The organism is Nostoc sp. DedQUE02 (genome assembly GCF_034531035.1).
Lineage (GTDB): Bacteria > Cyanobacteriota > Cyanobacteriia > Cyanobacteriales > Nostocaceae > Nostoc.
Genome location: NZ_JAVRBY020000011.1, coordinates 1 through 57671, shown reverse-complemented (window position 1 = coordinate 57671; position 57671 = coordinate 1). Strand labels below are relative to the sequence as shown.

Here is a 57671-nt window from a genome sequence, read left to right as displayed (position 1 = left end):
CCAACAGATTTCCCTCTCACAAGTGCAACAAATTTCTCCTAGTGCTTTAGCATATTTGGGGGATGCAATTTATGAGTTGTATGTTAGAATGTTCTATCTGCTGCCATTGCAGCGGTCAGGAATTTACCATCGTCTGGTAGTGGAGCAGGTAAGAGCAGAAACACAAGCGCTACATTTGCGATCGCTGATTCCTCATCTCAGGGATACCGAATTAGAAATTGTCCGACGGGGTAGAAACGCCGCAACAGGACGCCCTAAGCGACTTAATCCCGAAATTTATCAACAGGCAACTAGTCTAGAAACTTTAATAGGCTACTTATATATCACCGATTACCAACGTCTAACCGAACTGTTGCAAATACTTCATCTAGAAAAAGAGTAAAAACTCAATTTCGCAGTAGCCACAGCACTAGATTAGATTCAAAAAATAGAGGTAATCGGCACGATCGACCATACGCTATATTCATAACTCAAATGCAGGATAAACCCAAAAAAGTCAATACTTCAAACGAACCAAATCGTGGACAACCCGTAAAAATTAAAGGTAAACGTGTTGTTACTAATCCGGCTCGCAATCCCAGGAAAATAGATAGCAACCCCATCTCTGGTGCGAATCCAACTCGCAAGCCCAGAAAAGTAGATAGTAACCCTATCTCTGGTGCGAATCCGACTCACAACCCCAGAAAAGTAGATAGTAACCCTATTTCTGGTGCGAATCCAACTCACAACCCCAGAAAAGTAGATGGCAACACCATCTCTGTTGTTAATCCGAATCGCAATCCCAAGAAAATAGATAGCAACCCCAGTTATAGCAATTCCCGACAACGAAATAGCAACTTTTCTCAGCCATCTGTATCTACACAATCTACAGAAGAAGATAACGATCTCATCTACGGTCGTCATCCAGTATTGAGTGCATTGCAAAATCAGCGTAATCTCAACCGTTTGTGGATTACTACCCGTCTGCGGTACGATCCCAGCTTTCACCATTTCCTCTTGCAAGCAAAGGAAAATGGCACAGTTATTGATGAAGTTGAACCCAAACGTTTAGACTATCTCACCAACGGCGCTAATCACCAAGGTGTAGCAGCACAAATTGCTCCCTACACTTACATGGAATTGGCCGATCTAATTGAGCAGTGCAAATCTGTAACTGATGCTGTAATTGTCGTGGCTGACGGAATTACCGATCCCCACAACTTAGGAGCAATTATTCGCACAGCCGAAGCAATAGGCGCTCAAGGATTGGTAATTCCCCAAAGAAGGGCATCTGGGATCACTTCCACAGTCATGAAAGTGGCAGCAGGCGCTTTAGAAAATTTTGCTGTAGCTAGAGTTGTCAACCTCAGCCGTTCCTTAGAAGAATTAAAAGAAGCTGGCTTTTGGATTTACGGCACAGCTGCAAGTGGCAGCGAACCTTTGCATACAGTCAATTTCACTGGCCCCATCGTTTTGGTAATCGGCTCAGAAGGTGAAGGTCTGGGTATGTTAACTCAACGCTCCTGTGATTTTTTAGTATCAATTCCTCTACAGGGTAAGACTCCCAGCTTGAATGCTTCTGTAGCCGCAGGTATGGCGCTTTATGAGATTTATCGCCAGCGATCGCTAAATACGCTGCACTTAGATAAATTGCAAAAAATCTCTTTGAAAAAATAACAGTAACAGAGTATAAAGAAATGTAAAAGATAATAAAGCAGCATATCGTTTAATACCCCGTAGACGTTTATAAATCGGCTAAAACCATGAAAACCATTTGGCATAACCTCAAGGAAGTGTTAATTAACACGTTCGACTACATCGGCTTGGCTTGGTGGGTAGAGATTGTGACGCAGAATCCCCGTTGCACGTATTACTTCGGGCCATTTCTAAATTCTTCTGATGCAAGATTAGCAAGCAAAGGATACATAGAAGATTTGGAGCTTGAAGGAGCGCAGGGAATTGTTGTGAATGTCAAGCGCTGCAAACCTAGTAACTTAACAATTGCTGACGACTTGGGGGAAAGATTTGACCGCAAAGTACAGCCTGCCTTTGGCGGTCAAATTTAAGTTAGGCCAGAGAATGAAAAGGATGCTCTGATGCGGGGACGCAAAGATATGGAGACACAGAAAATCCTTTTAATAGGACTTTTTGCGTCTTTTTCACTCATTGCATCACCACATCTTCCTTCTCGATTTCTTCGTCAATAGTCAAAATTTTTTGACTATTTTGAACTATTAACAACTCCTAATTCGTAATTACGTTACGGGTGAAGATTTAGACCCCACCTGTAACGGCTAAACCTTTCATGGTCAATTCCTGTGATTCTCAGTTGAATTACGAATTACGAATTACCTGCGGATGTTCTTCGAGCCAATGATCAATATCATTCAGCACCAACTGGGGAACTTCCCACGGAAAAAGATGAGCAGTGTTGGGATAGCACTGCCATTGAGAATTTTGGAGATGTCGAGCAGTTTCTAAGGTGGAATCAGATGTGATGTGGCGGTCTTTTTCGCCAGCAAGTACTAAACTAGGACATTGTATTTGTTCTAAATCTAGAAGCCGATTGTATCCTGATTGAATTGCACTATAGAGGGCGCGAGTAGCAGCTGGAGAGGTTTGCAAATAAGCTGGTACTGCTTCCTTGGCGATGTAATTGTAACTGGTAGATGTATGTTGTTGGATTAAGTAGCGGAAAAGCGATCGCTTACCAAAAGTTTCAATATTCCATTGCCAACTCGGTTTTATATAGTTCAACAAGGCAGCAATGCCAGTATATAAATTATCTTGCCAAGTTATAGGAGGATGACTGCCACGGGGTTTTGCAGCTGTCGCCACCAAAATCAGCCCAGTAACGCGCTCTGGCAAACGTAATGCCATCTCCATTGCCAAAATGCCCCCAAGTGACCATCCTAATACGAGGCACTTTTCAATCTCAAAGCGGTCTAGAAGCGCTTCTAAATCAGTCAAATGGTCATTCATGTCAAAATTGCGGTTGTAACGACTTTTGCCGTATCCGCGTAAATCAGGGGCAAAAGTTTTGTAGCGTTTTGATAAATGATTGGTAAAGACAGAAAGACTACGACCAGTACCAGGATGACCATGTAAGCCCAAAATTGGGAATCCTTGACCTTGGATGTAGACATTGAGACTTGCAGCAGCTGGGGTGTGGCGATCGCTCATTACTCGCCCTTCTCCTGTCTATCGATACTGCCAACTGCATCGATCGCAGCTTCTAGGGCGATCGCTACATGAGTCCAATGAGTCCCACCCTGGCAATAAACTACATAAGGTTCACGCAAAGGCCCATCGGCTGATAATTCCAAAGTACTCCCTTCAATAAATGTCCCCCCAGCCATGACCACCTGGCTCTCATAACCTGGCATATCATCTGGAACAGGGTCTAAGTAGGAACCGATCGGAGAATGCTGTTGTATGGCTTTACAGAAAGCAATTAGCTTTTCGGCAGAACCAAGTTTAATTGCCTGAATTACATCTCCACGGGGAGCTAGGGGAGCAGGATTTACTGGATAACCGAGTTTATCAAATACATAACCAGTAAGATAAGTCCCTTTCATTGCCTCTCCTACCATCTGCGGCGCTAGAAATAAACCTTGGAACAGCAGGCGATTTTGGTCAAAAGTAGCACCGCCATAACTACCAATACCAGGAGCAGTGAGACGACAAGCGGATGCTTCTACTAAGTCGGCGCGACCGGCGACATAACCACCAGCGCTGACAATAGTACCACCAGGATTTTTAATCAGCGATCCCGCCATTAAATCAGCACCTACGGCTGTGGGTTCTCTGGTTTCAATAAATTCGCCGTAACAGTTATCTACAAAGCAAACGGTGTTTGGGTTTTGCTGCTTGACTAAATGAACGATTTTTTCAATATCAGTAATTGATAAACTAGGACGCCAAGAATAGCCACAAGAGCGCTGAATTAAGACTAAACGAGTGTTTTCAGCCACGCTAGTACTTATTGCTTGCCAATCGATAGTTCCTTCTGGGGTTAGCTCCAATTGGCGGTAATTTATGCCAAACTCAATAAGAGAGCCTTGACCTTGACCTCGTAAACCAATGACTTCTTCAAGCGTATCGTAGGGAGAACCGACCACTGCTAACATTTCATCTCCCGGACGGAGAACACCAAACAAAGCACAGGCGATCGCATGAGTTCCCGAAACGTACTGAACCCGCACGGCCGCAGCTTCAGCGCCCATAACTTCGGCAAAAACTTTATCTAAAGTTTCTCGTCCTAAATCATCATGACCATAACCACTTACACCTGCAAAGTGGTGTGCGCCTACACGGTGATTACGAAAAGCATCCAGCACTCGTTTTAGATTATGCTTGACCTGAGCGTCAATACCAGAAAAAATTTCTAATAGTGCCTGTTCTGCTTGCCGCAGCTGTTCTAAGCTGTTCATCAGTTCCTCGTTCAAAAAAAATTATCGATATGCGGATTTTGCGATCGCGCTGTTCTTAAGCTGGAAAATTAAAATTCAGGTTACTGCATGACAATTGCTACTTCAACCAAACCTCAAATTAACTGGGTCAATACCCTATTTTTCATTGGACTGCACATCGGCGCTTTATTTGCCTTTGTTCCTGGTAACTTTAGCTGGACGGCAGTTGGTGTGGGTTTCTTGCTGTACTGGATAACAGGTGGTTTAGGAGTTACTCTCGGATTTCACCGCCTTGTTACTCACCGCAGTTTTCAAACTCCCAAGTGGCTAGAGTATCTCTTGGTTTTCTTCGGCACACTCTCGTGTCAAGGAGGCCCAATTGAGTGGGTAGGGACGCATCGCATTCATCATTTACACTCAGATACTGATGCCGATCCCCATGATTCTAATAAAGGCTTCTGGTGGAGCCACATGGATTGGCTGATTCACTACTGTCCCGCTCACGCTGATGTTCCTCGTTTCACCAAAGACATTGCCGAAGACCCAGTTTATCAGTTTTTAGAAAAATATTTCATTTTAATCCAGGTTGCTCTAGGTGTATTGCTTTTGCTTCTAGGTGGCTGGCCGTTTGTTATTTGGGGAATTTTTGTTCGGATTGTCTGGGTTTACCACTGCACTTGGTTGGTGAACAGCGCTACTCATAAATTTGGCTATCAGAGCTATGATTCTGGCGATAAATCGACTAATTGCTGGTGGGTAGCCGTACTAGTTTTTGGTGAAGGCTGGCATAATAACCATCATGCTTTTCAATATTCAGCTCGTCACGGGCTGAAATGGTGGGAAATCGATTTAACCTGGATGACAGTTCAATTGCTGCAAGCAGTTGGTCTGGCAACTAATGTGAAGTTGGCCCCAACAAAAGTTAGTTAGGAGTAGAGACGCAATTAATCGCGTCTGTACAGGAGTTAGGATGTGTAACGTTTTTAACTCATAATTCATCACTTCTAACTCCTAACTTTTCAAAAAGCTATTTACTGGTGCGCTTGTGTCGGTTAGGTTGCTATAATCCGAAGCGCTAATGTGAAGAATTTTTGCGGCAAGTTACTTTTTAGTGACTTGGTGGAGGAGTTTGTTGTTTTTTAGGTGTCCATGACTACATCAATAATTAATAGCCAGAAACTAAGTGACGAGCCTAGTAATTCCGACTTTCGGCTCAAAGATATTGTCAAAACCCTGCCACGGGAATGTTTTCAGCAGAACCGTCGCAAAGCTTGGACACAAGTAATACTCAGTGTCTTGGCAGTCGCCTTGGGCTATTACAGCCTGGCGATCGCTCCTTGGTTTCTCTTACCCCTTGCTTGGATTTTTACGGGCACTGCTTTAACAGGTTTTTTTGTAATTGGCCATGATTGCGGTCACAGGTCTTTTGCCAAACGTCGTTGGGTAAATGATTTGGTAGGGCATTTTTTCATGATGCCGTTAATTTACCCCTTTCATAGTTGGCGCATTAAGCATAATTACCACCATACTCATACCAACAAGCTGGATGAGGACAACGCTTGGCATCCAATCAGACCAGAAGTGTTTGAAGATTGGGATAAAACCCGACAGTCTGCATTTGAACTGTTCATGCGTAAACGCTTCTGGTGGGTAGGTTCCATTGGACATTGGGCTGTAGTGCATTTTGATTGGCGGAACTTTAAAACGAAAGACCAATCGAGTATCAAGCTGTCTGTGGCTGTAGTAGTTGTGTTTGCGGCGATCGCTTTCCCGATTCTGGTCGCTACAACAGGTATCTGGGGATTTGTCAAGTTCTGGCTAGTACCCTGGATGATTTACCATTTTTGGATGAGTACTTTTACTATTGTTCACCACACTGCCGCAGATGTCCCTTTTACAACAGCGAATAAGTGGAACGAAGCTATAGCACAGCTATTTGGCACTATTCATTGTGATTATCCGCGTTGGGTAGAAATCTTGTGCCACGATATCAATGTTCATGTCCCTCATCATATTTCCACTGCGATTCCTTCTTATAATTTGCGGTTAGCTTACAGCAGCATCAAAGAAAATTGGGAGCCTTATCTACATGATGAGTGTCAGTTTTCTTGGTCTTTAATGAAGCAGATTACAGACCAGTGTCAACTATACACAACTGATGTTGGCTATAAAACTTTCAACGAATATTATACAGAGCAATAAATAGCGTTGTGATTAGACTTACGCTCTTGAACTCAACGAGAGCGTTTATCATGCTGTGTTTAAATAGAATTTGGCGACTTTTTACTAACTAAAATTTGTTAGCTAAATTGCCAAAATTTATCTTCTTTGATGTTAGCGAGCGCTAGTTTCGTGGGCATCCTAGAGGTGAGATAATTTTGTCTCAAATAAAGTTCCGATTTATATCCAATCAAAAGAATCCAGTGCCATCAAACATCATCACGTTCAATAATCCTCCTTCTGAAACGTTTGAGGATACGACTAAATTGCCTTTCACACTTGGGGATTTAAAAGCTGCAATTCCTGCGGAATGCTTTCAGCCCAATGTGACAAAATCACTTTTTTACTTCTTTCGTGACATTTTAATTATCGGTCTGCTTTATGCAGTTGCTTCTTACCTGGATTCTTGGCTTTTCTTCCCGATTTTCTGGCTAATGCAAGGAACGATGTTTTGGGCTTTGTTTGTGGTCGGACATGACTGCGGACACCAATCTTTTTCTAAGCATAAATGGCTCAATGATTTGATTGGACATCTTTCTCACACACCAATACTTGTTCCTTATCATGGTTGGCGAATCAGCCATAGAACCCATCACAAAAATACTGGCAATCTCGATAACGATGAAAGCTGGTATCCTGTGACAGAATCAGAATACAAAGAGATGCCTTTACCTCAAAAGATAGTCCGATATTATATTTTTCTCTTGGCTTATCCTCTGTATCTGTTTAAGCGTTCTCCTAATAAAGAAGGCTCTCACTTTTTGCCCAGTAGTCCGCTTTTCAAAGCATCGGAAAAATGGGATGTCCTTACTAGTACTATACTTTTGATTGGGATGGTAGGTTTACTCGGTTTCCTTACCTACCAATGGGGTTGGATGTGGTTGCTGAAATATTATGCTGTACCTTACCTTGTGTTCATAATTTGGCTAGATTTGGTGACATTCTTGCATCACACTGAGCCAGAACTTCCCTGGTATCGTGGAGAAGATTGGACTTTCCTCAAAGGTGCGATTTCTAGCATTGATCGTAATTATGGTTTGATCAATCATATCCATCACGATATTGGTACTCATGTTGCTCACCATATATTCCTTAACATCCCTCACTACAATTTACTGAAGGCAACTGAGGCAATAAAACCAGTCATGGGTGAGTATTTCCACAAATCGGAAGAACCGATTTGGAAGTCATTATGGCATTCATGTATCAACTGCCATTTTGTCCCGGATACTGGTAGTAAGGTTTACTACACATCTCATAACAAGTTAGTTAAAGACTAAGACTCAAATTCCCGGCTTCTTTCCAGAAGTCGGGAATCTAGTATTTTCGCCAGTGCTTATGACATTAAAGATTACCTAAACACCTTATTAGAACCTACCTTTTGAGGTGCGTTGGTATAGCCCGCACTTCTCTACGAGACGCTGCGCGTAGCTTGCTTCCACGAAGTGGTACGGCAAGTTCAGTGACCACCGCAGGCATCGCATATTAAATTATTAGTGCTTTTAATTTTAAGAATATTTGATCTGCAAGATTATTAAAATCCAGAGGTAAAATAAAATATAGGGATTCTTGCCGCTATCATGACAAAAAGATTTATTTTCTCCAGACTCTTGCTGTCTTGGTGGGTAAAGATTAACATATCTGTGGAAAGAGGCAATATCTCGTTAAACCAACCCTGAAAAAAGTGACAATCCTTTGGGCTGTTTACTTTAAATCCTGTTGAGCGCTAGTGAACTTTATCTGTATGTGGTGACTTCAGACCACTAGCTGCTAGGTTTATAAATCAGCACAGACTATACTATAGACAATTTACGAAAAACTTTTTCCAACTTTAAAATCAGAGGTATCAATGATTATAACTAATTTTAGCAAACAAAGAAATGAATTTAAGGAACCTAAAATACTCAAAGCTAAACCCCATTGGCAAGGGCAAAATTTGAATGATACTGCTGTCAAAGGTAAAGATATCAAGAAAATGCAAGATACTGCACCTGATAATTCGATTTTCAATAGCTTGAATCGTGGTCGAGTTGCTATTTTCATTGATGGCTTAAGTCTATTTCATACAGCTTTACAATTGGGTATAGAAATTGACTACGTTAAATTGCTTTGTCATTTAACCAACGGTTCAAGACTATTACGGGCTTTTTTCTATACTGGAGTTGATCTCAGCAATGAAAAGCAACAGGGTTTTCTATTGTGGATGCGTCGTAATGGCTATCGTGTAGTCGCAAAAGAGCTTGTTCTAGCAACAGAGAATTTCAAAAAATCAAATTTGAACGTAGAAATTGCTGTAGACATGATAACTTTAGCTCCTTACTATGATACTGCGGTCTTAGTCAGTGGGGATGGAGATTTAGCTTATGCTGTGAACGCTGTCAGCAGAATGGGTGTTCGGGTAGAAGTGGTCAGTCTGCAAACAACGACTAGTGAAAGTTTGATTGATGTTGCTGACTGCTTTATTGACCTCGATAGTATTAAAACACACATTCAAAAAGATTCTAATCTTGGCTATAGTTATCGCACGCCGTCAAACTCAAACCTTTAGACTTTATTTCAAATCTATCGAAATCTATACTGAGCCATTGTAAGCCTGTAGAAAATTGATCGGATTGGATGGGCTTTGAATCCCCATCCATACCCGTTCTAGTCCCTAGTCCAATCTGTCTATTTTGCTCGACCGTATATTCAAATGGATATTTTAATAGTTGAAGATGAACCAGAGATTGCTCATTTAATCGAACTCTCTTTAGAAAAAGAAGGATTTTTTTGTCGCACTAGCCGCGATGGCATGAATGCTTTACGGATGTTTCAGGAGCAACCACCTGATTTAATTATTCTAGATTTAATGATTCCTGGTTTGGATGGGCTAGAAGTTTGTGCCCGAATTCGCCAGAAACCAGGTGCAAAAGATCCTTATATTTTGATGCTTACAGCTAAGGGTGAGGAAATCGATCGCGTCATTGGTTTGTCTACTGGTGCTGATGATTACATGATTAAACCCTTTAGCCCTAGAGAGTTGGTAGCTAGGGTACGGGCACTATTACGACGTAGCCTCCGCCAAGGGGGACAACATCAAGTCAATCGTACCCAACACTTTATTGTCGATGTTGATCAGCGCACTGCTAGTCGCCAGATAAATTCTCAAGAAGCTGAGATTTTAGACTTAACTACCCTAGAATTTAACTTGTTAACCACCTTTGTCAGCAATCCTGGTAGAGTTTGGAACCGCACTCAACTAATTGATAAACTTTGGGGAGATAACTTTTTTGGCGATGAACGAGTGGTAGATACTCATGTAGCCCGGTTGCGAAAAAAGATTGAACCCGATCCGGCAAATCCCACTTTTATTAAAACTGTTGTTGGCGTGGGTTATAAATTTGAAGATCCTCTGGTAGCGTAAATGTTATGAAGATGGGGCTGAGAGGGCGGCTATTTTTCTCCCACTTAGTAGTGATGATTGTGGGGGTAGCTAGTCTGGTGAGCATTAGTAAAATCTCTTCCCCGCGCTTGTTTGTCTTGCATTTGGAACGATTAGAAAATCAGGGGTTCGATTTAATCGATGTCCGTACTGAATTGGTTACAGGATTTGAATTTGCTTGGCAGCGAAGCACTATTTGGTCAGTATTAGTCGGTACTACCGCCGCCGGAGGATTGAGTTACTGGGTTTCCAGACGGATTATGCATCGCTTAACCGAGATGGAACAAATCACCCAAAAATTTGCTGCTGGCCAGATGGATGCACGACTACCTATGTCTGACATTCCAGAACTTAATGGATTAGGTACTAGTTTCAACCGGATGGCAGCCAGTTTAGAAGGGGTTGAAGCGCGGCGGCGAGAAGTAATTGGAGACATGACCCATGAACTACGAACACCGTTAACAGTGGTGCGCGGTTACTTGGAAGAACTAGCTGATGGCGAAATTGAAGCGTCTCCTGAAATCTATCGGCGTTTAGCGAAAGAAACTAAGCGCTTAGAGCGCTTGGTGAACGATTTACAAGAACTGTCTAAGGCAGAAGCCGGTTATCTACCAATTAATATCCAACGAGTAAATCTGCGTCCGTTGTTAGAGTCATTAGTAGAAAAATTTACCGACCAACTATTAGAAGATGGGCCAGTTCTACTCTTAAAGTGTCCATCTGTGCTACCTCCTGTATTGGCAGATATTGACCGCACAGAACAGGTGTTGGTTAATTTGTTAGGTAATGCAGTACGTTACACTAACGAAGGTTCAATTACCATTACTGTTGGGACGGAAGCATCTCAACTTTGGATTGCGGTTATGGATACAGGTATTGGTATTGCTCCAGAAAATTTACCCCATGTGTTTGAGCGCTTCTGGCGAGCTGACCAATCGCGCGATCGCCATTCGGGGGGCACTGGTATTGGTTTAACTATTTCCCGCCGTTTGATTGAATTACAAGGCGGCAAAATTCAGGTAGAAAGCAAGTTGGGAGTTGGCAGTACGTTTCGATTTTTTCTGCCTTTAGCTTGAGGTAAAACCTTGAGAGCCGAGAGATTGACACAAGGTAGTCACGGCTATGTCATACCCAATTGCTAATTTGAAAGTATCCCAAATCTTGGTTTATTGATGGATGCCCAGATTTTGGAATTGCATAGAGTATAACATTATGTCTACTTTTATTTTGGCTGCTTTTTTAGTTAGTTTACTCAGTGCTTCGGGTTATGCTGCGATCGCCTACTTGTTTCCTCAAAATCGTTCCCAAGATTAACTAATTCGTAATTCTTAACTACGAATTACGAATTAGTAATTAATTAATTTCCTTTCTCAATAATTGAGGAATCTGAGAAGGGCGTTCTGCTACTGGAACTTGCGCTTCTTTTAAAGCAGCTAATTTACTTTGGGCTGTACCAAAATTAGGATCGCGTCCGATAACCGTTGCTAAAGTCCCGGTTTGTCGCCAAGTTTTTCCTGGTGGTGCAAGTCGGCCTGCAATGTAGGCAATTACTGGTTTATCAATTGCTTCAGCAATGTACCGTGCGGCTGCTTCTTCACTACCACCACCAGGTTGACCGACTAAAACGATCGCCTCTGTAGTGTCATCCTCATCGAGAATTTGCAGCCATTGCAGAAATGAGGAACCGACGATCGCATCACTACCAATACTGACACTAATCGATTGCCCTAAACCTGCTTTTGTTAATTCGTAGGCGATTTCGTAGGTAAGGGTGCTGCTACGACTGACAATCCCCACTATCCCAGGAGTATAAAATTCGCTGGGTTGAGTTCCTAAAAGAATTTTTCCCGGTACAATGATTCCCGGACTATTTGGCCCGATTACCAAAGTTTCACAGGCTTCGGCTTTGCGGAGTAATTGCACCATATCCAAAGGCGGCACACCAGCAGTAATAATAATGATCTGGCGAATCTTAGATGCGATCGCTTCTAATGCCGCATCTAACACGTCGTAAGGGTCTACACAAATAATTGTTGTGTCAATTGCCCCAAATTGTTCTATTACTTCTTCTACTAAGTCAAATACTGGCAGTCCATGCAGTTCCTGTCCGCCACATCCAGGATTAACACCAGCTACTAAATTCGTGCCATAAGCTTGCATTTGAGCAACATGAGTGCCTGATATAAATTCACAAAAGCCTTGAATTAAGACTTTACTTTCTGGCGTTAAGTTCATAAAAAATTACCCTAAGTTTAGCAACCCAGTGCTTTGGAATACTGGGCATAAAACGATAAGTTTGCAGTGTCGTATTGATTCAATTTTTACTATTTCTTCCTAACGGTTGGTTTAGCAAGACGAACTGCTGCCTCTACTGCCTCATCTAAATTTTCTACCACGAGTAGCGCATCGCTGTGGGTTTTTAGTGTTGTTAAATATTTTCTTGCAGCATTAAAATCCGAACCAGCAAGACGGACAACCAAAGGTGAAAAATTCAGTTCTCGCCGACTTTTATTACCATTAGAATGCACAACCTGTGATTCAAGTTCACTGCTGTTTTGCTGCAAAAATTTGGCTATAACTTCAGCCACTTCCTCAGTTTGAGGAATGCTACCGAGAAAGTTAATTAGTATTACTTGAATGCTTTTATCAGCCTCCAGCATTTTCAAACCTGTTTCTAGGCGATCGCGGAAGGTAGTTGGTGTAGTATCTGTAAGGAAAGCATGACGTAAATTCAAACAAACACCTGGATTGCCACCAGCATTAGCGACTAAATCCAAAGTTGCCATTACCGAACCAGTACCATTGCCTAAAATACCGATTTTTCCATGCATTTGCACACCATCCCAGTCGCCCAAAATACCATTGATTTCAGTACTGGTATGACGGCTGATAATTTTTGCCGCCATCTCAGCAAGATCGGGATGACGCTTGATCGACCGTTCATTGACCCTGACTTTACCATTAAGAGCCATAACTTGACTAGTAGCACTGACTGCCAAGGGATTAATTTCGATTAAATCCAGGTCTTTTTGCACAAATAACTGGTACATTTTTTCCACAACGCTGCTTACCGACTGCATCAGCGTCCCTTGCAAACCCATTTTCAAAGCTAGCCTGCGGGCATAAAATGGCGAGAATTCTTGTTCTACGACAACGTAGTGCATTCTTTCCCCAGCAGATTCCCAATCGATGTCTGCTTCTTTGCAACCTAAAAGTACCGGTCGGCAGGCAGCAGTATCTAAAACCACCGCCAGATAAAATTCCTGATTAGCGTTGTATTGAGATTCTGCCAGCACAACTTCCGGCAATTCGCCCCATATTGGTAAACTAAAGATATTTTGAGCAGCTGCGATCGCATCGATAGTCGTTTGGGCAAACCTGACTCCACCTGCTTTTGCCCGTTCTGCCCCGTGTACTTGAGATTTCAGGACAATTGGAAAGCGAATTTTTAAACGTTTCAAATCTGTAGGATGGTCAATTCGTTGGGAAGGCAATACCGGAATGCCTATTTCCCCAAACCATTCTTTAACTTGGTACTCTAATAAATCCATTGATACACCTTATATTGACTATTGACACTTTCCAAGTTTTTGCTGATTGCTGTCTTAATATTTTGCAGCACCTTTATTGCATAATTAAGCTTTTGGCAGCTAGAAAAATTTATTTTTTACGGCTCAAATTTATCGAATTCAGCAAATGAGGCAGATTAACTTCGATAGCCAACCTGTTTAAAACACATAATTGATCTCCTCAGCAAGTTTTACAGCATAGAAGATAAGTAGCATTTCTGTCAAAACCCTCTGACATAGCATCTTTTTCTTAACCTTTGGATAATTTGGTAACAACTGCTGTGCAACTAGAATTTTGCACAGCAGTAGCTCCTATGAATTTAATTGTCGCGAACTAATGCAGTAAAAATACTCAAACACTCTATTATTCCCATTTTTTATTTGTAATTTATATCTGAAGACAGATTATTTGATTTTGCATCTAGGGAAACGAAAATGTAGCGCCGCGAACAATAACTACTTTTTTAATTTTTGGTTAAAAGCCAGAATTTGTGTTAGAAAGTTGGTCGTTCAGATTTTCAGGCTGTGGTTGGTTAAACTGTGCATTTGCATTCAACAAACCGAAAAAGTTCGTTTCATCCCCTTAAAAATAATCAAAACAATATAGAAATTCAGCAGGAAAGCTCTATGAAAGTAGCAGTCCAGCAGGAAGATTTACAGCTTTTAGCCAAAACTTTGCAGGAACAATTACTTGTAGAAGTCTTAACGGCTGAAGTCTTCGAGGTTAAGTGTGCCGTCAATAAAGACGAGCTAATGATTTTAACGCAACACGCATCAGATGTAATAGTTGACGCTCAACTAATTTTCGCAGTGATTGAGGAAGTAGTTCAATCTTTAGCACCCCACAAAGAGCAACGGGTACAATGTTTCCTGAGAATTTTTGGTCAACAGCTCCCTTATGCCAAATGTTTCTTGGCTCTGAGGGGGGATAGGGTGATGGGGGGATGGGGAGTAGGGGAAGTAGGGGGAGGAGGGGAAGTAGGGGAAGCAGAGGAAGCAATATCCTACTCATCTTCCTCATCCTTTTCATCCTCATCATCTGCTCTGACATATTTTCCATCAATCGATGAGCCAATCGATGAGCCTGAGGAAGAAGAACTGTTTGACCCGTTTGCAGATGTGCCGATGTCGGCTTCAAAGCCAGGGTTCCAAGTCAAACCTATCCTATTGGGTGCGGCATTGGTGGGAATTGCAGTCTTAGGCAGTGGTGCTTACTTCTTGACTCGCCCTTGTGTGATGTCTGAGTGTCAAGAAATGCAAAACGCCGAGCAATTAAAAACAAGATCCTCGCAACTGCTGCGCCGCGCCAAGTCTGAAAAAGAATTACTTGCTATACAACAGAAATTGGAGACAGCTAGTGCAGCCCTGAATGAAATTCCTAGTTGGTCGCCCCGTTACCAGATGTCAGAAGAACTAAAAGTAAGTTTGTCTGGACGGTCAGAAAAAATCAAACAGGTGGTAAAGGCTTTGCAGACAGCATCTTTGGCGACACAAAAAGTTCAAACTCCTGCATCTAGTCTAGAAGAATTACAAGCGAGACAGCACTTATGGCGACAAGCTATAGCGCCACTAGAAACTGTAAGTTCCAGTAGTGAACTCTATGGATTGGTGCAAGGAAAATTACTTAATTTTCGTGTCCGTTTACACGCTGTAAATCAACAGATATTTACTGAAGAAAAATGGCTGAAAAAACTAACAACGGCAAAAGCTGTTGCTGTTGCAGCCGAAAAGCGAGAAGCTACTGCTAAATCTTTGAATGACTGGCAAAAGGCGCAGTCTACTTGGCTGGTGGTAATTAATGCCTTGAATACCATTCCTCGGAATAGCGTTGGATACCAAGAAGCTCAAAACCTGTTGGTAGATTATAAACCTAAGTTAGTAGTAGTACGCGATCGCGCTACTAAAGAACGATTAGCTGTTCAAACCTACCAACAAGCCCTTAGCACCGCCAAGCAAGCCAAAGTATATGAACAACAAAATCAATGGCAAGCAGCCGCGACATACTGGGATCAGGCTTTGCAAACTGCGAAAAAGGTTCCCGAAGATAGCTTGTACTATACTCAGGCTCAGTCTGTCATCGAACCCTACTCAACAGCCCTCAAACAAGCACAAGAAAAATTACAAGTTGTTAGTAGTTTGCAACAAACCCGCACTGACTTAGATAAAACCTGTCTGAATGGATTTCGGATATGCACCTTTAGCATAGACAATGCAGGAATTATTGTCAGGTTAACGCCTGAGTACGATCAAATCAGGCAAAATAACTTGGCTAATCCTTATTCTGAAAACTCGAATACTGCTATTGATGTTACCAACCACTTGCAAATCTTACGGGAAGCCTTAGCTGTAATTGCTGACAATGCCAGCCTGTCCCTTTTTCTTTATGATTCCCAAGGTCAGGTAATTTATACGCGGACTTTAGGTGGGTAAATAGAAGATAAAGATCGCTAAAAAATAGCTATTTACAGTATTCTTGAAGAAGAGATACAGCTAATTCAAAACTATTAGATTGAGTTTGTACTGCATAGGCTTCTCTTTCTAAATCTTGTCGTTTGACATCGGTATAGCGCCTAAAAAATGGCCCAGCATAATTGCTTGGTTGAATATCTAAACCTAAAGTTTTTATTTTTCCTTTTCCGGCACATACTTGTGCTGCATGAACACTTTCATGGATTAGTGTTTGAGTCCCAATATGTAACTCAAACACTACGGGATTAATCCAGATTTTTTTGTCAGTTTCTCTTAGTAATCCATAAGCCCCTCTCTCTGGTGGTAGTGCAATGATTACCTGAAACCCTTTTTTTTCTAATTTATTTTTTAAATCTAAAAATTTTGCTTCTAGATTGGTTACTTGAGAAAGCAAGAGTAAGGAATTTAAGATAAAAATTTTGCTCATTGCCTTTTTTATTACTGAAAAACATTTGTATTCAATTCCAATAGCAATTCCCAGTCTATGACTGACTGGGAACGAGGCAAAAATATAAAATTGACTGTGCTTTTAATCCTTTGCAGGACTAATTGGTTTTTGAGGAAAAGAGATATTCTTTCTAACTTCAGAAGAAGCACCTCCAAGGCTGCGGAAATACAATCCTCCAATGGTGAGTAAAAATGCCACATATCCCACCGCTTGCACAAGATAGAGATTATCTCTATAACCAAATAAAGATTTGAGAATAATCCCAGGAAACTGTTCGTCAGGCAAGATTGTAGAAGTATTTGAAACCATTGGCCCCAAAATACAGGAGTGGACTTTTGTAAAACGTTCGTAATAGAAACAAAGGCTTTCTGTGGCACGACTGCTAAGGGCAAGGTTAGCTACAGCTTCGTCAAAGTGTTTCAAGGCTGAAACTACCAAACCAGCGACAATCAACACTAAGAAAACGCCCATTACCTGGAAAAACTGGCGGATGTTAATTTTGACACCCCATTTAAATAGCAGCACCCCAATGGCAGATGCGGCTAACAAACCAGCAACAGCGCCCAATGCTGGCATGAATCCCTCTTGAAAATTAGCAGCAACGAACAGAACAGTTTCAAAGCCTTCGCGGACAACGGCAATTAAAATTAAAGTAAAAACACCCCAGCCAGCATTTGAGTTTTGTGTCAGCGCTTCAGTGACTGCTCCCTCAACTGTAGCTTTCATGAATCTGGCTTGTTTAGTCATCCAGATTAGCATCCAACTGAGCATTGCGATCGCTAAAACACTAAACACACCCTCCAACGCTGGCTCAACTACGGTGGTGTATTGAGGATTGGCAGCTCCTAGTACTTGAATTATCCAACTGAATAACACGCCTATTAAGGCACTGACGACAATGCCAACGCCGATACCAGCATATACCCAAGAGTTGAGTCGGGATTGTTTCGCTTTTTTCAGCAACGCTAGCACAATGCCAATAACAAGGGCAGCCTCTACTCCTTCTCGGAGCGTTATCACAAAAGTAGGTAGAGCAGTACTAAAATTCATCTTTTATCCTTTGTTTTTTGTCCTTAGTCATTAGTCATTTGTCATTTGAATTTAACTAACGACTAATGACTAAGGACTAATGACTATTAACTAAAATCGCGTAGCATCTTTTTGAGTTCGAGATTATGCATCTCTTCTTGCCCAATCATGCCGCGAGCGAATTCTTCAAGATAAATGCTGGCATTGGTGACAGTTTCGAGCAATGTTTTATACAGTTCCAATGCCTTTTTTTCATGGGATAAGCTTTCTTCCAAGATATCCTTAACTTTATGCTGGTAGGTTTCTTCCATTGGGGCGATTTTCAGGGAGGGATGCCCATCTAAACCTGTGAGAATTTCTCCCACTTGTTCGGCATGAAGTAAAGACTCACTTGCCTGGGCTTTGAAAAAAGCCACAATTGGAATACGGTTAGGGCCAGTCACCATTAAAGAATAATGTGTGTAGCGCACTACTCCTGCTAGTTCAAATTCCATGATGGCGTTTAGCAGGTCAATAGTCTTTTTATGGTCAAGTTCTTGCATCAGTTGTTAGTTAAAGTAACGAATGGAGTGTAATTAGCTAAGAGTTAGAGGTGAGGAGTTGAAAGTTAGGAATTAGTCAATCGGGATTCATAACTCATAATTCATAACTCCTAACTCTTAACTATTTTAAACTCCTTAACCTATACTTTCCATTAAATTAAAGTGTTATCGCTGTGCTTGGGTATTGGATTTATCAACTACTTTTTGAGAGTTTTCCTCAATGGTTTTCACCAGTTTGGTAACATCATTAGGTGTTTTGACTGCTTTAGCTGGTGGGATGGCGGCGGGCCAAACTTTTATTAGTTCAGCAAAACTAGTGTCGATCGCTTTATGTGCTTCGGGATCTGCTTGAGTTACTTGACTAGAAATTCCTTTGTATAATTCATTGGCGTAAAAGACAAAACCACGGGAGTCTTGATACTCAATTGGCGCGGTTACTTTACCATTTGCGATCGCCGCACCATATTCGGAGTTGGCTGAATCTAGTAGTTCGTTAATTACCTGTAACACAAATCCTGGTTTTGAGCGTTGAGCTTCTGGCAAAGCTGCGATCGCTCCATCAACTGCTTGCATTGAAGAAGTAAAATTAGTTTTAACTTTGCTATCCTTCGGACTAGATTTCACTAAATCTTGCAAACTCACTAATGTTGTTTTAAATTCTTTGACTTTGCGTTCATTAAGTTGATCTTCTACGTCAACATAAATCTCCTCAACTGGATGTCCAATATGAGGTTCTGCCTGTTTCGGCTGATTCTGATCCAGCAGTTCTTTGGCTACTAAAAGATGCCCTTTCATTAAACCTAATTTAGACATATAGTCAACATCTTTTGCCTCACCTGTGAGTACCACTTCTTGAACACCAACCTGGTCTTTAATTTGGTCGAACTGCTCTTGAGTAATTATTTTTTTAGTAACTAAATCTTCTGGTTTCCCATAAGGACGACCTGCCTGAATTTTGTTTGATAAAGCCGGAACACCTAGCTTGGCTTCAAACTTATCCAATTCGGACAATATAGCGTTGTTGATGTTAATTTTGTCTTTGCTACCGTGACCACTATGACTGTTATTACTGACTGCCTCTGTAGCTGGAGGGCTAGCAACTGGTGCTGATGGATTTTCTGCGGTTGGCGTACTATTACAGGAACTCAAGGTAACTATTACCGATGCTGCTGCTGCTAAACAGATATAACGAAGTTTTATCATCTTTGCTCCTCGCACAAATTAAAAGGTATTAATTCAAACATTTCAAACTATTACTACAAAGTAGTTTGTTTGACAGATTGTCATAGATTTTACTGTTGCATATAATGAGATTTTTTATCAACTATTACCAAAAATTTCATTAATTAATTACAAATTGCTAATAATATTGTCAGGAATGTTTAACAGGATTTTGAGAGTTGTTCTGGGCAAGTACTTCAAATTGACCCATGCAACCGTTTTCGGCGATCGCATCCTGATGGGGATGAAACATATACTTACCTGGGTAGCGAAAAGCAAATTCTAAGATGTGCCTTTCTGCGACACCCATCGTAATCACATCTGCTTTCTCGCTAGGAGTCATAGTCATGCCGTAGCGATAGACATCAAAGAAGTTGGCGTGGAGATGAAACGTTACAGCCGGATCGTATTCAATGATGTTGAGAACATACAGCCGAATCAACTGATCTTTGTAAATCTGAATCGGGTTATGCATGTAATAGTGAGGCAGACCGTTGAAGGCGTAATAATCATTATGGCTATCATCATTCACGTCATATCCACTCATCACTAGTACAATTTCATCAGCCGGGGGACGGGGAGTCGGTGGATCGATGATAAACATTCCGTACAGTCCCTTAGCAATGTGCCGGGTGACTGGTTCAATATGGCAGTGGTATAAGTGAACGCCATAAGGTTCAGCATCAAATTCGTAAATTGTGGCGCTACCATTACTGATTGGGCGAACACCATCCATCTCCGCCGGATGAACGCCATGAAAATGCAAAGAGTGAGAATGTCCCGCGTTGTTGAGAAATAGTATTCGGATGCGATCGCCTTGTTTTGCCCGTAGCGTTGGCCCTGGGATGCGACCGTTTAAATCCCAGATGTTGTAAGAGACAGCACTATTGAGTTTTATGATGGAAGTACCAGCAGTTAACTGAAATTCCCGGATAGTCCGCCCATTTTCTTGCTTTACCGTCCCATAATCAAAATCCCTTAACATCTTCATCGGGTTAGTAGCGTCGTCTGGTGCTGACCTATTGAATGGTGGCACTTTCACGATTGACTTACTTTGTAGATTTAGCATCTGCCAAAGTCCAGCTGCACCAGTTACTCCAGCACCTGCTAGGCCCAGCTGCAATAATTGACGGCGACTCCAGGGTTTTCCGTTACCCAGAGCGAAGTTGTTGGGCATGAGATTTAGTTACGGTTAGCGCTAAATAAAGAATTGCAAATCTTTAGCAATTGCTTTTAGATATTATAGGAATTAATAATCATTGTCAATAATTTTAGAGTGCTTCTAAACAGCTAGTTAAGATATTAAATCAAGAGCAAGCGAGAATTATTCCCTAAGACTTCTCGAATTATTTTATTTTCACAGTATTTATACGTTGACTTATGTATAAATCATATTTAGAGAAAGCTAATTGTTTGCTGTCTATTACTGATATGCTTATTGCTTCAGCAATACACTTAGAATCCAAACAATAGGTGTAATAGCACCTTGGATATGGACACAAGGAAAAAACTGCTGCTAATCTGTCGTGTATTTAATTGGCTTAGAAATAACATAAATCGCGTTTATTCGAGTAATTTTGGATGCTTGGCAATATGAGCATTTTTAATTTTTATCTGTTACTTTGTGTTGTCAGCTTGGAAACTGCCTTAACTCAAAACCATGTGTCATTCTTTTGTTATTTGTATGGACTTGATGTGTAGATTTCTGCATCGCGATCGCTCGATGTTCAAAGAATAGTATAGTATTCACTAAAGTCGTGTTACATAATACATTTGATACACACTTGTCAAATACAAAGTGGATCGTATATCTTTTTGCAATCAAGCGGCATTATGCCCTTTGATTGATAAATTACCCAAATTTATTGTAGGAGTCCAAAAATGACTACTTTTTCTCATACATCAATATTGCAGAAAACAGCAGGTATTACCTTATCTAAGCCTGTGCAGGTAACACTCTATATGCTGCTATCTTCTTTAGTTATCTGGACTGTTTTATTCTCTACCTATCCTGCGGTTCATAACACAGCACACTCAACGCGTCATCACACATTAGGCGTTGCATGTCACTAAATTATCATACAAAGATTTTTTAGGTGCATGAAGCTTTGCCAGATTACATAACATGACGACGCTAAAATAGCGCGAATTTCGCGCCAGTGTTTTTTCTTGTAAATAACAACTTTTAGGTTTTGTAGAGATGCTTTATTTGATATCTCTACATCACCTTAAGTTCATTTAAGATGATGTCTGATTTATGGCTAATTCTTTGACTGAAGTTATTTTACTTAGTGAATAATAGTCTGGAGTAACTTTCATCCATTGCTATTAAAGTTTCAGTTGCAGAAAGTAAAGAAGTTTCAGATTTACCGTAAGTTTTTATGAAAAAATATCGATTTTTTGGATTTATCAGTGCTGTTTGCGTCACTTTGTCAATTCTTTATTCCTTTGTGGGAAGTTCCCAAACTCCTACATCTAGAGTGCTACTTTCCATCAACCCACCTTTAGAACGTATTCTTCCCTTTGAAGCAGAAGCAGAAAAACCACAATTTCCTGTGAATTTGACATTACAAGCTGTTGATGCTGCGGGTAAATCTTTAACAAATGCCAAAATTAGTTTACAAATTCTGACACCACCGCGTAATCCTTGGTTAACAACAGATTTTCCCATTGTCGAGGGAACAAAATTGTTGCAAATGAATGCTACTGCACCGGATGGTAAGCTAGAAATTCAACAGATGTTACCCATCCGTGGAAATTACCAACTATTAGTTAAAGTATCACCTTTGGTAGCAAATGCTTTTGCTGCTTATGAGCAAACTTTAAATCTCAATGTCCACGAAAATCCAATCAAATATAAATATTTTGTTGCGATCGCAGCTATTTTACTATCGCTTGGATTATTGGGCGGTTGGGTTATTGGCGGACAAGAAGAACTGCAACAAGGAGAAATTGCACCACAGTCAGTCCGCCTTTTATTAAGTGCATTGACAGTAGTGGCTATAGTAACCCTATTAGTTATCAACATTAGTGCAGAAGTAGCAGAAGCTCATGGCAGCGAACACCACTCAAATACTACCGAAGCGATTGCACCATCATCTCAAAAATCTCAAGGATTGGAAATTAACCTTGAGGGAGATAAAAACGCAACTGTCGGAAAACTTGCGAATTTAGCGTTACAGGTGAAAGATAGCGCAACCGGACAACCTATTACAGATGTAGCTTTGCAAGTGAAAGCGATCGCCACAGAACACAATTTAACAGTGTTTAACTACAAAGGTATTCCTGACGAACAAGGTAAGTTAACATGGCTTGAACAGTTTTTTGATGGTTCACCCCACAAAATCGAAGTAGAAGCAACTCCTCTACCAGGATCTAGCCGTCAATTTACACCAGTGAAGGTAGCGCAAGAAGTTGAAGTGGAAGCGATCGCACCACCAATTTATATCCGATTGATTGGTTTATTCTACTTTACAGCCTTTGTCGGTATCGGTATGGCTATTGGATTGTTAATACAGCGCCGAAAAACACCACAAGTCAGGGCAAATTAGTAATATCCAGTTTTTTTGTGAGAATTCAGTAACCTTTACCCTTTTACCCTCTTGCAAAACTATTTTTGCAAAAGGTCTATTAAGGGAACTCCAAAAAATAAATTATCCAATTTGTCTACTCAACTAAACTTCTTTCTTCCTTGTCCCTCTGCTATGAAATATTTTTTACTTGGAAGTCCCTAAGTAAGTAGACAAGAAAAAATCAAACTACATTACGCGATGTCAAATTAATTAAATTGGCTTGTAGTAAGCAGTTATTTCGCTTACTACAATTTTTTTTAATTGCTATTTTGTAGTAAATTAATAAAAGCTGATATTCTGATTAGAAGGGGTTTTTAATTAATTCTCAATATCTAAAAAAATGATTCACTACTACTATACTTCGTGAATCTGCAATCTTCGGTATAGTCGATATTTATGAGCAACAGACAATCAACAATTGCAAAATATTTACCTCCTATTTGGCTAAGATTTTTAATCATTATTTTATTAATATTAGGGATATTTTTTCGTTTCGCTTATCTAGATCGAAAAGTCTATTGGCATGATGAAGCTTATACCTCATTACGAATTTCTGGTTACACTAAGACAGAATTTGTTCAACAAGTGTTTAATGGACGCGTGTTTGCAGTTGAAGATATACAAAAATATCAACAGCCTAATTCCGAAAAAGATTTAATCAATACAATCAACTCTTTAGCAATGGAAGATGCCCAGCATTCTCCACTTTATTACGTGCTGCTTCGATTATGGATGCAATTTTTTGGCAATTCAGTAGCAACTACGAGAAGCTTGTCAGCCATAATTAGCCTGCTAGCCTTTCCTGGCATTTATTGGTTGTGCTTAGAATTATTTCAGTCACCCATAACAGCATGGGTAAGCGTAGCTTTTTTAACAGTATCGCCCTTTCATGTGCTGTATGCCCAAGAGGCTAGAGAGTTCGGTTTGTGGATAGTGACTATTTTACTAGAAAGTGTTGCACTGTTGCGAGCCATAAGGCTAGGTAGCAAACAGTCTTGGGCGATTTATGCAGTAACAGTGGCACTAGGATTGTACACCTTTTTGTTTTCTGGATTGCTAGCGATCGCCTACGGTATTTATGTATTTGCCATTGCAGGATATCGATTTACCAAAAACGTTAAAGCTTATCTAATAGCAACTAGTGTCGGTTTTTTAGCTTTCGTTCCTTGGATTTTAACCGTTATTAATAGCTTATCTGAAATTGATCGCACAACAGCCAGTACTCAAGCTAGACAATCTGTATCATTTTTAGTTTCTGGTTGGATTGGTAATATTAGTTATTTATTTGCTGATTTTTGGCGCTACGAACCATTTTTTCCAGATTTGAATTTGCCTATTTTGCGCTGGGGTCGATTTTTAATTCCCGTAATCTTAATCTTAGTAATATATTCATTCTTATTTCTTTATCGTCAAACAGGAACACGAGTTTGGTTATTTGTTTTTCTCTTAAGTGGAGTCCCGGCTTTAATTTTCATATTGCCTGATTTAATTTTTGGAGGTAAGGTTAGTCTGCGAGCTAGATATATCATTCCCTGTTATATAGGCATTCAGCTAGCTGTTGCTTACTTGCTGGCGACTCAAATTATTTCTTCTAAGTTAATAGTCCGCAAATTTTGGCAATTAGTAATGGTAGTAGTAATTTCCAGTGGAGTTTTATCATGTGCCGTCAGTTCTCAAGCTGAGACATGGTGGAATAAAAGCAGCCATGCTAACCCTCAAATTGCTCGCATCATCAATAAAACTAATAATCCACTATTAATTAGTAGTAATTATTCCCTAAATATTGGCGATTTAATGTCTCTCAGTCATCTGCTAAATAACAAAGTGCAGATGCAATTGGTAATTGAACCAAGTCTGCCAAATATTCCTGATAGTTTCAGTGAGCTATTTTTGTATAATCCTTCTAAAATATTTAAATATAAGCTTGAGAAAAAATACAAACTAGCCGAGGTTTTCCAGAATAGTAGGCTGTGGCGATTAGAAAAGAAAAGTAGCTAAATATTACATAGCGTTTCTTGTCTAATAGAGTACAGTCAAGAGATATTTATCAAACAGAATTCAGGAGTCAGAGGTCAGAATTCAGAATAAATTTTGACCAAAAAAGCGGATAGCGTAGCGTTAGCAAGGAAGAGCGTCGGAACGAGCATCGCGTCTGAATCTCCGGCTGATAGCGCCACGGAGAGCGAGTCCGTGATAGCAAAGCAGTAGCGAGTATTCAAGGGTGGCGTCAAGATTACTGACTCCTGTTAGCGGATAGCTAAGGTTTAGCCCATTTTGACTCCTGAATTCTTCTTCAATCCAAATTATAAAATTAAGATTTACTGAAAAACTAAGAAAATAATGCTGACAAAAATTGCTGTTGGAAAAATTCTTGAGCGTGCCTTGATGGGATACGACTTATCTCTCGAAGAAGGAGTGGTATTGTTACAACAAACCGATCCAGAGGCGATCGCCGCAATACGTACTACAGCCGATACACTTCGCCACACTCAAGCAGGCGATACGGTTACATACATAATTAACCGTAATATCAACTTTACTAATATTTGTGAGCAGCACTGTAGTTTTTGTGCTTTCCGTCGAGATGATGGTGATGCCGATGCATACTGGTTAGATTCAGCGCAAATTTTGGAAAAAGCGACAGATGCAGTAAAGCGAGGTGCAACGGAAATCTGTATGCAAGGCGGGTTAAATCCACAAGCGCAGATAAATGGTAAATCTTTACCCTACTACCTCAAAGTTGTAGAAACCATTAAACAGGAATTTCCCCACATCCATTTACACGCTTTCTCTCCCCAAGAAGTGCAATTCATCGCCAGATTTGACGGACTAGAATATGCTGATGTGATTACTGCTTTGCGCGATGCTGGTGTTGGTTCAATGCCGGGAACAGCAGCTGAAGTATTAGACGATGAAGTTAGGCGAATATTGTGTCCAGAGAAGATTGACACAGCCACTTGGCTAGAAATTGTCAGCACCGCACACAAAATAGGCTTGCATACCACCAGCACTATGTTATCTGGGCATATTGAAACCCACGAACAGCAAATCGGACATTTAGAAAAATTGCGCTCGCTCCAAAAAACCGCTATCAATCAAGGATATCCAGCAAGGATCACAGAATTTATTTTATTACCCTTCGTTGGTCAAGAAGCGCCCAAATCATTACGTCGCCGTGTCGGACGCGATCAACCAGTTTTAAGTGATGCACTATTATTAGGGGCTGTAGCGCGAATTTACTTAGGTAATTGGATTCCTAACCATCAGCAGAGTTGGGTAAAACTGGGGCTTGCAGGCGCGACAGAAGCCTTAGTTTGGGGTTGCAACGATATCGGCGGCACATTAATGGAGGAACACATTACCACAATGGCAGGTGCTTTGGGTGGTACGTGTATGGAAGTCGAAACCTTGCAAACTGCGATCGCTTCTTTAGGACGACCTTACCAACAAAGGGATACTCTATATCAAAAAGTTATTAGTCATTAGGCATTGGGCATTGGTAAGAGGCAGAGGTGCAGGGTGCGGAGGGCAGAGGGGAAAACTCTCCTCCCTGCCCCCTGCTCCCTTGCTTCTTCCCCTTCCTCCCCTCCACTCTCCATTCCCTACTCAATTGATCCCCAAGTTACCAATCCAAGATAGGATGGACGTTGATTTACGTATTGTTTTACTTAATGCATATGAAGCGCTATTGGTCGCGTTTGCTTGCGCTGGTTTTAGTTGTAGCTATCGGCTTAATGGGTTGTTCTGGCAGTCCAGATAGTTTGACTGGGGATTATCGTCAAGACACCTTAGCTGTGGTCAATATTATGAGACAAGCTCTGGATCTTTCCCAAGATTCACCAGACAAGGCAGCAATTCAAGCAGAAGCGCGGCAAAAAATTAATGACTTTTCAGCTCGCTACCAGCGAGTTAACTCTGTTTCTGGTCTTGGCTCGTTTACAACCATACGAACAGCCCTCAATTCTCTAGCTGGACACTACAGTTCTTACCCAAACCGTCCCGTACCCGAAAAACTCAAAACTCGTCTAGAGAAGGAGTTACAGCAGGTGGAGACGGCACTGAAGCGTGGCGGTTAGCTATTAACTATTGCTTGTATCATCAATAGTCAAGAGTCAAAATTTTTGGCTCTTGGCTATTTTGTCAAATTTATATAACCTTGAATTTTAAATTTTCAACTAAACTAATTGACTCTCTCCTTAGCTAAAAACCAATACACTTGGATTGAAGCTTAACATTTTGTCAAAGTCAATTTTTTTAAGGGTTTATAAAAAAATACAGCAACAGAAATAGGTCTTTAGGAGTCTTAAAAAAATAGGTTTTAAAACCCTCACTAGTTAGCTATATAATTTGATACACTTTGCCCAAGCTAATCTGATTTTGGATCGATGATTATCGCAAATAAAAGGGTTTAAGACCGAACGTCAACATCTAACTCGGAGTTGGAGCAACTCTGTCTTTGCTCAGTTACTTTAGAGGATCTTGCTACAGTCGGAGTTTAAATCCTCATCTGAAACTCTTTTGAATTTTAAATTAGTTCATCTACTGGTAGGTATGTCTAAACGTCCCTTGAAAGTTGTAAGCTCAACATTATTTTGGCAGCGCTTATTCGCTGTTGTTTTCACTAGTAGTTTGTTGCTCCCCAACTTTAGCAGCGAACCAGCAAGGGCGCAAGTAAATAAGTATTGTCAGTTATCATCAGCGACGGCGCAAGAAAAAGAAAACTTACGTTTGTCAGCTCTCAAAGGCAAGGAAGATGCTCAAACGCGCTACCAAAAAATAGTACAAGAACAAGCGCAGGAATTACGAGAGTGTCGCACTCGAACTTGGCCGCAAACCCAAGCCATTTGGTTGCGCTTGTATCCCTGTGACATTCAGCCAGGAATAATCGATCAGATTATGGATCGGATTGTTAACCGTGGCTATAACCAAGTTTATTTAGAAGTATTTTACGATGGGCAAGTATTATTACCAGCAAAAGCTAACCCGACGGTTTGGCCTGCTGTGATTCGCACTCCAGGAGCAGAAAACGCCGATTTACTCGCCACAGCAATTAAAAAAGGTCGGCAACGCGGTTTGAAGGTCTACGCCTGGATGTTTACCACAAATTTTGGTTATACTTACGCCCAACGTACAGATAGAGAAAGTGTGATCGCTCGTAATGGCAAAGGTCAAACGAGTTTATATGTGGTAGATAACGGCTCTCAAGTGTTTATCGACCCCTACAACTTGCAAGCAAAACGCGACTACTACCAATTGGTACAAGAAATTTTGCGCCGTCGTCCAGATGGCTTGTTATTGGACTACGTGCGTTATCCCCGGCAAGCTGGAAGTGATTCCATTGCCACCAAAGTTTCGGATTTATGGTTATTTAGCCCTGCAACCCAAGAAGCTTTATTTAAACGGGCACAGAATTACAAAGGGCTGGACTTGATTCGCCGCTTTTTGAGCAAGGGATTCGTCACCGGTGCAGATGTAGCGGAAGTCGATAAACTTTATCCCCAGGAAGGAGAACCCCTTTGGCAAGGACGCACTCTCCCACTGGCGCAAAAATCAATTTTGCCTGCAACCGATAGACAACCACTTTTACAATGGGAGTTGTGGCAGCTTGCCGTTGCCCACGCTATGCAAGGAATTCTAGATTTTGTCACCATCGCTAGTTACCCAGCAAAGCAGCAAGGTATTTCCACAGGAGTAGTATTTTTCCCTGATGGCAACCAAACTGTAGGACAAGGGTATGATTCCCGTTTGCAACCTTGGGATCGGTTCCCCGCTACATTAGAATGGCATCCTATGGCTTATGGGAATTGCGGTAATGTCAGTTGTATTGTGACGCAAGTGCAACGAGTTTTGAGTATGGCAAAACCAGGTACGCAGATAATCCCAGCTTTAGCAGGCAAATGGGGAGAATCGATCAGTAATCGTCCATCCCTAGAAGTGCAAATGCAGGCACTGCGACAATTTGCACCTCAATTGAAGGGAGTTAGCCATTTTGCCTATTCTTGGCAATATCCTGAGAGTGATAACGATCGCAAATTTTGTCGAGTTAAGTAGACTTCTTGTAAAAGTAGTGAAAATGCTATGAATTAACTCTTATACCAATTCTGTATGAAGATGCGCCAAACTCCAAACTATATAAGGAACGAACCGCAAAGGGCGCAAAGGACACAAAGAAAGAAGGAAGCCAAGAGAATTTGGCGCAGCCTCACAAAGAAATGGTATTAGCCAAGTCCTCTGGTGTATTACAGTTAAACAGCATTTCGGGTTCTGGTAAAGGCAAAACTTCTACCGGATATTGCCGAAGCCACTGTTGAAACGATCGCCCCCCTTGGTTGATAAAATCCAATAGTTGTGGCAAACAGCGACGGCGATAAAAACCACATAGAGGTTCCCAGCCTTTGGGATGATGAGCTAAAGCTGCGATCGCATTATCTCCCACACCATCAAGTCTACTTGCCCATTCTTGCAATACCTCAACCCGCAACCTCGGCAAATCGCAAGCTAGCAGCAGCACCCATTCTGTTTGCACTTCGGCTAGCCCTTGGGCAAATCCCACTAAAGGCCCGTGGGCTAGAGATTCTCCAGATAAAGGCGTTTCCCGAATAAACTGACAACCAGGCAAAAGCAAATCTTGATAGCGTTCTGGCCAGGGAGTGACTATATAAACAACATCAGCACAGCTTTGAGCAATCCTACTAACTCGCTGTAATAAAGGCACTCCTTGAATGGGAATCAAGGCTTTGTCTTGACCCATACGAGAACTCTTACCACCTGCTAAGACAATTGCCGTTAATTCACTGCTGGTCGTCATCCTCTATTCTGACTTTTCTGGACTTGCTGCAATAAATGCTCTACACTTTCGGCTGGTGCAAGACACTTCAAGCCTTGGCAAACTAACCCAACGCTTCCCTCTGGTAAATCGGATGTGATGGCAAATACAGCCGTTGGTAGAAACTTGGGGATCAAAGAGTTTATTTGCTCAGTAGTGCTGCGAATCAAGGTAGAGTTACGATACCAATCCAAAGCTGTAAATAAACTAGGGCAAGCTTGGGGAGCGCGATGCATTACACTCTTAAAAGCTTTCAAACCAAGTTCCGCTAAATCTAAATAATCTAGATTATCGGTGAGTAGGGCGAGACGGACAAGATTAGCGATCGCAATTCCATTAGCTGATGGTGTCGCATTATCTGCATAACTGCGCTCTCTAACAATTAAATCTTGACTAGAATCGCTTGATGTATTATAATAACCACCTAATTCGACACTCCAGAGAAATTCGTTGAATTCATCTTGGATAGCGATCGCATTTTCTAACCATTCCTTATGCTCAGGGTTGCAAGCTTGTAAATCCAAGAGAGCTTTAACAAACAAAGCATAATCTTCAGACTGCGCTAAAACAGTTGGTTCTCCTTGATAGTTAAGTCTTTGGAAACGCCCATCGACGAACTGATTTTCCAAAATAAAATTCGCTGCTTGTGCTGCTAATTCCAGATACAAAGGTTGTTGGAAAACCCCAGCAGCCCTAGCCAGCCCGGAAATCATCAAGCTATTCCAGGCGACAATCATTTTCGTATCTGTCACCGAGGGAATGCGACCTGGCCAATTAGTAGTTTTTGCTTCCTGATTGTTACGAGCCGGGGGAAAAGTTTCTAGAGACTCAGAACTAACACCGTAACGAACTGTAAACAGCTTGCTCAGTGCCGTTTCCAGCGTTGCACTCAGTTGACCCGAATTCCTTCTTTGTAAAACATTATGCCCTTCAAAGTTGCCGTTAGGGGTAACAGTAAATTGCTGTTGTAATTGGGTTAATTCTTCAGGCGTTAACAGTTGTTCTACTTCGCTGTAACTCCAAACATAAAAGGCTCCTTCTTCTGGTTCTACTGCCGTGAGAACAGTGAAGCTGTCGGCATCCTGGGCAGCATAGAAGTAACCTTCCGGTGCGGTCATTTCCCGCTTTAGCCATTGTACAGTACCAGTGATCGCCCTCTCAAAGGCTGGCTCTTGTATTCCTGCACTCCATAAAGAAGCCAGATACTCGACAATTTGTCCATTGTCGTAGAGCATCTTTTCAAAGTGAGGTACTGTCCAAGTTGGGTCAACAGTATAGCGATGAAAACCACCAGCTACATGGTCATAAATGCCGCCTAGCGCTAAGTCTAGTCCCCGTTGGGTACAAACTTGCTTGCCATCATAGCGAGATTCAAAATTAAATCGAGTTCCCCGCAGTGCTAATTCTGTATAGGGAATCATCGGAAAACTGTTGCCAGATTGACTAGGAGTAATTACACTTGTGCTAGTTTCCCAACCTTGGCGGAGTAATTCATGGTCTTCAAGCTCATCTGTTGTACCGTCTTGCAACACCGCAGACGTGAGCAGAGACTCAACAATTAAGGCTTTACGTTGTTGTAATTCTACTTTTTCGGTGTCGTAATAACGGCGAAGAGCTTGCAACACCTGCAAAAATCCCGGACGACCATAGCGCGGGTCTACAGGAAAATAAGTCCCAGCGTAAAACGGTACTAAATCTTCTGGAGAAAGAAAAATATTCAAAGGCCAACCGCCTTGACCGCTCATCATCTGCAAAGCCTGCATGTAGATGCTATCGAGGTCAGGTCTTTCTTCCCTGTCTACTTTGATGGGAAGATAATTGGCATTCATGAAGTGGGCGATCGCAATATCAGAAAAAGCCTCGCCTTCCATGACAGTACACCAGTGGCAACTAGAGTAGCCAATGGAGAGAAAAATCGGTTTATTTTGCGCCCTTGCAGTTGCAAGTGCTTCGTCACACCAAGGCCACCAATCAATGGGGTTTTCGGCGTGTTTACGGAGATAGAGGCTCTTAGCTTCAGCAAGGCGATTAGTCATGATCAAACGCTAGTGGTTGCCTTCTTTGCTCAGTCTAGCCTGTTCCCAAGATTGTTAGTCTAGACGGCTATATACATAAGCAAGAAACCCCTTGTGTAGAGGTAGTAGTGTATGTCTTTGAAATCGCCTAAGTAAGTGATGTAAAAAATTAAAGTTTTGTAGTCAGCGATTTAGCGCTAAAGCGCTGACTACAAGGCAATCATATTTATATAATTGAGTTTATTTACGCCGACTTACTTATACCTGTGCAACTTATGAAACATTCTTATTGAAAAGATCGCAATAGCAAGCTAACAATATTTGGTGGCGTTTCTTGCATAGGTGATGCTGTCTTTGTCTGAATTAAAGTATTTGGGCTAAGTCCTGCTATCAGATGGAGCAAGAAGGTGATGATGGCAGCTTGTACAAGTTTTTCCAGCATGGCACGTCTCTTGTGAGTGGATAGCATTTCAATTAGGACTGGTTATTCTAAATACACCTCGTACTATAGACTTACTGAATCTAACAAAAATTACTTGCTAATTGCCGAGGGAAATCCTAAAAAAATGTTTAAAATGTTACTGAAATTTTACATAATTCCCTAAGCAAGTTAGATTCTGGTTATCAGTCTAATCACCACATCGCCAAGGTTGTGCAGCAAAGGCTGAAACATAAAGATTGGCGACAATTGGAGTTTTTTGATTTGTTCTTCCCTAAGTCTGGATATTCTCTTAGACAGCTTTTGCTGCTAAAAAGTGCCCTTAGAGGTTGAATCTATAGCAAAAGTACCTTTTGCTTCCTTCTTGGATAAGACAGAATGGGAAAGATTTACTTCTATCTAGGTAAGAACAGTAGAGATAAACCCCAGTTTTGTGCTGTCACCGATAAAATGTATTTAAAGTAGCCACAAACACGCTTCCATGATTCCTATCGTTATTGAACAATCGGGTCGAGGTGAACGCGCCTTTGACATCTACTCACGGCTGTTACGTGAGCGCATCATCTTTTTGGGACAACAAGTTGATAACAATATTGCCAACTTGATTGTTGCCCAACTGCTGTATTTGGATGCTGAAGACCCGGAGAAAGACATTTATATGTACATCAATTCTCCCGGTGGTTCGGTGACGGCTGGTATGGGCATTTTTGACACTATGAAACACATTCGCCCTGATGTCTGTACAATTTGTACCGGATTGGCGGCGAGTATGGGCGCTTTTCTCCTCAGCGCAGGTGCTAAGGGTAAGCGGATGAGTCTACCCCATTCTCGGATTATGATTCATCAACCTTTAGGCGGCGCTCAAGGACAGGCGACTGATATTGAAATTCAGGCGCGGGAAATTCTGTACCACAAGCGGCGGCTAAATGACTATTTAGCTGAACATACAGGTCAACCAATTGAGCGGATTGCTGAAGATACTGAACGTGACTTTTTCATGTCACCAGAGGAAGCCAGAGACTACGGTTTGATTGACCAAGTGATTGACCGTCACTCTGCCGGTAGCCGCCCAGCAGTTGCTGCTGTTAATTAATAGTCACGATTGGTAAATGGTTGACCACTTTTAATCCTCTTAAACCCTAAAATAACCCTTCTTCATAACTGAAGAGGGGTTATTTGACTTAAACAACTCGATTTAAAAGTTGGAAATCAAAATTCTGCTATCGGATCTGGCTGATACCAATTCTGTATGAAGATGCACTAAACCATATTGTAAGTACAAGGAAGAAAAACGAACCGCCATCTCTACGAGAGGCTTCCGCCAACGCGCAGCGTCTCGTAAGAGTTGGACGCCAAAGACACAAAGAAAGAAGTTAAAAGGGTTTGGCGCAGCCTCACAAAGAAATGGTATGAGATTGGAGATATTGGAGGAATTCATGCAATTCCTCATCGGTTAGGAAAAAACGCGATCGCTTCCCATAATTTTTTATCAGATGTTCCCGTCCTTGGTCTATTGTCCAGCCTAGTCGCTGCATTTTAACGTCTGTTTGAGCAATTACTTCAGAAAAATTCACAGGTTCCATAGCTTCGTTACTGTTTCAAGAGCCGATGTTATTAGTCATTAATCCTTACAAATGACTAATGACCAATGACAAATGACAAATGACAAATCAAAATCCCGCTATTGGGTCTGGCTGAGACTGTAAGTATTTGAGGAATCCGTGTAATTCTTCTTCAGTCAGCAAAGTCCGCCCGCGCTTACCGTAAGTTTCAATCAGATGCTCCCGTCCCTGTTCTGGTGTCCAGCCTAAACGCTGAAGTTCGACATCTGTTTTAGCAATTACATCCGATAAATCCACGGGTTCAGCTTTCTTCTTTCTCTTTCCTGTCGCTGATGGTGTGGCGACATTCTCTTGAGGGCTGTAACTCCGGGGTGTAAATGGTGTGACATTGTTGGCAGAAATCGCCGGAAAAGTTTGATTTTCTGGCTGGTTATCAAAGTTTATTTCTAAGGTCTCAACTGGAGGATCAAATTCTAGCTCCCGGTTGGCAGTCATAGGAAAGTTTTGACTTAAATCTTGGCTATAGCTATCGCTTGCTAGGGGCGCAGCATTACTATAGCCGTACTGTTCGTTACTGCTTGTTACTACTTCTGGTTTGATGTTCCGTTCTTTAGAAGGCGGTATAGATATTTCTTTATCGCTGACTGCTGACCACTGACTACTAACAAAATCCTCATTTTTTGGAGAGGAATAAGCAGCAGGCTCACTCAATCCACCTTTAGTATTCAATTCAGGATTTACCTGTGCCGGGGAAACTGGATTTGAGGTCAACGCTACTGATTCTGGTGGCGCGTTTGTAATACCCAAAACTATCAGCGCCCTGGTTCTGGCTTGGTCTTCTGCTGCTTCTACTGTTTCTGCTGCTGCCATACCCGTAGCACGGGTTACACCTTCAATTTGTACGCTTGCCCGAACAATATATTTTCCTTGAAAAATTTGCACTAATTCAGAAATCAAACTGCCCTGGGGATACAAGCTCTGGAATTGAGCCAACATAATACTGCTACCAATCTAAATCTGCTGGGGACTGGGGACTGGGAACTGGGAACTGGGAAAGAATTATTTTAATCCTAATCCCCAATCCCCAGTCCCTTTTAAAGTGATATTCAAGCTTTGCCTTGTGTCCTAATTGTAGCAGTAGCTCTTTTTTGACGAAATTTTTAGTGAGTGCTAACTTGTCTGGGTAGTCTTGCTTGCAATGCTATACTGATTACCCAACTCGATATCTAGAACTATTTTCTGGAAGTGCGCTCTAAATCTACAATAATGGAGATAAGGTTCGCCCTCGCTGCTCATTAAGCTGCTTACCTAATTGTTACCGATTCTACATGTGGGAAAATTGGGTTCACCAGCAGTTCCTCCTAGTTACAAATCAGAGTCTAATGGCGTAAAATTACCCTCTCTCTAGACAATCAAACACCTGTAGTTTCCACGCCACTTGACGGCAGTTGCTCCACTTGGGGAGACCCCTTGGCGTTAGCTTCTCCCTTTGGGAGAAGACCGCACTGCCTCCTCCACTTGGGGAGACCCCAGACGCTCGCAGACTCGCTTGCCGCCGGCGCTATCGCTTTTAGCGTCTCCCCTTGGAGAAGACTACAGTGGCTCCCCTGCATAGGGCTTTTGGGCAGTATGGATTCTCTAAACCCAGCTTCTCAAAAACCCGTCGCGTAATTACCTAGCGGGGCTAAATTGTAATCAGGCGTGCAATCTTAAGTTTGTTTAGCTAAAGGAAATTGAACGCAGGCGAATTCTGAGAGCATCGTGCAGTGAGAAGTTCGTAAACGCCCAGAGTTGTCCGTGGGTCGGCTTCTTTGCAAAGGAACTGCGGGAGTAGTTTCCCCCTCTTACTGGGTCGGGCTTCCTTTCTTTAGAACTTAGGAAGCTTGCTTCAGGGCAATTAGTTTCCAGCTTGTTTCTGTAAGCCGTGAGGGTATACAGAAAAGAACCAGATTAAAGAAGAATTCAGAATGTCAGAATTCAGAATTCAGAATCAAGATAGCGGGTCTGAATTCCCCGCTATTACGAAAGTTGACCACAAAACAAGAAAATTTTTGTGGGAGGACTTAAACACCTTGATTCAGCACGCTTGCGGACTCGCTACCGCTGCGCTATCCGCTAGTCAGACAGAATTAAATTCTGAATTCTGGCTCCTGACTCCTGAATTCTATTTTGTTAAACAACAAATGATGTTTTGACCAAAGGTCGGTTCACTGCATGGAATTTTCAATCGCTACACTCCTTGCCAATTTCACCGATGATAAATTGGTAGCTCGGAAGGTTTTAGAAAAGAAACTTGGCTGTGAAGATGAAAAAAGTTTACAAAAACTTCACATTGCCTTAGATGTTCTGGAAAAAATCGGTATTTTAGTCAAAGAACGGGGTAAGTATCGGCGTGTCTCAGAAGACGGCGTAATTGAGGCAAAACTCCGTTGTTCTAGTAAAGGTTTTTGCTTTGCTATTCAAGATGTAGAAGGCGCTGAGGATATTTACATCCGCGAAAGTCATCTGAGTAATGCTTGGAATGGCGATCGCGTTTTGGTGAGAGTTCTGAAAGAAGGCAGTCGTCGTCGGTCTCCTGAAGGTGAGGTGAAACTGATTCTCGAACGCTCTAACCACACTTTACTGGCACGAATTAAGCAAGTAGAAACTGGTTTTCGGGCTGTGCCTTTAGATGATCGATTGCTGTTTGAACTCAAAATTCAACCTAACGGGGCAAAGTTAGAAGAAGCGATCGATCATCTGGTTCATGTGGAAGTTTTGCGTTACCCGTTGGCACAATATCCTCCCCTTGGTCGAGTGGTGCAAATCCTTGGTAGCGATGCCGAAGCTGCTGCTGATATAGATTTAGTTACATGCAAACACGACCTTTCCCGGACTTTTCCAGATAATGTTCTAGAAGCAGCTGCGAGGTTGCCCAAAAAGCTATTGAAAGCAGACCTGAAAAATCGGCTAGATTTACGTAATTTGTTTACTCTCACTATTGAAGGGGTAAATGGTGATACCAAAGTTATAGAAAACGCTTTTAGTTTAGAAAAAAACTTAGCTGGAAATTGGCTTTTAGGCGTTCATATCACTGATGTTTCTCACTATGTCCAACCTGATGAACCCCTAGATAGAGAAGCACTCAAACGGGGCAAGTCAGTGTATCTAGGAGAATTGGTGTTGCCAATTTTGCCGCTAACTGTGGCAGAACGCTGTTCTTTAGTACCTGGGAGCGATCGCTTAACTATCTCTTTTTTAATTACCATTGATCCCAAATCGGGAGAAGTGCTGGAATGGGAAATTCAACCCAGTGTAATTAACGTCGAGACTGCACTGACTACTGAACAAGCTCAAGCAATTCTCACAGGTGAAGCTGAAGATAAATCATCACAGGTTTCCCAAATCCTGCAAGACCTCCAAGCCTTGCAAACAGCCGTGAAACAGGTACGGTTAAATCGTGGTAGCCTCCAGTTGAATCTGCCGCCTAGCCAAAACGCCTATTATGATGAGGGGATTCTCGGCGCTGTGGTGGTGAATGATTTACCAGTGCGATCGCTACTCACGGAGTTAGTACTGTTAGTTAATCAACTGTTCGCAACTCACTTAAATGCTCTTGGTGTTCCGGCTATTTGGCGAGTCCAAGGTACTCCTGATGTTGAAGATGTCCAGGAAATGCTGAAATTGGCAGTCAATTTAGGCGTTGACCTCACATTAGATCCAGAAGTCGATATCCAACCTTTAGATTACCAACATTTGACCACAGCTTTTGCGGAATCTCCCTCCGAGCAAGTTCTTACTTACTTGTTACAAGATACACTGAAGCCGTCGGCATACAGTACCACCAAAGGATCTCACTTTGGTCTGGCACTACCACAATATGTCCACTTTAGCGCTCCCTTGCGGCGGTTCCCAGATTTGCTGATGCAGAGAGTGTATTACACGCTACTGGAAAACGGACGCGATCGCCGCAATACCCGTGTCAGAGAACGCGTTAACCTACGCCACTCTTCCAGCCACGAGGAAATTAACTGGAACGTTTTACCCCCAGAATTGCAACAAGAACTCCAAAGCGATTTGACTAGGGTAATTGTCCAAATCAACGACCGCGAAAAAGAAGTCCAAGAAGCCGAAGCCGATTTAGCCGGACTACAAAAAGCCCAACTGATGAAGCAACGCATCGGTCAGGTATTTCAAGGCGTGATTACCGGGGTTCAATCCTACGGTTTCTTTGTGGAAATTGAAGTACCCGCAGCTGAGGTGGAATCCAGCAGTAATCCTGGTGTGCCTTTGCGGGTAGAGGGATTGGTACACGTCAGTTCTCTCAAAGATGATTGGTATGAATATCGCGCCAGACAACAGGCACTATTTGGGCGCAAAAATCGCGCTTCTTATAGATTAGGCGATCGCGTCGCCGTCCAAGTTAAGAGTGTCGATTACTACCGTCAGCAAATTGATTTGGTAACAGTCGGCAGCGATGGCGTTGCTAAAGGGTTAACTGGCAATGATTCCCGTGAAGACCTTTCAGACCTCTACTTACCAAATGATATGGAGCCTGATGACCTAGATCCTTACTCTGAGGATGAGTAAAGTCAAAATGCTCTTGAGCAGGGAGCAGGCTTGCCGTGAACGTAGCCGAACGGGAGCGGGGGAGAAAAACTACCCTACTTGCAGTTATTGCTCTCAACCAAGGGAGAAAAGGAGCAGTGCTTTCGCCGACAAGAGGCGAGATTTGTACCTTTCCCCCTGCCCCCTGCCCCCTGCCACTGAGCGTAGCCGAAGTGCTGCCCCCTGCCTCTCATAAACCAACCCTTACGTGTCAAATAACACCAAACCTTTAATTTTAGGCGTATCGGGCGCATCTGGTCTGATTTACGCTGTTCGCGCAATCAAATTTTTGCTAGAAGCGGAGTATAGCATTGAATTGGTTGCCTCTAAATCAACTTACATGGTTTGGCAGTCAGAACAGGAAATTCGGATGCCATCAGAACCAACCGGGCAAGAACAATTCTGGCGAGAGCAAGCTGGAGTTGCACTTTCGGGAAAATTACGCTGTCATCCTTGGAGCGATGTTGGAGCCGGGATTGCCAGTGGTTCCTTTGCCACTCTGGGGATGATGATTATTCCATGCAGCATGAGTACAGTGGCAAAGCTAGCAGTTGGCTTGAGTTCGGATTTACTAGAACGGGCAGCAGATGTCCAACTAAAAGAAGGGCGAAAGCTGGTCATTGTCCCGCGTGAAACCCCTTTTAGCCTCATCCACCTGCGTAACTTAACCTCTTTAGCAGAAGTTGGAGTGAGAATTGTCCCCGCTATTCCCGCCTGGTATCACAATCCCCAAACCATCGAGGATTTAGTTGATTTTGTAGTTGCCCGTGCTTTAGATCAACTAGACATTGACTGCATCCCAATTCAGAGGTGGCAAGGTCGTCGCTAACGCCCTAAGCGAATTTATTAGACCTCTTGCAAAAATATATTTTTCCACTCTTAGGGAAAAGGTTTTGGTTAAAGGGGAAGGATTTTGAGTTTCTTTACCCTTTTCCCCTTCACCTTTACCCCGACTTTTGCCAAGAAATCTATTGTAAATTTCACAATAGTCTTAAAAAGGTAATGATAGAGATGGCTGATAGTGTCAGTAGTCAGTGAACAGTAATTAGTGAAGAATAATCAGACTGATAACTGATTGCTGACAACTGACCATCGATAACTGACAACTGACAAAATTGCTATGGCTGTAATTCGCTTAATTCTATTGGTGGCAGTACTGGGAGGACTAACGCTGTTGTTAATCCAAAATTTCTCACCTGCCCTATCGCTAGTATTTTTGGGCGTGCGAACTCAACCATTACCACTAGCGATATGGATTTTGTTCAGTACTACTACTGGTGCTTTTACATCGATATTGATTGCTACCTTGTTTAATTTATCCAATTATTTTGTGGCAGGACAACGCCAAACCCCTAACAGAGTAACTGCAACTTCGTCTCGTGCGAAAGCAACCCAAAGAGAAGAACCTGCATCTCGTTCTGCCAGTCCACCACCAGCTAGTAAAAAAGAAGAGCCTAGCAGTGAGGTATTTGATGATTGGGAGACAAATGGCAGTAGAGATGATGATTGGAACTTTTATGAAAAGTCAGAGTCTGCACCTACACCTAATTCTCAAGCTCAACAGCCTAGAGATTCAACAACTTACGAACGTCAATCAGAAGCCAAAAGGAGTTCTCAGTCTGGTTCAGTTTACTCCTACAGCTACCGCGAACCAAAAAATACGGCTGCGGGAAAAACTGAATCCGTTTATGATGCCGATTACCGGGTAATCATTCCCCCTTATCAGCCACCAACTACCAATCAAGCAGATGATGATGATTGGGACTTTTTTGAGGATGATGATGATTTTGAGGATGATGGTAAACGCCCCCGTCGCTGAGATGTAGCAGGCTAAGTCTCTACTTGATGCCACACCGCTCTCTAGACTCCTGCTTGACCTTACCAGTCATGGCAGCTTCTTGCAAAGTCATGAAAGCATTAAAATCTTCTAAGTCATACCGGGTAGTCAACAGTTGTCGTAGTTGATCTTCAGCTTCCACTGTCAAATAGCCAGTTGCTAAAGCTCTTTCTACAACGTCACGAATTCGAGTCATGGTTGACACCTCATTCATACTATATTTATTCATTCAGGCTTATTGGGGTGAAATATGCAGTAGTCTTTGTGTCGAAATTTCAACTTGGTAAGGATTTTTTGAGCGATCGCAAGAGATAAGTCATTATTTACACCTTTATCAAAACTATTTAATTGAGTGGGCTTGTTATAACTGAACTTTTAGAATAACGACCTTGTGCTATTAAAAACACAGTATTTTGTATACTTAAAATTATCCACCTGAGTAGAAATCCTGATTATTTAGATAGACAGATATTGTTTCCATAAAGTTTCTAACAAGCTACGTTATTTTTTTTGTTAAGCATTGCGATCGTTATGCAGCAATTACCAAGTTACATCAGGTAAATTACCACATTCTTTACAAATTCATCATTTATTACTTATAGTAATTTCACAGAAGAATCGTTATTTGATTGCCTAAGTTACTTTAAATACATTAATAACGGTAATGACCGCAGTTAATTGCCTTTAAATATAGGACTCATATTTGATTGCGTGAAAAAATTCGATATACCTGAATCTTCTGAAATCCTATTGCAAGAGTGCCTATTAGACCTCTTGGCATTTGTGCTTTTTGCACTCTTAGGGGAAAAGGGTAAAGGGAAAATAACAAACCTTTCCCCCTTTCCTCTTACTCTTTTCCTGACTTTTGCCAAGAAGTTTATTGCCTATTGCCTTTTGACTATTGCCTACTAAGCCAAGTGATTTCAGTAATCAAACCGGATTCCTAATAGAAGATGAATTTGTAGAAGTTAAAAATAATTGAAAGTTAGAAAATTAAATAGACGAGAAATGGAGTAAAAAAAGTCGAACAAACACGCGATCGCCAATCAAGTAATTTGATCTGGTAGTGCGATCAGTGCAAAACTCTGTATTTTTAAATTCCAGATTGAATCGTTGAGTTTATAATTTAAAACTGTGACTCAGCACTCAGAATTGGAGCGAAGCAACTGGTGAGCAGCTTATTACAAGGAGTCAACCTGTACTTAATTGGAATCATGGGTGTTGGTAAGACGACAGTAGGACGCTTACTGGCAAAGGAATTGGGCTATGGGTTTGTGGATACAGATGATGTGATTACCCAAGTAACAGGTAAATCCATCAATCAATTATTTATCGAGGAAGGTGAAGCAGGGTTTCGCCAGTTAGAAAGTAATGTGCTTTCACAAGTTTGTGCTTTTACAAAGTTGACTATCGCAACTGGTGGGGGCATTGTACTGCGGCAAGAAAATTGGGGTTACTTGCACCACGGTTTGATAGTGTGGCTAGATACGCCAGTGGAGATAATTTATAGACGTTTGGCTGAGGATACCACAAGACCACTGCTGCAAGATGCCGATCCTCAAGGTAAGTTGCGATCGCTCCTCGAACAACGAACACCACTTTACTCTCAAGCCGATTTGCACATCACCGAGCGAGAGGGAGACACACCTGAAGACGTTGCCAAGCGAATACTTGAGGCAATTCCTGGCGTACTAAAAAAAACTATTTCTCATTAATAGGGAATATTAATCTAACTGTGTCTGCAAAAGATATTTTTCATGAATCAGTTAAAAAAGCTTTGCAAAAAGAACAATGGAGGATTACGAGTGAGCCATTAAAATTTAAATTTGGGTAAGTCAATTTCCAAATTGATTTAGGCGTAGAAAAAAAGAATTTAACCGATTGCAATCCAGCAGAGTAATTAGTGATGATCGGAGTACCACGAGAGGATATTGTCTTGGATTTGCAAGCTCCTTATAAGCGTCAGTATACAGATTATGGCGTAGCGTGATGCGATCGCTCCTTGAACAACGAACCCACTTTATTCTCAAGCTGATTTGCACATCACCAAGCGAGAGGGAGATACACCTGAAGATGGTGCCAAGCCAATACTTGAGGCAATTCCTAGTGTTCTCAAAACACAATCTCATTAGCTAGCAGAAATATGTGATGGCTGCACACGAATTTAGTATCAAACTAAATTTTCAGTCGAGGTAATGGAGATTAACTCACAACTTGTTTGAGAGCGAATTTATTGCAAGTCAGATATTTGAGATTTATTCTTTAGGCTTGTTCATAGAGTTTTCTTAGAGAATGCTCGAGTTGGATAACAGCTTGTACTTATTCCAGCAGCTTTTTTAAACATTTTTCCATAGGATGTTATACCCCACTATATTTTTGGGAACTCTTAACATTAAGTACAGTTTTCCCATTAGATTGGTAAGTCATGAAAGTTGCCCAGATTATTGACACATTAAGTCTCTGGTGGAAGCAAAATTTGAGGTTAGGTATCAAGCCTGCCTTTTTTTGTTTCTTTGCGATCGCCCTTTCCTTGACTTTTGCGATCAATGCCTGTAGTTTTGGGCAAAACCAATCTCTCAAACCGCTCCGGGTGGGAATTACAAGCTGGGTAGGATTTGACATTGCACTTTATGCCCAACCCTCACATATCTTCAAGCAGCGCGGGCTAGAAGTTGAATTTGTACGATTTGATAACCAGCAAGATTCCAGTCGGGCTGTTATGCAAGGAAGATTAGATGCAGCATTTGTCTCCCTCTGGGATGTGATGCAGGTTGATCCGGGCAATGGTAAACCCGTGGTGTTATTCACAACAAATATTTCTGCTGGAGCTGATGGGATTGTTGCCAAGACAGGAATTAAATCGCTGCAAGACCTACGCGCTAAACGAGTAGGAGCAAAGTTAGGAACCGTCAACCATTTAATTTTGCTGGAAGCTCTAAAAGCTCATCAAATCAAACCCTCTGAAGTTCAGATTCTGGATTACTCCAATGAAGTAGCAGCCCAGAAAATTGGCACAGGTGAGATCGATGCGGCTGTGCTATGGGAACCGATGCTAGGAGAAACAGCCAAGAACATCAAGGGCAATGTGATTCACACCACCAAACAAGTAGACAGTCTGGTGATTGATATCTTGATGTCCAGTGACAACATGATGAAAGCTAAAAAAGCGGAACTAAAACAATTCATGCTGGCATGGTTTGATGTAATGCACGCAGTTGAAACCCAGCCAACAGAAGTATTTAAGGCAGTTGGAAAAAAACTAGGACAAAGTAGTGAGTCTTTTGCTAGTGATTATGCTGGGCTAAAAAAAGGAGATATTACTTTGAACAAGCGGATGTTTGCAGCAGATGGTCGTCTCAATTCCGCAAAGACAGAAATTGTCCAACTTCTGCAAGCAGATCCGCGTCATGGTCGGGTGATTCGGCAAGACGTAGAGATCGATCCGACCCTTGTCAATGAAGCAATGGCAGAATGGAAGTTATGAGCCAGAAGTTACCTAAAAGTAATTTATCCCATCAACTACTGATGAGTTTTGGCATTTCTCTAGCAACAGTCGGCTTAACTACATTGGGATTGAACTACTTTTTGATTCAATCAAAGCTAGAGCAAGAACTAGAACAACGTGCCCAATCGATTACCCAAGGGGTTGGGTTTTCCACGGAAGGATTAATCGAACTAGGTAATAGAAGCATTATCAAGCGAGTGGTACAAAACTACGCTACACTACCAACGGTCGTAGAGGTGGCGATCGTCAGTCCCAATGGACAAACCCTGGCTCGGAGTGGAGAGGCATTACAAAATCCGCCTTATGCTTCGATTCATCCAGAATTGACTCAAGTATTAGAACAGGTTTCTCAAACGGGTTCAGAAACGAGTTTGAGAACCACAATCGATGGTAAGCCGACATTAGTAGAAATTTTGCCCTTTAGCAGTACCCTGTTTGGTCAGGCAAACCGACGCGGAATGACGGTCGCCATTCTTGATGTCGAAGAACTACAACAGCAAGCGTGGAAAACCTTCTCTACCTCTACCTTTACCCTACTCGTTGGGATGTCAGCGATTTTAGCACTGATGACAGTAATGATTCAGCGATCGGTCTTACATCCCCTGCAACGTTTGAATAAAGCCGTCACTGACAGTCAAAGCATTGACCATTTTGTTATGCCCAGTGGATTGCCAGATAACGAAATCCAATTCCTTGCCTATACGATTCAAGCAGCTGCTACACGAGTAGAGGCATACCAGCAACTTGAACAAGAAATTGCACAGCGCAAACAAGTAGAAGCCGCTTTACTGGCATCAGAAGCGCAATTACGGCAGCAAGCCCAAGATTTAGAAAAAGCAATCCAAGACTTGCAGCAAGTTCAAATGCAAATCATTCAAAGTGAAAAAATGTCTGCTTTGGGCAATCTGGTGGCTGGCGTTGCCCACGAAATCAACAATCCAGTCGGTTTTCTTAAGGGTAGTCTGAGTAACGCAACTGAATATGTCCAAGATTTGCTAAACCATTTGCACCACTATCAACAAGCCTATCCTAATCCGTCATCCAACATCCAAGACCATGCAGAGGAGATTGACCTAGAGTTTTTAGCTGAAGATTTGCCGAAACTGATTTTGTCTATGAAAGGGGCAACAGATCGAGTTGAGGATATCAGCACCAGCTTGCGGACGTTTTCCCGATCGGACACAGAACATCCAGTGCAATTTGATTTGTATCAAGGACTAGATAGTACCCTGCTGATCCTCAAATATCGCCTAAAAGCCAATGAGCTACGTCCAGAGATTGAAGTCGTGCGATTGTACGATAAGATTCCTGCGATCACTTGTTTTTCTGGACAGCTTAATCAAGTGTTCATGAATATTCTGGCAAATGCGATCGATGCTCTGGAAGAATCGAATCAAAGGCACAGTTATGAATATCTCAAACAACATCCAAATCGAATTACGATCAAAACAGGGCTAACAGAGGATCAACAATCAGTTATTGTCCGAATTCAAGACAATGGAATTGGCATGACAGATGATGTCAAGCAAAAGATATTTGAGCATTTGTTTACCACCAAAGGAGTTGGCAAAGGAACTGGATTAGGCTTGGCGATCGCTCGTCAAGTAATTGTTGATAAACATCATGGCACTCTGAATTGTGTTTCTAGTCCAGGCAATGGCACAGAGTTCATCATTGAAATTCCAGTTCAACAGGCTGCGTCTCAAGTGAAAGCGGCATAGTGTTATCAAACCATAATCCTTTTCAAATCAGGGGAATAAATTCCAAACAAGATAATTTGTGAGAGATACCTATACAAAAAGCCTATTTTTACTCTTTGCAGCTATGAGATATTGTTACAGGTTACAAAGTCTTCTACACTTACTGAAATAGGTTTTAACTCTCTCTGTTAGGCTCCTCATGACGGTCAACGATTCTGAATACATCAGGCAAGCTGAAGCCACTCGTGTGCGTGTACTCAGCGAAGCACTACCTTATATTCAACAATTTGCCGGTCGCACTGTTGTTGTTAAATATGGTGGCGCGGCGATGAAAGATAGCACACTCAAAGACAAAGTTATCCGCGATATTGTATTCTTATCCTGTGTGGGCTTGCGTCCAATTGTAGTCCACGGCGGTGGCCCAGAAATTAACAGTTGGTTAGATAAGCTGGGCATCGAACCACAATTTAAGAATGGTCTACGAGTCACTGATGCCGCCACAATGGATGTGGTGGAAATGGTTTTAGTTGGTCGAGTTAATAAAGAAATTGTCGCGCTAATTAACCAAGCTGGTGGATTGGCTGTCGGACTTTGTGGTAAAGACGGGAATCTATTTACAGCCCGTCCCCAAGGTCAAGAAGGCATTGGTTTTGTGGGGGAAGTCAGCAATGTTAACATCAAGATTTTGGAAACCCTCGTTAGCAATGGCTATATTCCGGTAGTGTCTAGCGTCGCCGCAGACGAGACGGGGCAAGCTTATAATATTAACGCCGATACTGTAGCTGGAGAAGTTGCCGCAGCATTAGGAGCAGAAAAGTTAATTTTACTGACCGATACCAGTGGAATTTTAAAAGATTACAAAGACCAATCTACTTTGATTCCGAAAGTAGATATCCGCGAAGCCCGCGAGTTGATTGCTAATGGTATAGTCAGTGGTGGGATGATTCCCAAAGTAAGTTGTTGTGTGCGATCGCTTGCTCAAGGAGTCCGTGCAGCACACATCATTGATGGTCGCATTCCTCACGCCCTATTACTAGAAATCTTTACTGATGTTGGGATTGGGACAATGATTCTGGGTTCGCAGTTTACCTATTAGGAGTTCTGAGCGAGGAGTGCTAAGTAAAAAGTTCTCCCGCTATTCCCCCAGTTTTTTAACGAGGATAGTTAATAATAACCCGCGAAGGTGCGGAGCAACTTGTCGTCAGACATCGCCCGCCGCTAAATGGTGTACGATGCCATGAATTATTGATAATCACCGGATTAACCAGGGTTGAATCTCGAATTGTCGGATTAATCAGGGTGGAATTTCTAATATTTTGCCTGAACTGGGGATAAGAATAATCGCGGTAATGATTACGTTGTGGCATCAGTCCCGTTGTTGGGTCTACAGGCATAGGTGTAGGAATCGGACTACCATAAATAAAGGAACCCACAGAAGGCAAAGATCGCCTGACTCCATAACTACCATCAATCACAAACGCACGCTGCGCGGAAGCTGGAGCAATGGTTACACCCATCACTGCTAAAGTCATAGCTGCTAAGAGCCAATTCAGTTGCGAATGCTTGATTTTCAACATATTTTGCTCACCTGCATTTGATACCAGAGTTTTTAATCAGAAAATAGTCGCAGCTACTTAGTTAAAATTTTAGAAGTTTATTTACTTTTAGATTGTCAGCCTTTGAAAAGATTCCAAAAAGATTGCTGGTGTTGGCAAAATTAAAATAGTGCTAATTTTTGTATGAGACGTGAGTGCAGAAAGTTTAGAGATTGCTAAGACCTTCTACCAGACTGGGAAAATTGCCTTTGAAAATGGGCGATACCGCGAAGCTGTAGAAAATTTAGAAAAGGCCAGCGCCCTGTTAGCTCGTAATTCTCGCTTGGGGGGTGAAGTAGAAATTTCTCTGGTGACAGCTTATGAAGCGGCTGGACGCACGGATGATGCGATCGCTCTTTGCGACAGACTCAAACGCCATCCATATATTGAAACCAGCAAACAAGCGCGACAGATGGTTTACATCTTAAAAGCACCAAAGCTGAAAAGACCTAGTGAATGGATGACTCAAATCCCCGATTTGGGCACATTACCCGATAATGAACTAAAAATTTCTGTAGCTGCTAAACCCACTAAATCTTCTGTGCCGCAGATGCCAAAACCTACAGAGCCAGAATTTGTTGACCTTAGTCAGGTCAATACCAGAGATAATCGCTTTATCTGGGTGGCGCTAATTGCCATTGGTTTAACCATCTCGTACTTGGTTTGGTTGAATTTTTCAGGAACCCCTGGCTAATACCAATTTTGGATTTTAGATTTTAGATTTTGGATTAAAATTCTTTACCAAAACGGTGTTCCAAAAATCTCAAACAATACCAAGAAGTCAAGATTAGTTAAAAAGTTTGACTTTTGGGAAAATTTATGGTATTGACTTCTTCAATTTTCGGAAAGATTTTCTTGTGGTTAATCAGACCATTTAGTTTTGTGTTGGCAAATATGAAATTTCTCTTACCACTAAATGGTCGAAATCGAATGAACCGCATCTTTCCTATGCGAAATCCTATATTGTGGTTAGTGCTGTTAACATCCCTGTTACTAACTGGCTGTGTTAAGTACGATGTGGGGCTTAATTTTGACAACTCAAATAGTGGCGAACTAGTACAGCATATTAAGTTGGGAGAACGGCTAACCAGTTTTAGTGGTGATTCTGTGTACGAATGGTTGAATAGCATAGAACGCCGCGCCCGTCAACTTGAAGGTAAAGCACAGCGAGTTTCCCAAGAAGAAATCATTGTCACAATTCCTTTTAGCAGTGGTAGGGAATTGCAAGAGAAGTTCAACGAATTCTTTAACTCCCGTGCGAATCAACCCTCTGAGTCTGTGCACGAATCTGGCTCAGAACTGCCGAAAATTGAATCAAACGTCCTCTTGGAGCAGAATAATTTTTTACTTTTAGTCCGAAATCGCTTGATTTATGATTTGGATTTGCGATCGCTCTCTTTAATTGCTAGCAAAGGTAACGTTCTAGCTAATGCTGGTTCAATTCTCGACTTGGAATTTAGCTTAAAGACTCCTTGGGGAGCCAAAAATATTCAACTAACCGAAACTGCGACAGAACCAGAAAAAAATGGCAATCGATTAGTGTGGAAACTCCAGCCTGGTGAGCTAAATCATATAGAAGCAGTTTTCTGGCTTCCAAGCCCCCTTGGTATTGGTGGGTTGTTAATTATCCTGTTTGTCTGGGGAGGATTGTACTTGAGATACAATTTCATGCCAGATCCTAGAATTCAGTTTTCTCCCAAAGCAGCCACTGCTCAAGAACAGTAGAGTATTCATCTGTTGATATTGTCAGTTAAGCCGATGGAGAATGCATCGGCTTTTTTACTTCATATTCAGACTGTTGGTCGCTGCCATACCAACGTTCAGCAAGTGTATTGAGTTGATCAAGGATTTCAATGAGTTCCTGACCACGTTTTGTCAGTCCATAAGTTACTTGGGGCGGCACAGTTGGTTCATAGTGGCGATAAATAATCTCTGCTGCCTCAAGCATCCTCAGTCTTTCCGTTAAAACTTTGGTGGATATGCCCTCAACCAGGTGCTTCAATGCACCAAAGCGAGTAGGCCCACTATTACCCAACACCCACAATATATACATTGTCCACGGCCCCGATAATAAAGACATCAAAATACTTATTGGGCAAGCATCAGGATTTTTAGAATCAGACATCGATAAGTTAGCCAAAATTATCCATTAGTTACTTTATGGTAACTACTTTACTTTAGTAACTAGTTACTTTTAGTATCTAGTGTAATGCTTTGAAATAAAGATTCAAAAAAAGTAAAAGCAGAAATCTTAGTTAATCAGGAGATATTTGGTGGTAAACATTCTACATATTGATTCCAGCCCCCGTGGTGAGCGATCGCACTCCAGAGAACTATCCAAAGAATTCGTCAGTGCTTGGAAAGCTGCACATCCTGAAGATGCGATCGACTATCGAGATTTAGGGCATCACCCAGTTCCTCACGTTAATGAAGCTTGGATTGCAGCTGCATTTTCACCACCAGAAACCCATACCCCAGAATTAACTGAGGCACTTAGGATTTCTAACGAACTGGTTGATGAGTTTTTGGCAGCCGATCGCTATGTCTTTGGAGTGCCAATGTACAACTTCAATATACCTTCCACTTTTAAGGCTTACATCGACCAAATTGTTCGTATTAATCGGACTGTCGCTTTAGAAGCTCAAGGTTTTAGAGGGTTAGTCCAAGGCAAAAAAGCGGTTATCATTACTGCTCGCGGCGGTGACTTTAGTCCAACATCCCCTGCCGCTCCCTATGACTTCCAAGAACCCTACCTGCGGACGATTTTCGGCTTTATTGGGATTACAGACATTCAATTTATTAACGCCAACAGCTTGAATGAGGGAGATGCCCGTACCCAATCGTTATCAGAAGCACGGGCAGCAATTCAAAATTTGATTGCTCAATGGTAATGTAGTGCGGCGCATTGGGCAAAACCCTTCGGGTAGGAAAAAGGGAAAAGGGAAAAGGGACAAGGAGGGAGCTTTCCTTTCCCCTTTGCCCCTTGCCCTTTCCCCTTTGGCGTTGCCATCTTCCCCTGCTTCCCCTGCTCCCCCTGCTCCCTACCCCCTGCCCCCTACCCCCTGCCTCTTCCTCAGGGTGACAACCGCTCAATATTCCAAGTGCCATTATCTAACCGCCTATAGAGTAAGCGATCGTGCAGACGGCTAGGGCGTCCTTGCCAAAACTCAATTTCTGTGGGGATCACTCGTAAGCCTCCCCAATGAGGCGGTCGGGGAATCTCCTCATTTTCATATTTGCTTTTAAACTCCTGCAAACGTCGATCAAGAACTTCTCGGCTTTCTATCACCTCACTTTGATTAGATATCCACGCACCCAAACGACTATTGGCAGGACGGCTGTGAAAATACTGGTCGGACTCAGTTTCAGAAACTTTCTCCACATAGCCCGAAATTCGCACTTGACGTTCTAGTTCTGCCCACCAGAACACTAAAGCCCCCTGAGGATTTTCTGCCAGTTCTTGTCCTTTGTGACTGTTGTAGTTGGTAAAGAAGGCGAAGCCTCGTTCATCAAAATCCTTGAGTAACACCATTCTGGCTGAGGGCTTACCGTCTGGTGTGGCGGTAGCAATGGTCATGGCATTGGGTTCGGGGAGTTGTGCTGCTAGAGCCTGATCGAACCATTTTTTAAATTGGATAAAAGGATTAAGATCAACTTCAAGTTCGCTCAAACCTTCCAAGGTGTAGTCTTTACGAAGATCAGCTATTGTTTTGTCCATTGTGATTTGTTTCCTTGCTATCAGATACGCTTATAGATGTCTTTGTAAAAAATATCTATGATGATGATCAGCGCCATCAAGAATTTTACAAATTCTCTTAAGGAATAACTAAGATAGGTTGCATAAGATGCGCCGTTCGGCCTCCCTTCAACGCCTGTTAATTTATGGTCTGAGCGGTCCGATTATCGCTCTCAATATCTGGCTACTGTCTGTGCTTTTTCGCTACTTTCAGCATCCCATTACCGTCTTGAGCATTGCGGCGATTCTGGCTTTTCTTTTAAATTATCCGGTTAAGTTCTTTGAACGTGCCCAGATCACCCGCACTCAGGCGGTGATCATAGTTTTACTTGCAACATTAACCCTGCTTGGTATTTTGGGCGTGACCCTAGTACCGTTGATCATTGACCAAACAATCCAACTGTTAAATAAGATTCCTGACTGGTTAGCCGCCAGTCAAGCAAACTTAGAGCAGTATGAGATGCTAGCAAAACAACGACGTTTGCCAATTGATTTGAGGGTTGTGAGCAGTCAAATCAATGCCAACATTCAGAATTTGGTGCAACAGCTAGCTTCTGGTGCAGTGGGATTTGCTGGCACACTACTGTCGGGATTATTTGATGTAGTGTTAGTCATTGTGCTTGCATTTTATATGCTTTTATATGGCGAGCGCGTCTGGTATGGTCTGATCCATCTTTTGCCCTCTAATATTGGAGATCCTCTCACCACATCCTTGCGCTTAAACTTCCAGAACTTCTTCCTTGGCCAGTTATTACTAGGACTGTTCATGGTGCTAACCCTGACACCAATTTTCTTGGTGATCAAGGTGCCTTTTGCACTGTTGTTTGCCATCTTAATAGGTATCTCGGAACTCATTCCCTTTATTGGGGCATCTCTCGGTATTGGTCTGGTGACAATTTTAGTACTACTGCAAAATTGGTGGTTAGCAGTTCAAGTTGCGATCGCGGCGATTCTCATGCAGCAGCTTAAAGATAACTTGTTAGCTCCCAGGTTACTCGGCAATTTTATCGGACTGAATCCCATCTGGATTTTTGTGGCTATTTTGATGGGATTTGAGATCGCTGGGTTGTTAGGGACAATTGTTGCTGTTCCCATTGCTGGTACTATTAAAGGCACTTTCGATGCTATTAAGAGCGGCAAGCCGAGTGATTTTGTCCCAACTGTCACTATTGCCCATGACCCACCGCCTGATTAAGGCGACAGGGGGGCAGGGGGAGCAGGGGAAGATGGCAACGCCAAAGGGGAAAGGGCAAGGGGCAAAGGGGAAAGGAAAGCTCCCTCGTTTTCCCTTTTCCCTTTTCCCTTTTCCCTACCCGAAGGGTTTTGCCCAATACTTCGGCTACGCTCAGTACAAGTGCCCAAGGTTAAAAGTTGCACAATCTAATCTCACAATTCACAATGGTGATTGATTACAAATTTTAGAGGATACTGCCAGCAGGCAATTCCAGAATAAAAGAAGCGCAAGTGAATGTATAGAGTACACGCTTTGCCAATGGTCAATTAGTTTAGTGTTGAATTTACAGTCTTTATATTCTCATTAATTAACTTAGAACCAGTTGATGGAAGCTTCCGAGCTGTTAGAAACAATCACATTTTTAATTTACCAAGCCGAGCAGGGGGAAATTGATCCTTGGGATGTCCAAGTGATTGAGGTTATTGACCGCTATTTAGAACTGATGGCACCGGGGGCAATAACAAGAGGCTATGAAGCGGACTTGTCTCAATCTGGACAGGCATTTCTGTCAGCATCAATGTTGGTATTATTCAAAGCTAATACCTTGATGCAATTGTCAACAGTCGGAGATGCACAAGATGGTGTAGAAGATGATGCTCTCTTGGAAGGTGAAGACGGTGTATTACATCAGGGTCATCGTCTACCATTAGAACGGCAATTGCGTCGCCGTCCAGCGGCCATGCCGCCACCAAAGCGCCGGGTGACTCTGCAAGAGTTAATCAAGCAATTGCAGATTATGGCTAATCAACTCAAACAGGTAGAAAAAGTCAGTAAACCTATCCGTCCCAGGCGTCAACCGAGCGTCCAAAGTATGCGGGAGGCGCTGGAGTTAGCTCACCAGGAAAATTTGACAGAAGTGGCTGGGGAACTGGAGCAGGTTTTGAAATTGTCGGCAAGAGAGCTAAGTTTAGAACAAACTTGGTTGAATTTAGAACAACTTGTAGAGTTGTGGACTAAGACAAAGCTTCTCAACCAAAATGGGTCTGGACATGAGTCTAAACACAGTAACGTAGTTAGCGTTTTCTGGGCGCTACTATTACTCTCGGCTCAATCGAAAGTAGAGCTATTTCAAGAGGAGTTTTACCATGAGATTAAAATTCGTTTGCTTAGAGATTCAGTTAGCACTTGCGAATCTTTTGAGCAACCGATGAATTAAGAAAGCCAAAAGTAGCCCTACAGATAATTTCTCGAAGAAAAGCAGAAGGAGGAAAAATATTTGCCCTCCATTAAAAAGTGCCACTTCTGTGTGACTAACAGAGCGCCGAAAACCGAGGATTCGACTTTTCACTCTGCTACTGGGTAAGAGCACCCTAAATTTATTTATGGAATTTTCCTTCTGTTTCCTGCCTTCTACCTCCTGTATTGTCATAGATTTTTGATTCAACCCCAAAATCCGAGTAAATTGAAAAGATAAGCGATCGCTTGTCATCTAAGTATATCGATGGTTGTAATAACCGCTAAATACCTGTTATCCCTATTCTGGGGGATGACTTAGAGCAGAAATAAAAACTGATGATTAAGTATCACTCAATGAAAGTAAACTGGCTTGTGGTTGAGGAATAAATTTTATGAAAGCGATGATTCTCGCGGCTGGCAAGGGTACTCGCGTGCGTCCGATTACGTACACTATGCCCAAGCCGATGATGCCCATCCTGCAAAAGCCAGTAATGGAGTTCTTGCTGGAACTGTTACGCCATCATGGATTTGACCAGATTCTGGTGAATGTTAGTCATTTGGCTGAGGAAATAGAAAACTATTTCCGTGATGGTCAACGGTTTGGGGTGCAAATTGCCTATTCCTTTGAAGGAAAAATTGATGACGACGGTAAACTGGTGGGCGAAGCAATTGGTTCAGCTGGAGGGATGCGCCGCATCCAAGACTTCTCACCCTTTTTTGATGATACCTTTGTGGTTTTATGTGGTGATGCTTTAATTGACCTAGATTTAACTGCGGCAGTTAAATGGCATAGAGCTAAAGGGTCGATCGCTACTATTATCACTAAATCTGTCCCCAAGGAAGAAGTTTCTAGCTATGGTGTAGTTGTGACTGACGAAGAGGGTCGTGTCAAAGCTTTCCAAGAAAAACCTTCAACTGAAGAAGCCCTCAGCACCAACATCAACACAGGTATTTACATTTTTGAGCCAGAGGTTTTTAACTATATTCCCTCTGATGTTGAATATGACATTGGTAGCCAATTGTTTCCCAAATTGGTAGAAATCAAAGCCCCCTTTTACGCCATTCCTATGGACTTTGAATGGGTAGATATTGGTAAAGTCCCAGACTATTGGCGGGCAATTCGCGGTGTGTTGCTGGGTGAAATCAAAAATGTGCAAATTCCTGGTCATGAAGTCGCCCCTGGTATTTACACTGGCTTAAATGTCGCCGTAAATTGGGACAAAGTAGATATTACAGGCCCAGTTTATATTGGTGGCATGACGAGAATCGAAGACGGAGCTAAAATTGTCGGCCCAGCGATGATTGGCCCCAATTGTTGGATATGTAGTGGTGCAACAGTGGAAAACAGCGTGATTTTTGAATGGTCGCGTCTAGGCCCTGGAGTCCGGTTGGTCGATAAGCTAGTATTTGGACGTTATTGTGTAGATAAAACTGGCGCTGCGATCGATGTTCAAGCTGCTGCTTTAGACTGGCTGATTACTGATGCCCGTCAGACACCGCCATCACATACGCCTGTTGAGCGACAAGCGATAGAGGAATTGTTGGGTACAAATGTAAATTAGGGAATGGGGAAGGTGGGGCCCCCTCTGGAAATAAGCGGTAATGGGGAATGTGGGGCCCCCTCTGGGGATAAGCGGTAATGGAGAAGAGTTTTTCAATGCCCAATTCCCAATGCCCAATGCCCAATCCTAACTATTTAAGTACGTATATCTTCTGAGACTCTGTTCGTAGGTTTGCAGTAGTCGCTGAGATTCCGCTAGGGTGATGCGCTTTTCTTCTAATGCTTTCTCGCAGCGCTGGCGAATGTTTTCCACCATATCTTCGGAGTCATACTGGACGTAGCTTACTACTTCGCTCATGGTGTCACCTTTGACAACGTGTTCAATTTGGTAGCCTTTGGGCGTTAATTGGATGTGAACGGCGTTGGTGTCGCCAAACAGGTTGTGCAAATTGCCCATGATTTCCTGATAAGCTCCATTCAAGAACATTCCCAAATAATAGGGTTCTCCGGGCTTGTAGGTGTGCAATTCTAAGACCGACTTGACATCGCGCAGGTCAATAAAGCGGTCGATTTTGCCATCACTGTCGCAGGTAAGGTCTGCTAAGATTCCTCGCCGTGTTGGTTCTTTATCTAAGCGGTGGATTGGCATGATCGGAAATAGTTGATCGATCGCCCAGCAATCTGGTGCCGATTGGAACACTGACATATTCACGTAGTAGATGGAAGCCATAATTTTTTCTAGGTCTTCCAGTTCATCGGGTACGTATTCTTGCTGTCTAGTGATGGTAAGAATTTTTTGGCAACAAGCCCAGTAGAGGCGTTCGGCCTTGGCTCGTTCTCTGAGGCGTAAAATTCCTAAGTTGAAGCGACTGATGGCTTCTTCTTTGAATTGTGCAGCGTCATGGTAGAACTCCTGATAATTCTCTTTGTTGATGGATTGGTAAGTTTCCCAAAGATAATTAATAATCGGGGATTCTCCCTCTTGTGGAGGTTCTGGATTGTCGAGAGGAACATCACTAGTACTGAGAACATCAAAAATCAGCACCGACTGATGGGAGGCGATCGCTCGTCCACTTTCACTAATCAGTGTTGGTACGGGGATCTGCCGCTCTGCACAGGTATCTTTTAACTCTGCCACAATATCGTTGGCATAGTTCTGCATGTTGTAATTTTTCGATGCATAGAAGTTGGTTTGGGAGCCATCATAATCTACGCCCAAGCCGCCACCAACATCCAAATATTTCATATCCGCCCCCAGCATCGACAATTCCACATAAATGCGGCTGGCTTCTTGGATGGCATCTTTAATTACATTAATGGCAGAGATTTGTGAGCCGATGTGGAAGTGCATCAACTGCAAAGAATCGAGCAGGTTAGCTTCGCGTAACTTGTCAACAGCCTCGATTACTTCAGGCATTGTCAAACCAAATTTAGCGCGATCGCCACTAGAGGTTCCCCAACGTCCCATACCTTGGGTACTGAGTTTAGCACGAACACCTAATATTGGTTTAATACCTAACTGGCGATTGGCATCAATCACCAAATCAACCTCTTCAATCTGTTCTAAGACAATGATTGGTGTTTGCCCTAGTCTTTGGGCTAACATTGCCGTTTCGATGTATTCTCGGTCTTTGTAACCGTTGCAAACTAACAACGCTCCTGGTGTATCCAACACAGCTAAAGCAATCATTAATTCTGGCTTGGAACCGGCTTCTAAACCAAATTGGTGGGGTTTGCCAAATTTCACTAAATCCTCAATCAAATGCCGTTCTTGATTGCATTTGACGGGAAACACACCACGGTAGACACCAGGGTAATTATAGCGGGCGATCGCTTTATTAAAACAAGCATTCAACCGCTCAATCCGGTCTTCCAAAATATCGGAAAAGCGAATCAACATGGGAAGTCCCAAGTTGCGCTGTTTCATGGAGTTGACCAATTCAAACAAGTCAAGAGATCCCCCGCGATCGCCCTTGGGTGACACGGTGATGTGACCAGCAGCGCTAATGGAAAAATAAGGTTGTCCCCATCCTTCAATCCGGTACAAGGCTTCGCTATCCTCAATTTTCCAGGAGCGAGGTAAATCTCCTGTGGTAGGACTCGGTGGTAACAGTTTTTTTTGTTTATGATTTTTCACTTCAGATTTTTGTCCATTGGACGGTACTGGTACCACCTCGTCAGATGTAGCAGTTGACTCAACACCCATTTCTTCCTAACCTCTGTTTTTCACCCATGAGTTAACAATTTAGCGCATTCATTTAGGAACGTATATGCACCCAAGGATAATTTCTGAGATAAACTCTGATTGGTCAAGAGTCGTATGTCATTAGTCATTGGTCATTAGTGCAAAACCCTTAGACAAAGGACGAAGGACAAAGGACAATTGACTAGATAAAAACTTTATTAAGCTTTGGGAGATAGCAATGGAGCGCACATTTTTAGCAATTAAGCCCGATGGCGTCCAAAGGGGATTAGTGGGGGAAATTATCCGTCGCTTTGAAACTAAAGGTTTTACCCTAGTTGGTTTAAAGTTACTAAAAGTCAGTCGGGAATTGGCTGAACAACACTATGGTGTTCACCGAGAACGCCCCTTTTTTGGTAGTCTTGTGGAATTTATTACTTCTAGCCCAGTGGTGGCGATGGTATGGGAAGGTGATGGCGTTATTGCATCTGCCAGAAAGATTATTGGTGCGACAAATCCCTTAACAGCAGAACCAGGAACGATTCGCGGCGATTTTGGACTGAATATTGGTCGTAACTTAATCCACGGTTCTGATGCTCCAGAAACCGCACAACAGGAAGTAGCCTTATGGTTTAAGGATGAAGAATTGGTCAGTTGGCAACCACACTTAACGCCTTGGTTGCACGAGTAAGACATTAGGGACTGGGGACACTTCGACAAGCTCAGTGCATCGCTGGGGACTGGGACTAGGAATTAGTTATTTCCCCCTGCCCCCGGTCACTGAATCTCGACTCACTTCGACGCCGCTCAGTGCAAGTCGCTCGATTTCCGCGTTGGTCATTGAATCTCGACTCACAACGACTGCGCGGTAGTTGAATCTCGACTTCGCTCGAT

The 57671-nt window shown here is 42.3% G+C and carries 50 protein-coding genes and 2 pseudogenes (1 of these 52 running past the window's edge); 33 read left to right on the top strand and 19 right to left on the bottom strand.

The genetic code is table 11. The features are described 5' to 3' along the window. From RMX98_RS12195 to RMX98_RS12185, 3 genes are all read left to right on the top strand, one after another. A protein-coding gene (locus tag RMX98_RS12195) for a Mini-ribonuclease 3 (RefSeq protein ID WP_194044898.1) crosses the window boundary here: on the top strand, positions 1-382 show its 3' portion. The gene continues 98 nt to the left of window position 1, outside the view; the window shows 382 of its 480 coding nt (coding positions 99-480); its start codon lies off the left edge, out of view; the stop codon is at positions 380-382. Between the two features lie 92 nt (positions 383-474). Beyond that, on the top strand, positions 475-1656 hold the full coding sequence (rlmB, locus tag RMX98_RS12190; protein ID WP_322677627.1) for a 23S rRNA (guanosine(2251)-2'-O)-methyltransferase RlmB: 1182 nt from the start codon (positions 475-477) through the stop codon (positions 1654-1656). A gap of 86 nt (positions 1657-1742) precedes the next feature. Next, entirely contained in the window at positions 1743-2045 is a 303-nt protein-coding gene (locus RMX98_RS12185) for a DUF1816 domain-containing protein (protein WP_322677628.1), read from the top strand. 268 nt (positions 2046-2313) lie between these two features. On the opposite strand, the gene RMX98_RS12180 is transcribed toward RMX98_RS12185, so the two are convergent. Both RMX98_RS12180 and RMX98_RS12175 read right to left on the bottom strand, forming a co-directional pair. Then, complete coding sequence (locus tag RMX98_RS12180) at positions 2314-3162, bottom strand: alpha/beta hydrolase (RefSeq protein WP_322677629.1); 849 nt, start codon at positions 3160-3162, stop codon at positions 2314-2316. Further along, positions 3162-4412: a methionine gamma-lyase family protein gene (locus tag RMX98_RS12175; protein WP_322677630.1), complete on the bottom strand. Its 1251-nt coding sequence runs from the start codon at positions 4410-4412 to the stop codon at positions 3162-3164. Before RMX98_RS12175 ends, RMX98_RS12180 begins: the two co-directional genes overlap by 1 nt. A gap of 87 nt (positions 4413-4499) precedes the next feature. Between RMX98_RS12175 and RMX98_RS12170 the strand changes: the two genes are divergently transcribed. The 6 genes from RMX98_RS12170 (at position 4500) to RMX98_RS12145 (ending at position 11108) form a co-directional block, all read left to right on the top strand. Next, positions 4500-5321 carry an acyl-CoA desaturase gene (locus RMX98_RS12170; protein ID WP_322677631.1) on the top strand — a complete coding sequence of 274 codons (822 nt, stop codon included), beginning with the start codon at positions 4500-4502 and terminating at the stop codon, positions 5319-5321. A gap of 219 nt (positions 5322-5540) precedes the next feature. Further along, positions 5541-6593, top strand: a complete 1053-nt coding sequence (locus RMX98_RS12165; RefSeq protein WP_322677632.1) for a fatty acid desaturase — start codon at positions 5541-5543, stop codon at positions 6591-6593. A gap of 221 nt (positions 6594-6814) precedes the next feature. Next, positions 6815-7891 (top strand): fatty acid desaturase, encoded by a 1077-nt coding sequence (locus RMX98_RS12160; protein ID WP_322677633.1) that lies wholly within the window; start codon positions 6815-6817, stop codon positions 7889-7891. Between the two features lie 569 nt (positions 7892-8460). Continuing rightward, a complete protein-coding gene (locus RMX98_RS12155) occupies positions 8461-9159 on the top strand; it encodes an NYN domain-containing protein (protein ID WP_322677634.1) in 699 nt (232 codons plus the stop codon). Between the two features lie 144 nt (positions 9160-9303). After that, on the top strand, positions 9304-10014 hold the full coding sequence (locus RMX98_RS12150; RefSeq protein ID WP_322677635.1) for a response regulator transcription factor: 711 nt from the start codon (positions 9304-9306) through the stop codon (positions 10012-10014). Between the two features lie 5 nt (positions 10015-10019). After that, positions 10020-11108, top strand: coding sequence for a HAMP domain-containing sensor histidine kinase (locus tag RMX98_RS12145; RefSeq protein WP_322677636.1), 1089 nt, complete (start codon positions 10020-10022; stop codon positions 11106-11108). A gap of 277 nt (positions 11109-11385) precedes the next feature. On the opposite strand, the gene RMX98_RS12140 is transcribed toward RMX98_RS12145, so the two are convergent. Both RMX98_RS12140 and RMX98_RS12135 read right to left on the bottom strand, forming a co-directional pair. Further along, complete coding sequence (locus tag RMX98_RS12140) at positions 11386-12267, bottom strand: CoA-binding protein (RefSeq protein WP_322677637.1); 882 nt, start codon at positions 12265-12267, stop codon at positions 11386-11388. Between the two features lie 89 nt (positions 12268-12356). After that, positions 12357-13583 carry a succinate--CoA ligase subunit beta gene (locus RMX98_RS12135; RefSeq protein WP_322677638.1) on the bottom strand — a complete coding sequence of 409 codons (1227 nt, stop codon included), beginning with the start codon at positions 13581-13583 and terminating at the stop codon, positions 12357-12359. 645 nt (positions 13584-14228) lie between these two features. Between RMX98_RS12135 and RMX98_RS12130 the strand changes: the two genes are divergently transcribed. Further along, positions 14229-16031: a hypothetical protein gene (locus tag RMX98_RS12130; protein ID WP_322677639.1), complete on the top strand. Its 1803-nt coding sequence runs from the start codon at positions 14229-14231 to the stop codon at positions 16029-16031. Positions 16032-16059: 28 nt separating this feature from the next. On the opposite strand, the gene RMX98_RS12125 is transcribed toward RMX98_RS12130, so the two are convergent. The 5 genes from RMX98_RS12125 to RMX98_RS12105 form a co-directional block, all read right to left on the bottom strand. After that, complete coding sequence (locus RMX98_RS12125; protein WP_322677640.1) at positions 16060-16497, bottom strand: hypothetical protein; 438 nt, start codon at positions 16495-16497, stop codon at positions 16060-16062. 102 nt (positions 16498-16599) lie between these two features. After that, positions 16600-17568: an FTR1 family protein gene (locus RMX98_RS12120; protein WP_322677641.1), complete on the bottom strand. Its 969-nt coding sequence runs from the start codon at positions 17566-17568 to the stop codon at positions 16600-16602. 86 nt (positions 17569-17654) lie between these two features. Next, complete coding sequence (locus RMX98_RS12115) at positions 17655-18089, bottom strand: bacterioferritin (RefSeq protein ID WP_094347813.1); 435 nt, start codon at positions 18087-18089, stop codon at positions 17655-17657. Between the two features lie 165 nt (positions 18090-18254). Next, positions 18255-19292, bottom strand: coding sequence for a helix-hairpin-helix domain-containing protein (locus RMX98_RS12110; protein WP_322677642.1), 1038 nt, complete (start codon positions 19290-19292; stop codon positions 18255-18257). A gap of 169 nt (positions 19293-19461) precedes the next feature. Continuing rightward, positions 19462-20487 carry a multicopper oxidase domain-containing protein gene (locus RMX98_RS12105; RefSeq protein WP_322677643.1) on the bottom strand — a complete coding sequence of 342 codons (1026 nt, stop codon included), beginning with the start codon at positions 20485-20487 and terminating at the stop codon, positions 19462-19464. Between the two features lie 704 nt (positions 20488-21191). Here RMX98_RS12105 and RMX98_RS12100 point away from each other — a divergent pair. The 6 genes from RMX98_RS12100 to RMX98_RS12075 all read left to right on the top strand — a co-directional run bounded on the left by RMX98_RS12100 (position 21192) and on the right by RMX98_RS12075 (position 28933). Next, positions 21192-21383, top strand: a complete 192-nt coding sequence (locus RMX98_RS12100) for a CbtB domain-containing protein (RefSeq protein ID WP_322677644.1) — start codon at positions 21192-21194, stop codon at positions 21381-21383. A 308-nt stretch (positions 21384-21691) separates the two neighbouring features. Next, positions 21692-22861: a hypothetical protein gene (locus RMX98_RS12095; protein ID WP_322677645.1), complete on the top strand. Its 1170-nt coding sequence runs from the start codon at positions 21692-21694 to the stop codon at positions 22859-22861. Between the two features lie 417 nt (positions 22862-23278). Then, on the top strand, positions 23279-24880 hold the full coding sequence (locus RMX98_RS12090; protein WP_322677646.1) for a glycosyltransferase family 39 protein: 1602 nt from the start codon (positions 23279-23281) through the stop codon (positions 24878-24880). Positions 24881-25222: 342 nt separating this feature from the next. Further along, positions 25223-26368 carry a 7,8-didemethyl-8-hydroxy-5-deazariboflavin synthase subunit CofH gene (gene cofH, locus RMX98_RS12085; RefSeq protein WP_322677647.1) on the top strand — a complete coding sequence of 382 codons (1146 nt, stop codon included), beginning with the start codon at positions 25223-25225 and terminating at the stop codon, positions 26366-26368. Between the two features lie 185 nt (positions 26369-26553). Continuing rightward, complete coding sequence (gene psb27, locus RMX98_RS12080) at positions 26554-26958, top strand: photosystem II protein Psb27 (protein ID WP_322677648.1); 405 nt, start codon at positions 26554-26556, stop codon at positions 26956-26958. A gap of 475 nt (positions 26959-27433) precedes the next feature. Beyond that, complete coding sequence (locus tag RMX98_RS12075) at positions 27434-28933, top strand: family 10 glycosylhydrolase (protein WP_322677649.1); 1500 nt, start codon at positions 27434-27436, stop codon at positions 28931-28933. A 151-nt stretch (positions 28934-29084) separates the two neighbouring features. Here RMX98_RS12075 and RMX98_RS12070 read toward each other — a convergent pair whose 3' ends face one another. The 3 genes from RMX98_RS12070 to RMX98_RS12060 form a co-directional block, all read right to left on the bottom strand. After that, on the bottom strand, positions 29085-29690 hold the full coding sequence (locus RMX98_RS12070) for a molybdenum cofactor guanylyltransferase (RefSeq protein WP_322677650.1): 606 nt from the start codon (positions 29688-29690) through the stop codon (positions 29085-29087). Beyond that, positions 29687-31744: a thioredoxin domain-containing protein gene (locus tag RMX98_RS12065; RefSeq protein ID WP_322677651.1), complete on the bottom strand. Its 2058-nt coding sequence runs from the start codon at positions 31742-31744 to the stop codon at positions 29687-29689. The genes RMX98_RS12070 and RMX98_RS12065 overlap by 4 nt, the downstream gene beginning before the upstream one ends. A gap of 265 nt (positions 31745-32009) precedes the next feature. Beyond that, the gene (locus RMX98_RS12060; RefSeq protein ID WP_322677652.1) at positions 32010-32165 is read right to left on the bottom strand and encodes a hypothetical protein; all 156 of its coding nucleotides are present in this window, start codon (positions 32163-32165) and stop codon (positions 32010-32012) included. A gap of 478 nt (positions 32166-32643) precedes the next feature. On the opposite strand from RMX98_RS12060, the gene clpP reads away from it, so the two are divergent. Next, positions 32644-33255 carry an ATP-dependent Clp endopeptidase proteolytic subunit ClpP gene (gene clpP, locus RMX98_RS12055; protein ID WP_322677653.1) on the top strand — a complete coding sequence of 204 codons (612 nt, stop codon included), beginning with the start codon at positions 32644-32646 and terminating at the stop codon, positions 33253-33255. Positions 33256-33556: 301 nt separating this feature from the next. Here the strand turns inward: clpP and RMX98_RS12050 are convergent, their stop codons facing one another. Both RMX98_RS12050 and RMX98_RS12045 read right to left on the bottom strand, forming a co-directional pair. After that, on the bottom strand, positions 33557-33745 hold the full coding sequence (locus RMX98_RS12050; RefSeq protein WP_322677654.1) for a hypothetical protein: 189 nt from the start codon (positions 33743-33745) through the stop codon (positions 33557-33559). A gap of 87 nt (positions 33746-33832) precedes the next feature. Further along, the gene (locus RMX98_RS12045; RefSeq protein WP_322677655.1) at positions 33833-34720 is read right to left on the bottom strand and encodes a hypothetical protein; all 888 of its coding nucleotides are present in this window, start codon (positions 34718-34720) and stop codon (positions 33833-33835) included. A 1218-nt stretch (positions 34721-35938) separates the two neighbouring features. Between RMX98_RS12045 and RMX98_RS12040 the strand changes: the two genes are divergently transcribed. The 3 genes from RMX98_RS12040 (at position 35939) to RMX98_RS12030 (ending at position 40130) form a co-directional block, all read left to right on the top strand. Then, complete coding sequence (locus RMX98_RS12040) at positions 35939-38293, top strand: ribonuclease R family protein (protein ID WP_322677656.1); 2355 nt, start codon at positions 35939-35941, stop codon at positions 38291-38293. Between the two features lie 226 nt (positions 38294-38519). Further along, positions 38520-39140, top strand: coding sequence for a flavin prenyltransferase UbiX (locus tag RMX98_RS12035; RefSeq protein WP_322677657.1), 621 nt, complete (start codon positions 38520-38522; stop codon positions 39138-39140). Positions 39141-39431: 291 nt separating this feature from the next. After that, on the top strand, positions 39432-40130 hold the full coding sequence (locus RMX98_RS12030; RefSeq protein WP_322677658.1) for a LapA family protein: 699 nt from the start codon (positions 39432-39434) through the stop codon (positions 40128-40130). Between the two features lie 19 nt (positions 40131-40149). On the opposite strand, the gene RMX98_RS12025 is transcribed toward RMX98_RS12030, so the two are convergent. Next, a complete protein-coding gene (locus RMX98_RS12025) occupies positions 40150-40344 on the bottom strand; it encodes a hypothetical protein (protein WP_289797223.1) in 195 nt (64 codons plus the stop codon). A 973-nt stretch (positions 40345-41317) separates the two neighbouring features. On the opposite strand from RMX98_RS12025, the gene RMX98_RS12020 reads away from it, so the two are divergent. From RMX98_RS12020 to argB, 6 genes and pseudogenes are all read left to right on the top strand, one after another. Further along, the gene (locus RMX98_RS12020; protein ID WP_322677659.1) at positions 41318-41863 is read left to right on the top strand and encodes a shikimate kinase; all 546 of its coding nucleotides are present in this window, start codon (positions 41318-41320) and stop codon (positions 41861-41863) included. A gap of 20 nt (positions 41864-41883) precedes the next feature. Then, positions 41884-41979: pseudogene (locus tag RMX98_RS12015) on the top strand (element excision factor XisH family protein); the annotation flags it as partial. Positions 41980-42012: 33 nt separating this feature from the next. Then, positions 42013-42138 (top strand): annotated as a pseudogene (locus RMX98_RS12010) (element excision factor XisI family protein); the annotation flags it as partial. A gap of 435 nt (positions 42139-42573) precedes the next feature. Then, positions 42574-43632, top strand: coding sequence for an ABC transporter substrate-binding protein (locus RMX98_RS12005; protein ID WP_322677660.1), 1059 nt, complete (start codon positions 42574-42576; stop codon positions 43630-43632). Beyond that, positions 43629-45374 carry a sensor histidine kinase gene (locus tag RMX98_RS12000; protein WP_322677661.1) on the top strand — a complete coding sequence of 582 codons (1746 nt, stop codon included), beginning with the start codon at positions 43629-43631 and terminating at the stop codon, positions 45372-45374. Before RMX98_RS12005 ends, RMX98_RS12000 begins: the two co-directional genes overlap by 4 nt. A gap of 178 nt (positions 45375-45552) precedes the next feature. Continuing rightward, complete coding sequence (argB, locus tag RMX98_RS11995) at positions 45553-46449, top strand: acetylglutamate kinase (protein WP_322677662.1); 897 nt, start codon at positions 45553-45555, stop codon at positions 46447-46449. A gap of 55 nt (positions 46450-46504) precedes the next feature. Here argB and RMX98_RS11990 read toward each other — a convergent pair whose 3' ends face one another. Then, complete coding sequence (locus RMX98_RS11990; protein WP_322677663.1) at positions 46505-46930, bottom strand: hypothetical protein; 426 nt, start codon at positions 46928-46930, stop codon at positions 46505-46507. A gap of 169 nt (positions 46931-47099) precedes the next feature. On the opposite strand from RMX98_RS11990, the gene RMX98_RS11985 reads away from it, so the two are divergent. Next, positions 47100-47642, top strand: coding sequence for a tetratricopeptide repeat protein (locus RMX98_RS11985; protein ID WP_322677664.1), 543 nt, complete (start codon positions 47100-47102; stop codon positions 47640-47642). 131 nt (positions 47643-47773) lie between these two features. Beyond that, positions 47774-48673, top strand: a complete 900-nt coding sequence (locus RMX98_RS11980) for a DUF3153 domain-containing protein (protein ID WP_322677746.1) — start codon at positions 47774-47776, stop codon at positions 48671-48673. Between the two features lie 25 nt (positions 48674-48698). Here RMX98_RS11980 and RMX98_RS11975 read toward each other — a convergent pair whose 3' ends face one another. Continuing rightward, positions 48699-49073 carry a helix-turn-helix domain-containing protein gene (locus RMX98_RS11975; RefSeq protein ID WP_322677665.1) on the bottom strand — a complete coding sequence of 125 codons (375 nt, stop codon included), beginning with the start codon at positions 49071-49073 and terminating at the stop codon, positions 48699-48701. A gap of 148 nt (positions 49074-49221) precedes the next feature. Between RMX98_RS11975 and RMX98_RS11970 the strand changes: the two genes are divergently transcribed. After that, entirely contained in the window at positions 49222-49839 is a 618-nt protein-coding gene (locus tag RMX98_RS11970; RefSeq protein WP_322677666.1) for an FMN-dependent NADH-azoreductase, read from the top strand. 182 nt (positions 49840-50021) lie between these two features. Here RMX98_RS11970 and pdxH read toward each other — a convergent pair whose 3' ends face one another. Further along, positions 50022-50666 carry a pyridoxamine 5'-phosphate oxidase gene (gene pdxH, locus RMX98_RS11965; protein WP_322677667.1) on the bottom strand — a complete coding sequence of 215 codons (645 nt, stop codon included), beginning with the start codon at positions 50664-50666 and terminating at the stop codon, positions 50022-50024. 127 nt (positions 50667-50793) lie between these two features. On the opposite strand from pdxH, the gene RMX98_RS11960 reads away from it, so the two are divergent. From RMX98_RS11960 to RMX98_RS11950, 3 genes are all read left to right on the top strand, one after another. Beyond that, positions 50794-51879, top strand: a complete 1086-nt coding sequence (locus RMX98_RS11960) for an AI-2E family transporter (protein ID WP_322677668.1) — start codon at positions 50794-50796, stop codon at positions 51877-51879. A 364-nt stretch (positions 51880-52243) separates the two neighbouring features. After that, positions 52244-53074 carry a ScpA family protein gene (locus tag RMX98_RS11955; protein WP_322677669.1) on the top strand — a complete coding sequence of 277 codons (831 nt, stop codon included), beginning with the start codon at positions 52244-52246 and terminating at the stop codon, positions 53072-53074. A gap of 412 nt (positions 53075-53486) precedes the next feature. Continuing rightward, complete coding sequence (locus tag RMX98_RS11950; protein WP_322677670.1) at positions 53487-54656, top strand: NDP-sugar synthase; 1170 nt, start codon at positions 53487-53489, stop codon at positions 54654-54656. A gap of 126 nt (positions 54657-54782) precedes the next feature. On the opposite strand, the gene speA is transcribed toward RMX98_RS11950, so the two are convergent. After that, positions 54783-56801 (bottom strand): biosynthetic arginine decarboxylase, encoded by a 2019-nt coding sequence (gene speA / locus RMX98_RS11945; RefSeq protein WP_322677671.1) that lies wholly within the window; start codon positions 56799-56801, stop codon positions 54783-54785. A gap of 217 nt (positions 56802-57018) precedes the next feature. Here speA and ndk point away from each other — a divergent pair, with 217 nt between their 5' ends. Then, the gene (ndk, locus tag RMX98_RS11940; RefSeq protein ID WP_322677672.1) at positions 57019-57468 is read left to right on the top strand and encodes a nucleoside-diphosphate kinase; all 450 of its coding nucleotides are present in this window, start codon (positions 57019-57021) and stop codon (positions 57466-57468) included. Positions 57469-57671: the final 203 nt, after the last annotated feature.

Bases quoted from the DNA above. Each gene is read 5' to 3' on its own strand.
- rlmB (WP_322677627.1), top strand. From the start codon at position 475: ATGCAGGATAAACCCAAAAAAGTCAATACTTCAAACGAACCAAATCGT.
- RMX98_RS12185 (WP_322677628.1), top strand. From the start codon at position 1,743: ATGAAAACCATTTGGCATAACCTCAAGGAAGTGTTAATTAACACGTTC.
- RMX98_RS12180 (WP_322677629.1), bottom strand. From the start codon at position 3,162: ATGAGCGATCGCCACACCCCAGCTGCTGCAAGTCTCAATGTCTACATC.
- RMX98_RS12175 (WP_322677630.1), bottom strand. From the start codon at position 4,412: ATGAACAGCTTAGAACAGCTGCGGCAAGCAGAACAGGCACTATTAGAA.
- RMX98_RS12170 (WP_322677631.1), top strand. From the start codon at position 4,500: ATGACAATTGCTACTTCAACCAAACCTCAAATTAACTGGGTCAATACC.
- RMX98_RS12165 (WP_322677632.1), top strand. From the start codon at position 5,541: ATGACTACATCAATAATTAATAGCCAGAAACTAAGTGACGAGCCTAGT.
- RMX98_RS12155 (WP_322677634.1), top strand. From the start codon at position 8,461: ATGATTATAACTAATTTTAGCAAACAAAGAAATGAATTTAAGGAACCT.
- RMX98_RS12150 (WP_322677635.1), top strand. From the start codon at position 9,304: ATGGATATTTTAATAGTTGAAGATGAACCAGAGATTGCTCATTTAATC.
- RMX98_RS12145 (WP_322677636.1), top strand. From the start codon at position 10,020: ATGAAGATGGGGCTGAGAGGGCGGCTATTTTTCTCCCACTTAGTAGTG.
- RMX98_RS12140 (WP_322677637.1), bottom strand. From the start codon at position 12,267: ATGAACTTAACGCCAGAAAGTAAAGTCTTAATTCAAGGCTTTTGTGAA.
- RMX98_RS12135 (WP_322677638.1), bottom strand. From the start codon at position 13,583: ATGGATTTATTAGAGTACCAAGTTAAAGAATGGTTTGGGGAAATAGGC.
- RMX98_RS12130 (WP_322677639.1), top strand. From the start codon at position 14,229: ATGAAAGTAGCAGTCCAGCAGGAAGATTTACAGCTTTTAGCCAAAACT.
- RMX98_RS12125 (WP_322677640.1), bottom strand. From the start codon at position 16,497: ATGAGCAAAATTTTTATCTTAAATTCCTTACTCTTGCTTTCTCAAGTA.
- RMX98_RS12120 (WP_322677641.1), bottom strand. From the start codon at position 17,568: ATGAATTTTAGTACTGCTCTACCTACTTTTGTGATAACGCTCCGAGAA.
- RMX98_RS12115 (WP_094347813.1), bottom strand. From the start codon at position 18,089: ATGCAAGAACTTGACCATAAAAAGACTATTGACCTGCTAAACGCCATC.
- RMX98_RS12110 (WP_322677642.1), bottom strand. From the start codon at position 19,292: ATGATAAAACTTCGTTATATCTGTTTAGCAGCAGCAGCATCGGTAATA.
- RMX98_RS12105 (WP_322677643.1), bottom strand. From the start codon at position 20,487: ATGCCCAACAACTTCGCTCTGGGTAACGGAAAACCCTGGAGTCGCCGT.
- RMX98_RS12100 (WP_322677644.1), top strand. From the start codon at position 21,192: ATGACTACTTTTTCTCATACATCAATATTGCAGAAAACAGCAGGTATT.
- RMX98_RS12095 (WP_322677645.1), top strand. From the start codon at position 21,692: ATGAAAAAATATCGATTTTTTGGATTTATCAGTGCTGTTTGCGTCACT.
- RMX98_RS12090 (WP_322677646.1), top strand. From the start codon at position 23,279: ATGAGCAACAGACAATCAACAATTGCAAAATATTTACCTCCTATTTGG.
- cofH (WP_322677647.1), top strand. From the start codon at position 25,223: ATGCTGACAAAAATTGCTGTTGGAAAAATTCTTGAGCGTGCCTTGATG.
- psb27 (WP_322677648.1), top strand. From the start codon at position 26,554: ATGCATATGAAGCGCTATTGGTCGCGTTTGCTTGCGCTGGTTTTAGTT.
- RMX98_RS12075 (WP_322677649.1), top strand. From the start codon at position 27,434: ATGTCTAAACGTCCCTTGAAAGTTGTAAGCTCAACATTATTTTGGCAG.
- RMX98_RS12070 (WP_322677650.1), bottom strand. From the start codon at position 29,690: ATGACGACCAGCAGTGAATTAACGGCAATTGTCTTAGCAGGTGGTAAG.
- RMX98_RS12065 (WP_322677651.1), bottom strand. From the start codon at position 31,744: ATGACTAATCGCCTTGCTGAAGCTAAGAGCCTCTATCTCCGTAAACAC.
- RMX98_RS12060 (WP_322677652.1), bottom strand. From the start codon at position 32,165: ATGCTGGAAAAACTTGTACAAGCTGCCATCATCACCTTCTTGCTCCAT.
- clpP (WP_322677653.1), top strand. From the start codon at position 32,644: ATGATTCCTATCGTTATTGAACAATCGGGTCGAGGTGAACGCGCCTTT.
- RMX98_RS12050 (WP_322677654.1), bottom strand. From the start codon at position 33,745: ATGGAACCTGTGAATTTTTCTGAAGTAATTGCTCAAACAGACGTTAAA.
- RMX98_RS12045 (WP_322677655.1), bottom strand. From the start codon at position 34,720: ATGTTGGCTCAATTCCAGAGCTTGTATCCCCAGGGCAGTTTGATTTCT.
- RMX98_RS12040 (WP_322677656.1), top strand. From the start codon at position 35,939: ATGGAATTTTCAATCGCTACACTCCTTGCCAATTTCACCGATGATAAA.
- RMX98_RS12030 (WP_322677658.1), top strand. From the start codon at position 39,432: ATGGCTGTAATTCGCTTAATTCTATTGGTGGCAGTACTGGGAGGACTA.
- RMX98_RS12025 (WP_289797223.1), bottom strand. From the start codon at position 40,344: ATGACTCGAATTCGTGACGTTGTAGAAAGAGCTTTAGCAACTGGCTAT.
- RMX98_RS12005 (WP_322677660.1), top strand. From the start codon at position 42,574: ATGAAAGTTGCCCAGATTATTGACACATTAAGTCTCTGGTGGAAGCAA.
- RMX98_RS12000 (WP_322677661.1), top strand. From the start codon at position 43,629: ATGAGCCAGAAGTTACCTAAAAGTAATTTATCCCATCAACTACTGATG.
- argB (WP_322677662.1), top strand. From the start codon at position 45,553: ATGACGGTCAACGATTCTGAATACATCAGGCAAGCTGAAGCCACTCGT.
- RMX98_RS11990 (WP_322677663.1), bottom strand. From the start codon at position 46,930: ATGTTGAAAATCAAGCATTCGCAACTGAATTGGCTCTTAGCAGCTATG.
- RMX98_RS11975 (WP_322677665.1), bottom strand. From the start codon at position 49,073: ATGTCTGATTCTAAAAATCCTGATGCTTGCCCAATAAGTATTTTGATG.
- pdxH (WP_322677667.1), bottom strand. From the start codon at position 50,666: ATGGACAAAACAATAGCTGATCTTCGTAAAGACTACACCTTGGAAGGT.
- RMX98_RS11960 (WP_322677668.1), top strand. From the start codon at position 50,794: ATGCGCCGTTCGGCCTCCCTTCAACGCCTGTTAATTTATGGTCTGAGC.
- RMX98_RS11955 (WP_322677669.1), top strand. From the start codon at position 52,244: ATGGAAGCTTCCGAGCTGTTAGAAACAATCACATTTTTAATTTACCAA.
- RMX98_RS11950 (WP_322677670.1), top strand. From the start codon at position 53,487: ATGAAAGCGATGATTCTCGCGGCTGGCAAGGGTACTCGCGTGCGTCCG.
- speA (WP_322677671.1), bottom strand. From the start codon at position 56,801: ATGGGTGTTGAGTCAACTGCTACATCTGACGAGGTGGTACCAGTACCG.
- ndk (WP_322677672.1), top strand. From the start codon at position 57,019: ATGGAGCGCACATTTTTAGCAATTAAGCCCGATGGCGTCCAAAGGGGA.